The sequence below is a fragment of the Natrinema pallidum DSM 3751 genome (assembly GCF_000337615.1).
Taxonomy (GTDB): Archaea; Halobacteriota; Halobacteria; order Halobacteriales; family Natrialbaceae; genus Natrinema; species Natrinema pallidum.
In genome coordinates, this window is the sequence record NZ_AOII01000040.1 from 1 (window position 1) to 40,648 (window position 40,648).

The 40,648-nt window shown below is 66.7% G+C and carries 43 protein-coding genes and 1 tRNA gene; 20 read left to right on the forward strand and 24 right to left on the reverse strand.

The annotated features are described in order from the left end of the window. The 3 genes from ftsY to rpl18a all read right to left on the reverse strand — a co-directional run. A partial coding sequence (ftsY, locus tag C487_RS06310; protein WP_006184868.1) for a signal recognition particle-docking protein FtsY occupies positions 1-1,488 on the reverse strand: 1,488 nt, incomplete at its 3' end. A 25-nt stretch (positions 1,489-1,513) separates the two neighbouring features. Next, entirely contained in the window at positions 1,514-1,960 is a 447-nt protein-coding gene (gene pfdA, locus C487_RS06315; protein WP_006184869.1) for a prefoldin subunit alpha, read from the reverse strand. Continuing rightward, the gene (rpl18a, locus tag C487_RS06320) at positions 1,957-2,133 is read right to left on the reverse strand and encodes a 50S ribosomal protein L18Ae (protein WP_014862763.1); all 177 of its coding nucleotides are present in this window, start codon (positions 2,131-2,133) and stop codon (positions 1,957-1,959) included. Before rpl18a ends, pfdA begins: the two co-directional genes overlap by 4 nt. Positions 2,134-2,285: 152 nt before the next feature. On the opposite strand from rpl18a, the gene C487_RS06325 reads away from it, so the two are divergent. After that, positions 2,286-2,597: an ASCH domain-containing protein gene (locus C487_RS06325; protein ID WP_006184871.1), complete on the forward strand. Its 312-nt coding sequence runs from the start codon at positions 2,286-2,288 to the stop codon at positions 2,595-2,597. Positions 2,598-2,740: 143 nt separating this feature from the next. Here the strand turns inward: C487_RS06325 and C487_RS06330 are convergent, their stop codons facing one another. The 5 genes from C487_RS06330 to thpR form a co-directional block, all read right to left on the reverse strand. After that, positions 2,741-3,406, reverse strand: coding sequence for a translation initiation factor IF-6 (locus tag C487_RS06330; protein ID WP_006184872.1), 666 nt, complete (start codon positions 3,404-3,406; stop codon positions 2,741-2,743). Between the two features lie 2 nt (positions 3,407-3,408). Then, complete coding sequence (locus tag C487_RS06335) at positions 3,409-3,687, reverse strand: 50S ribosomal protein L31e (RefSeq protein WP_006184873.1); 279 nt, start codon at positions 3,685-3,687, stop codon at positions 3,409-3,411. A 2-nt stretch (positions 3,688-3,689) separates the two neighbouring features. Further along, positions 3,690-3,842, reverse strand: coding sequence for a 50S ribosomal protein L39e (locus tag C487_RS06340; RefSeq protein WP_006184874.1), 153 nt, complete (start codon positions 3,840-3,842; stop codon positions 3,690-3,692). Positions 3,843-3,983: 141 nt separating this feature from the next. Next, complete coding sequence (locus C487_RS06345; protein WP_006184875.1) at positions 3,984-4,958, reverse strand: hypothetical protein; 975 nt, start codon at positions 4,956-4,958, stop codon at positions 3,984-3,986. 166 nt (positions 4,959-5,124) lie between these two features. After that, a complete protein-coding gene (gene thpR, locus C487_RS06350; RefSeq protein WP_006184876.1) occupies positions 5,125-5,682 on the reverse strand; it encodes an RNA 2',3'-cyclic phosphodiesterase in 558 nt (185 codons plus the stop codon). A 124-nt stretch (positions 5,683-5,806) separates the two neighbouring features. Between thpR and C487_RS06355 the strand changes: the two genes are divergently transcribed. From C487_RS06355 to C487_RS06370, 4 genes are all read left to right on the forward strand, one after another. Then, the gene (locus tag C487_RS06355) at positions 5,807-7,432 is read left to right on the forward strand and encodes a hydroxysqualene dehydroxylase (protein WP_006184877.1); all 1,626 of its coding nucleotides are present in this window, start codon (positions 5,807-5,809) and stop codon (positions 7,430-7,432) included. A gap of 90 nt (positions 7,433-7,522) precedes the next feature. Then, on the forward strand, positions 7,523-8,461 hold the full coding sequence (locus tag C487_RS06360) for a tetratricopeptide repeat protein (RefSeq protein ID WP_006184878.1): 939 nt from the start codon (positions 7,523-7,525) through the stop codon (positions 8,459-8,461). Positions 8,462-8,465: 4 nt separating this feature from the next. Then, positions 8,466-8,759: a DUF424 domain-containing protein gene (locus tag C487_RS06365; protein ID WP_006184879.1), complete on the forward strand. Its 294-nt coding sequence runs from the start codon at positions 8,466-8,468 to the stop codon at positions 8,757-8,759. A gap of 276 nt (positions 8,760-9,035) precedes the next feature. Then, the gene (locus C487_RS06370) at positions 9,036-10,283 is read left to right on the forward strand and encodes an aminotransferase class V-fold PLP-dependent enzyme (protein ID WP_006184880.1); all 1,248 of its coding nucleotides are present in this window, start codon (positions 9,036-9,038) and stop codon (positions 10,281-10,283) included. A gap of 90 nt (positions 10,284-10,373) precedes the next feature. Here the strand turns inward: C487_RS06370 and C487_RS06375 are convergent, their stop codons facing one another. Continuing rightward, positions 10,374-10,577, reverse strand: coding sequence for a hypothetical protein (locus tag C487_RS06375; protein WP_006184881.1), 204 nt, complete (start codon positions 10,575-10,577; stop codon positions 10,374-10,376). A 562-nt stretch (positions 10,578-11,139) separates the two neighbouring features. Between C487_RS06375 and C487_RS06380 the strand changes: the two genes are divergently transcribed. From C487_RS06380 to C487_RS06390, 3 genes are all read left to right on the forward strand, one after another. After that, a complete protein-coding gene (locus C487_RS06380) occupies positions 11,140-11,592 on the forward strand; it encodes a response regulator (protein WP_006184882.1) in 453 nt (150 codons plus the stop codon). A 91-nt stretch (positions 11,593-11,683) separates the two neighbouring features. Further along, a complete protein-coding gene (locus C487_RS06385) occupies positions 11,684-12,316 on the forward strand; it encodes an HD domain-containing protein (protein WP_006184883.1) in 633 nt (210 codons plus the stop codon). A gap of 305 nt (positions 12,317-12,621) precedes the next feature. Further along, positions 12,622-13,041, forward strand: a complete 420-nt coding sequence (locus C487_RS06390) for an iron-sulfur cluster assembly scaffold protein (RefSeq protein WP_006184884.1) — start codon at positions 12,622-12,624, stop codon at positions 13,039-13,041. A gap of 245 nt (positions 13,042-13,286) precedes the next feature. On the opposite strand, the gene C487_RS06395 is transcribed toward C487_RS06390, so the two are convergent. Further along, positions 13,287-13,553: a hypothetical protein gene (locus C487_RS06395; RefSeq protein ID WP_331250839.1), complete on the reverse strand. Its 267-nt coding sequence runs from the start codon at positions 13,551-13,553 to the stop codon at positions 13,287-13,289. Between the two features lie 134 nt (positions 13,554-13,687). Here C487_RS06395 and C487_RS06400 point away from each other — a divergent pair, with 134 nt between their 5' ends. Together C487_RS06400 and C487_RS06405 are read left to right on the forward strand one after the other, a co-directional pair. After that, positions 13,688-13,957 (forward strand): hypothetical protein, encoded by a 270-nt coding sequence (locus C487_RS06400; protein ID WP_152422482.1) that lies wholly within the window; start codon positions 13,688-13,690, stop codon positions 13,955-13,957. Then, complete coding sequence (locus tag C487_RS06405) at positions 13,957-14,331, forward strand: hypothetical protein (protein ID WP_006184886.1); 375 nt, start codon at positions 13,957-13,959, stop codon at positions 14,329-14,331. Before C487_RS06400 ends, C487_RS06405 begins: the two co-directional genes overlap by 1 nt. A gap of 84 nt (positions 14,332-14,415) precedes the next feature. Here C487_RS06405 and C487_RS06410 read toward each other — a convergent pair whose 3' ends face one another. From C487_RS06410 to htpX, 10 genes are all read right to left on the reverse strand, one after another. Then, positions 14,416-16,302 carry an IucA/IucC family protein gene (locus C487_RS06410; RefSeq protein ID WP_006184887.1) on the reverse strand — a complete coding sequence of 629 codons (1,887 nt, stop codon included), beginning with the start codon at positions 16,300-16,302 and terminating at the stop codon, positions 14,416-14,418. A gap of 3 nt (positions 16,303-16,305) precedes the next feature. Beyond that, positions 16,306-17,784 carry a lysine N(6)-hydroxylase/L-ornithine N(5)-oxygenase family protein gene (locus tag C487_RS06415; RefSeq protein WP_006184888.1) on the reverse strand — a complete coding sequence of 493 codons (1,479 nt, stop codon included), beginning with the start codon at positions 17,782-17,784 and terminating at the stop codon, positions 16,306-16,308. Further along, entirely contained in the window at positions 17,777-18,442 is a 666-nt protein-coding gene (locus C487_RS06420; RefSeq protein ID WP_006184889.1) for a GNAT family N-acetyltransferase, read from the reverse strand. Before C487_RS06420 ends, C487_RS06415 begins: the two co-directional genes overlap by 8 nt. Then, positions 18,439-20,316, reverse strand: coding sequence for an IucA/IucC family protein (locus C487_RS06425; protein ID WP_006184890.1), 1,878 nt, complete (start codon positions 20,314-20,316; stop codon positions 18,439-18,441). The genes C487_RS06420 and C487_RS06425 overlap by 4 nt, the downstream gene beginning before the upstream one ends. Beyond that, the gene (locus tag C487_RS06430) at positions 20,313-21,911 is read right to left on the reverse strand and encodes a pyridoxal phosphate-dependent decarboxylase family protein (protein ID WP_006184891.1); all 1,599 of its coding nucleotides are present in this window, start codon (positions 21,909-21,911) and stop codon (positions 20,313-20,315) included. Before C487_RS06430 ends, C487_RS06425 begins: the two co-directional genes overlap by 4 nt. After that, a complete protein-coding gene (locus C487_RS06435; protein WP_006184892.1) occupies positions 21,908-23,281 on the reverse strand; it encodes a diaminobutyrate--2-oxoglutarate transaminase in 1,374 nt (457 codons plus the stop codon). The genes C487_RS06430 and C487_RS06435 overlap by 4 nt, the downstream gene beginning before the upstream one ends. A gap of 488 nt (positions 23,282-23,769) precedes the next feature. After that, positions 23,770-24,801: a DNA repair and recombination protein RadA gene (radA, locus tag C487_RS06440; protein ID WP_006184893.1), complete on the reverse strand. Its 1,032-nt coding sequence runs from the start codon at positions 24,799-24,801 to the stop codon at positions 23,770-23,772. 145 nt (positions 24,802-24,946) lie between these two features. After that, the gene (locus tag C487_RS06445; protein ID WP_006184894.1) at positions 24,947-26,155 is read right to left on the reverse strand and encodes an outer membrane protein assembly factor BamB family protein; all 1,209 of its coding nucleotides are present in this window, start codon (positions 26,153-26,155) and stop codon (positions 24,947-24,949) included. A 149-nt stretch (positions 26,156-26,304) separates the two neighbouring features. Next, positions 26,305-26,910, reverse strand: a complete 606-nt coding sequence (gene pspAB, locus C487_RS06450) for a PspA-associated protein PspAB (protein WP_006184895.1) — start codon at positions 26,908-26,910, stop codon at positions 26,305-26,307. A 24-nt stretch (positions 26,911-26,934) separates the two neighbouring features. Continuing rightward, positions 26,935-27,825: a zinc metalloprotease HtpX gene (htpX, locus tag C487_RS06455; protein ID WP_006184896.1), complete on the reverse strand. Its 891-nt coding sequence runs from the start codon at positions 27,823-27,825 to the stop codon at positions 26,935-26,937. Between the two features lie 478 nt (positions 27,826-28,303). On the opposite strand from htpX, the gene C487_RS06465 reads away from it, so the two are divergent. The 4 genes from C487_RS06465 to C487_RS21680 all read left to right on the forward strand — a co-directional run bounded on the left by C487_RS06465 (position 28,304) and on the right by C487_RS21680 (position 31,943). Further along, a complete protein-coding gene (locus C487_RS06465; RefSeq protein WP_006184898.1) occupies positions 28,304-29,077 on the forward strand; it encodes a creatininase family protein in 774 nt (257 codons plus the stop codon). Positions 29,078-29,370: 293 nt separating this feature from the next. Beyond that, the gene (locus C487_RS06470; RefSeq protein ID WP_006184899.1) at positions 29,371-30,495 is read left to right on the forward strand and encodes a 60S ribosomal export protein NMD3; all 1,125 of its coding nucleotides are present in this window, start codon (positions 29,371-29,373) and stop codon (positions 30,493-30,495) included. After that, the gene (locus C487_RS06475; RefSeq protein WP_006184900.1) at positions 30,488-31,726 is read left to right on the forward strand and encodes a class I SAM-dependent methyltransferase; all 1,239 of its coding nucleotides are present in this window, start codon (positions 30,488-30,490) and stop codon (positions 31,724-31,726) included. Before C487_RS06470 ends, C487_RS06475 begins: the two co-directional genes overlap by 8 nt. Before the next feature lie 94 nt (positions 31,727-31,820). Continuing rightward, on the forward strand, positions 31,821-31,943 hold the full coding sequence (locus C487_RS21680) for a hypothetical protein (RefSeq protein WP_269150333.1): 123 nt from the start codon (positions 31,821-31,823) through the stop codon (positions 31,941-31,943). 72 nt (positions 31,944-32,015) lie between these two features. On the opposite strand, the gene C487_RS06480 is transcribed toward C487_RS21680, so the two are convergent. After that, positions 32,016-33,881, reverse strand: a complete 1,866-nt coding sequence (locus C487_RS06480) for a helicase C-terminal domain-containing protein (RefSeq protein ID WP_006184901.1) — start codon at positions 33,879-33,881, stop codon at positions 32,016-32,018. A gap of 203 nt (positions 33,882-34,084) precedes the next feature. On the opposite strand from C487_RS06480, the gene C487_RS06485 reads away from it, so the two are divergent. Beyond that, a tRNA-Gly gene (locus tag C487_RS06485) sits at positions 34,085-34,173 on the forward strand. A gap of 177 nt (positions 34,174-34,350) precedes the next feature. On the opposite strand, the gene C487_RS06490 is transcribed toward C487_RS06485, so the two are convergent. Further along, complete coding sequence (locus C487_RS06490) at positions 34,351-34,596, reverse strand: DUF7561 family protein (RefSeq protein ID WP_006184902.1); 246 nt, start codon at positions 34,594-34,596, stop codon at positions 34,351-34,353. A gap of 123 nt (positions 34,597-34,719) precedes the next feature. Here C487_RS06490 and C487_RS06495 point away from each other — a divergent pair, with 123 nt between their 5' ends. From C487_RS06495 to C487_RS06505, 3 genes are read left to right on the forward strand one after another with little or no spacing between them, the layout of a single operon-like run. Further along, positions 34,720-35,700, forward strand: a complete 981-nt coding sequence (locus C487_RS06495) for a YkgJ family cysteine cluster protein (RefSeq protein ID WP_006184903.1) — start codon at positions 34,720-34,722, stop codon at positions 35,698-35,700. Between the two features lie 30 nt (positions 35,701-35,730). After that, a complete protein-coding gene (locus C487_RS06500) occupies positions 35,731-36,684 on the forward strand; it encodes an NAD(P)H-binding protein (protein WP_006184904.1) in 954 nt (317 codons plus the stop codon). Beyond that, positions 36,681-37,418 carry a DUF7530 family protein gene (locus C487_RS06505; RefSeq protein WP_006184905.1) on the forward strand — a complete coding sequence of 246 codons (738 nt, stop codon included), beginning with the start codon at positions 36,681-36,683 and terminating at the stop codon, positions 37,416-37,418. The genes C487_RS06500 and C487_RS06505 overlap by 4 nt, the downstream gene beginning before the upstream one ends. Here the strand turns inward: C487_RS06505 and C487_RS20790 are convergent. Then, on the reverse strand, positions 37,415-37,588 hold the full coding sequence (locus C487_RS20790) for a DUF5786 family protein (RefSeq protein ID WP_006184906.1): 174 nt from the start codon (positions 37,586-37,588) through the stop codon (positions 37,415-37,417). The genes C487_RS06505 and C487_RS20790 overlap by 4 nt on opposite strands. Positions 37,589-37,762: 174 nt before the next feature. Here C487_RS20790 and C487_RS06510 point away from each other — a divergent pair, with 174 nt between their 5' ends. After that, positions 37,763-38,770: a DUF5784 family protein gene (locus C487_RS06510; protein WP_049907986.1), complete on the forward strand. Its 1,008-nt coding sequence runs from the start codon at positions 37,763-37,765 to the stop codon at positions 38,768-38,770. Between the two features lie 85 nt (positions 38,771-38,855). Further along, on the forward strand, positions 38,856-39,917 hold the full coding sequence (locus C487_RS06515) for a zinc-dependent alcohol dehydrogenase family protein (protein WP_006184908.1): 1,062 nt from the start codon (positions 38,856-38,858) through the stop codon (positions 39,915-39,917). 327 nt (positions 39,918-40,244) lie between these two features. On the opposite strand, the gene C487_RS06520 is transcribed toward C487_RS06515, so the two are convergent. Beyond that, on the reverse strand, positions 40,245-40,532 hold the full coding sequence (locus C487_RS06520) for a DUF5789 family protein (RefSeq protein WP_006184909.1): 288 nt from the start codon (positions 40,530-40,532) through the stop codon (positions 40,245-40,247). Positions 40,533-40,648 lie beyond the last annotated feature (116 nt).

A 40,648-nucleotide genomic window follows, 5' to 3' on the forward strand; every position in this document is an offset into this window, starting at 1 on the left:
GTAGCCCTGACCGACCCCGAGGAACAGGATCGGCTTGCCGGTCACGTGAGCGATCGAAATCGCCGCGCCGCCGTTGGAGTCGGCATCGGCTTTCGTCAGGATCGCGCCGTCGATCTCCGCGGCCTCGTTGAACTCGCGGGCGCGGTTGACCGCGTCCTGCCCGGCGACGGCCTCGTCGACGAACAGCGTCATGTCCGGATCGACGACACGGCCGATCTTCTCGAGTTGGTCCATCAGACCCTCGTCGGTGTGGAGCCGACCCGCCGTATCGCCCAGGACGACGTCGATGTCGTTTGCCTCGGCGTACTCGACGGCGTCGTACAGCACCGCCGCGGGATCGCCGCCCTGTTCGTGGCTGATACACTTCGTGTCCAGCGCGTCGGCGTGTTCCTGGATCTGCTCGTTAGCCCCGGCGCGGTAGGTATCGCCGTTTGCCATCACGGACGAATAGCCGCGCTCCTCGAAATAGCGGCTCAGTTTGGCGATCGAGGTGGTCTTTCCGACGCCGTTGACACCGGTGAAGATGATGGTGATCGGCTTGTCCGCGGCGGCGATGCGCTCGTCGAAGTCGAACTGACCGACGCTGATCACGTCGTAGATGGCGTTGTACAACGCCTCCTCGACGACCTCGCCGGTCGAGGTGGTGAAGGTACGGGTCTCGCCGACCAGTTCGTCGCGGATGTTGTCGAGGATTTCCTCTGCGACGCCCATCTCGACGTCGCTCGAGAGCAGGGCCATCTCGAGTTCGTGTAGCGGGCCCTCGAGATCCTCCTCCTCGATGACGAACTTCCCCTTGACGAGGGATTTGGCCTTCGTCCCGAACCCCGTCGCGTTGCCATCGGCATCGGCGTCGTCGTCTCCGGTCTCGGTGTCTTCGCTGGTTGGCTCGGCCTCGTCGGGAGCCGTGGCGGCCTCACCGGCCGCCGCAGCGTCCGGGTTTTCGTCGACGGCCGCCGTCTCGGTCGGCTCCGCGTCAGGCGTCGCTTCAGCGGTCTGCTCCTCGTCGGGAGCCGCCTCCTCCGACGCCGGTTCGGCGTCTGACGACCCCGTAAAGAGGGATCTGGCTCGGGCACCGAGTCCCGTCCGGCCGCCGTCGTCGGCGTCGTCCGATTCGTCCTCCTCGAGGGGCGGCTCCGCCTCGGACGTCGCCGTCTCGGCCGGCGCTTCGCCGGGATCGGCCTCGTCCACCTCCGGCTCGGGATCGGCGGACTCGGGCGAATCGGGCTCGGATTCGGTCGCCGACTCCCGGTCGACGGCGTCCCGTTCCGGTTCCGGTTCCGAATCCGGCTCCACCGCAGCGGCCGCCGGCTCGGCGGCCGCCGGTTCGGTGGTCGTATCGGTCGCTTCCGCGTCCGTCGACACCGAGTCGTTCGCCTCGGTTTCTTCGTCCTCGTGTTCGTCTTCGTCGACCGCCTCGACGTTCTCTTCGGCGGCCTCTTCGGCGTCTTTCCGGAAGCTACCGAGCTTATCCTTCAAATTATCGAACATGGATACTGGGAGTCCCTACGCCGCGTTATTCGTCGGGCTGCCCCTGGCCCATGCCCTGCATCTGCTGTTGCATCGCCTGCTGTTGGAGCTGCTGGGCCTGCTGTTCGAGCTCGTCGCTCTCGGTCTCGAGTTCCGCGATCTCCGCGTTGAGTTCGTCGATCTGGTCGTCGAGGTGCTCTTTCTTGTTCTCGAGGGCGTCGACGGCGTCGTCCTCCTCGAACTCCGCGGCGTAGTCGGCCCCGAGGTCGACGATCACTTCGTCGATGTTCTCGATGGTCGTGCGCAGGTAGGCACCGCCGCCAAGCGGCATCTGCACGGTCGATCCCGTCTCGAGGGTGTCGAGGGCCTCGATTGCCTCGTCGACCTCGGTTTTCTCCTGCTGGACGGCCTCGACGTTCGTCCGGAGGGTCTCGATCTGTTCTTCGATCTCCTGCAGTTCCTGGGACAGTTGCTGAAGTTGCTGCTGACTCATTGCTGGGCTACCTCCTCGAGTTCGATTTCGCTACGTTTCAGCCCGTGCTGGCTTCCGAGCTGGGTGTAGGTGTGTTCGCGAGCGACGTTCTCGTTCTCGGCGTCGATGGTCGTCTCGAACTCCGCGAAGCCGTCGCGGCTCTTGAACCGACCACTGACCGTAAATTGACTCATACCCATTCCTCCGGCAGGCAGTCGGAAGAATCTTCCCTTCCCTTTCGAGCGGTCGCAACCGCCGACGACGGCAACGAGAGTGGCCAGCGCGCGTCGATCTCCCGACGAGCGGAGGGTCAACGATTTTAACCCGCGGGGCTGAAGCCGCTGGCATGAGCGATCTCGACGCCGACGAGTTATTGCCCAGCGAGCGAATGCGAACACAGGCCCTCGAAGGGGAGGTTACCCAGATCCATCGCGGCCACCGGTACGCCGACGAAGGGGACACGTTCGCGATCGACGGGACGACATTCGAGGTAACCGCCATCCGCGACCGAACGCTCGGGGCACTGACCGACGAGGACGCACGGGCCGAAGGGATGGACGACCTCGAGGGGTACCGGCGGCTGCTCGAGCGCGTCCACGAGGACTTCGAGTGGGACGACGACAGCGACGTCGTGTTACATCGGTTCGAGCGGCGGTGAGAGGCTCCCGCTCGGGTCTCGAGTACAGAGCGCCGCCGGTCGGAGAGTCCGAGACGGCCCGCGCGAGCCGCGTTGCGCGAACGGCGTCGGTCGCGGCGGCTCGAGAAGAAACGGAGGACTGAGAAACGGGTCGCGGCTCGGCGTCAATCCAGATAGCCTAGCGCGTCCTCGATCCGGCCCAGTTCCGGCCCGGTGGTGTCCTCGCCGACGACGTAACCGGCCTCGTTGGCGATCAGACCGGAGCCGACCAGCGGCGCGCCGTAGTTGACGGTGCCGACATCGGCTCGAACGTCGAGGGCATCCTCGAGAACGTCGAGTTCCGCGTCGGTCGCTTTGGGATGACAGAGCACCCCGGTGTTGGTCGCGACCGCGGCGGTACCGACGGTCCGGACACCCGCGAGGTCGCCGCGCTCGACGGGAACCTCGAGGGCGTCCGCGACGATTTGCACCGCCTCGCGGGGCAGGTCCGGATGAACGTAGGCCCCGTAATCGTTCGCCAGCACGACGTTGCCGGCGGCGTTGATGCTGCCCGGCAGTTCGGCAACGGGGACGTCGACCGCTGCCTCGAGTCGGTCGCGTTCGTACTCGAGAACGCGAGCGCTGACGAGCAGGCCGTTCTCGTTACCGGTGGCTAGCGCGCCGACCGTCGAGGAGCCGCCGACGGTCGTCTGAATGACGGGTACCTCGAGTTCGTCTGTCAGGTCGGCAGCAACGTCGTCGTCGACGTCGTGGCGAACGAGGACGCACGAGTCGGTCGCACGGGCGAAGACGCCGACGTAGGCCGACCCGGCGAATGCGAGGCGTTGCAAGTTTAGTCGGCGACCTCGGCTTCGACGACGGCCTCACCCTCTTCGTCGAAACGGGCTGCGCGAACGCGCAGCTTTCGCGGCGGGTTCGAACGGCCGTTCGACCAGACTTCCTCGTTGATCGAGGGGTCCAGACGGATTGCATCCTCGTCGACCGCGAAGTGTTTCGCGAGGTGTTCGCGGACCAGTCGCATCGCGTAGTCGGCGGCCTCGTGGTTGGCTCCCTTCTTGACGTCTCGCAGCGGAACGGTGACGACGCGTTCCTCGAAATCACTTGCACTCATCGTTATTCGTCGGTGTCGTTACGCCGCCAGTTGCGTCGCTTCGGGTTCCGCTGGACGTCCATGTCCGTCTTCATCATAACCCAGGCCGGCACGCGGCTGTTCTGGTTCTCGAGTTTGGCAAGTCGCTTCTTCTTGCCCTTCGATTTCTTACCCATAGTAGCCGGACGTAGCCTACGCTGGCATAAAATCTTGTCCATCTTGCAGGGCATCGCCGGCCACGGCCGCCGGCCGCCTCCGACTGGTGACACCGCCACGGACGACCGCAGGGCCGACATCGCTCCGCCGAACGACGGGGCTTAGCCCTCGAACTGTCGCTCGAGATGGCGTACCACACCCTCACACGTCGCCGCGCTGAGCGCGGTCGTGTAGGTCCAGTTCTCGATGCCGTCGATGCCGTCGTGGCGGGAGAACCGGCTTCGATCGCAGCAGCCGGTGCCGTGAAACCGGGTCCCGCCGCCGATCCGGTCGGGACCGGCGTAGGCGGTCGCGATTGGGGAAATCTCGAGCGTCTCCGCGTCCGTTCGCACGGCGGTCCCGAGTTCGTGATCGCAGTGCGCATCGCCGATCGACGCGACGATATCGTCCGGGAGAAACGTGTGGATCGCCTCGTGGATCGCCATATTCCGGGTTACCGGCCGCGAATCCCATCGCTCAGTCGCGCCGACGTTGACGACCGCCTGTGCGTCACCGGTGTTGCTGCCGTCGGCCTCGCCGGTAATCGAATGCGGTGCCAGCGCCCCGCCGTAGCCGATGCGATAATTCAGCGGCGACCACTCGAGGAGGACGTGACAGCATCGTCCGGTGAGCGCGTTTCGGGTCCGTATGCGGTCGCGAAACCGCTCGAGAAGGCACCGCAGCGACGGGAGCACGGCGTCGATCGAGAGGGGCATCGATGATTGCGAGAATCGGATCGGAGCGCCGCGCTCGACGCGTATTTCGATGTTCTCGAGCCGGGAGCGGTCGCGGGCGTAGGCGCGGACCTGATCGAACGCCCCCTCGATGGCCGAAAGCGCGTCTCGGAGTGGCGTCGGCCAGTCGCGACGCAGGTCGTCGATTCCGTACCACGCCCGGGCGGGGAAGGGGACGCGACCGGGATAGACGCGAACGCGAACGAGTCCGTCGCGGCTGCGATCGGCCGCCATCGCGGTCCTCGATGGATCGGTCGAGGCAGTCAGAGCCGCGCCGCCGAGTGCGAGGAGTGCCTCGCGGCGGGTAACGTGCCACGGGCTGCGCGAACCGCCCGACGAGCGTTCGTCGAGTCCGGGTCCCATCGTTCCGCGGTCGGTATGCGAGACCGGTCCTTGAGACCACCGTCCGTAGTGTCCGACTACAGCCGGCCGAGATGCGATACGCTCCGACTACGGGGACAGCCACGGTTCCGGACCGGGATCCCAGCGGCGGCCGCTCGCCACTGCACAGTTCCGGGCGGCTCGAGGCTCACCCGAGCGGGAACGACTCGACGGTCGAGTAGACCGGTCCCGCGTCCGTGAGCGTGCTCTCCGTCAGGCGGATTTCGTCGACGCGAGCCTCGCCGATCGTCGGCTCGCGTTCCCGGACGAGGTCCTGTACGCGGTCCTTTCCGCCGGCATGTTGCATCCGCGCGAGCGTGACGTGGGGCGTGAACTCGTGGTCTTCGGGATCGAACCCCATCGCCGTCGTTCGGTCCTCGATAGCCTCGTGAAGCCGTGTGAGTTCCTCGCCGCCCGCTTCGACGCCCAGCCAGACGACGCTGATGTAGTCGAGACTCGGGAAGACCCCCAACCCGCCGTAGCGCACCGTGAAGGGATCGACATCGGCGTCGTCGACCGCAGCGGATAGCGCCCGCTCGAGGGCAGGTAGTCGGTCCTCGTCGGTCTCGCCGAGGAACTTCATCGTGAGATGGGCTTGCTCGGGATCGGTGAAGTCGAGCCCGCTGGCGTCGGCGAACTCGTCTTGCAGGTCGGCGACCGGGTCGGCGAGGTCGTCAGGGAGGTCGACGCTGACGAACAGTCGCATAGCCGAACCGTCGCGGGCGGCGCACTCAATACTGACGGCGACGGGGTCGTGACGACCGCGACCGCGCTCGAGGGGTTCGTGGTTAGGGACGCCCGTTATCCGGAGCGGACGCCGAGGGCCGCCAATGACCGACGTAGCCGTACTCGGTGGTGGTATCGGCGGTCTCACCGCGGCCCACGAACTCGCCGAGCGCGGGCTCGACGTGACCGTCTTCGAGGCGAACGACCGGTTCGGCGGGAAGGCTCGATCGATGCCGATCGCGGACGAGTCGGCGGCATTGCACGGCGAACACGGCTTTCGCTTCTTCCCGGCGTTCTACCGCCACGTCGTCGAGACGATGGAGCGGATTCCGACCGACGGTGGGACGGTCGCGGATAACCTTGTCGAGACCGAGGCGACGCTCATCGCGAGTACGACGGCTCCGGAGCGGATCGCCGAGACCAGTACGCCCGACTCGTTGCGCGGCTGGCTCGAGGCGCTGCGGCCGGCCTTCGCCGAGGATCTGCCCCGCGATGACGTTCGCTTCCTGCTCGAGCGCCTGCTGTACCTGCTGACCGCCTGCGAACAGCGACGCGAAGCGGAACTCGACGACATCTCCTGGTGGGAGTTCATCGACGCCGAGAACCGCTCAGCGGAGTTTCGCGACCGACTCGCCTACGCCACGCAGGCACTCGTCGCGCTCCGGCCGCAGGTCGGCAGCGCCCGAACGGTCGGCACTATCTACCTGCAGTTGCTGTTCGGCCAACTCGACCCGAGCGAGCCGACCGAGCGAATCCTGAACGCGCCGACGAACGAGGCCTGGATCGATCCGTGGGTCCGCCACCTCGAGACGCTCGGCGTCGAGTTCCGGGCGAACACCCCTGCACGGGGCCTCGCGTTCGACGGACGACGGATCACCGGCGTCGAACTGGCCGACGGGCGGACGGTCGCGGCCGACGAGTTTGTGCTGGCCGTGCCGGTGGAGGTCGCCCCCGCGTTCGTCACGCCCGAACTGCGCCGGGCCGCGCCGGCGTTGGGCCGGATCGAGCACCTCGAGACGGCCTGGATGAACGGTATCCAGTTTTACCTCTCCGAGGACGTCGAACTGACGCGGGGTCACCAGGTCTACGCGGACGCTCCGTGGGCACTGACCTCGATCTCACAGCGTCAGTTCTGGACCGACTACGACCTCGAGAGGCGCGGTCCGGACGATGTCGCAGGGGTCCTATCGGTGATCGCCTCGGACTGGGAGACGCCGGGAATCGTCCACGGGAAGCCGGCCAGAGAATGTACGCGCGAGGAGATTGCCGAAGAGATCTGGGCGCAGCTCAAGACCCACCTGAACGCGGTCGACCAGCGGCTGCGGGACGACATGCTGGTCGACTGGTTCCTTGACCCGTCGATCATCGAGACCGAAAACGGCGTCGAGAACCGCTCACCGCTGTTGATCAATACCGTGGGGTCGCTCCGGAACCGGCCACCGGCCGACGTCGGCGTCCGGAACCTCACGCTGGCAAGCGACTACGTGCGAACGAACTCCGATCTCGCCTCAATGGAGTCGGCCAACGAGGCCGGTCGCCGCGCGGCCAACGCTGTCCTCGATCGACGCGGCGGACGGGGGCGGGCACAGATCTGGGACCTCAGAGAGCCCGCCGTGTTCGAGCCGCTCAAACGACAGGACCGGCTCCGATATCGCCTCGGGCTGCCACATCCGGCGGCGGTGACGCAGTCGCTCCGCGGGGTCACCAGACGCCTCGGCGAGCGCGTCTGAGAGTCGGGGTCCGCCAGCACCCGAGGACAGCGAAACGCCGCCGATACCGGGGTCGCAGCCCTTAACAGTCGTCGCCGCGACATTCAATTCATGACCGACCGAGACGACGATCGCGACCATCGCTTCTCCGAGGGAGAGGGGTTCGGCGATCCGTACGAGGAGTTCGACCTGGACCCGCCGGAGCTCGGCGTCGACCCGTCGAAGGTCGACCCCGTCGACTCCCGTGTCGTCACCGACACGCTCGACCAGCACAACATCGACCAGGACGACGTCGATGCGAGCGAACTGCTCGACGTCGGCCTGAACTACATGCAGATCAACCGCTACGAGCAGGCCACCGACGCCTTCGAGCGAACCGCCCGCTACGCCGAGGACGACAAACTCGAGCAGGAGGCGTGGGTGAACAAGGGCGTCGCCCACGGCGAACTCGAGGAGTGGGACGAGGCGATCGGGGCCCACCGCGAGGCACTGCGCATCGATGACTCGAGCGAGCACGCCGCCACCGCCGAGACCAACCTCGCCTACGCCCTCTGGGAGTTCGGCGAGACGAGCGAGGCCTTGGAGCACGCCGAGCGCGCCATCGAGATCGACGAGCGCTTCGCCGCGGGCTGGTTCAACCGCGCGTTCTTCCTTTCGGAGCGTGGGCTGTCCGAGGAGGCGCTCAACTGCGTCGACAACGCGATCCGGCTGGGGCTGCGCAACGCCAAGGTGCTCGAGACGAAAGCCGAGATTCTCGAGGAACTCGGCGAGTTCGACCAGGCAGAGGAGATCGCCGATGAAGCGAATCAGATGCGCGAGCGGGCCGAACAGGAGATGATGGACGACCGTAAGGAAAGCCTCGGTGGCGGCCAGGGCGGCCCCGGGGGTGCCGGCGGTATGGGTGCCGGTCCGGGGGCCGGCGGCCAGCCCGGACTCGGAGCCGGACGGCAGTCGCGACCCCAGCAGGGCGATATCGGCCTCGAGGACCTCGGACTGGGTGATATCGGCACCGACGACGAGGACGAGGATCGCGAGTGGGAACTCGAGTGATCCGATGATCGTCAACGAACGGCAGACTCAAGAAGGGATGCTGGTGGCCGTCTGCGACGAGGACGTCCTCGGCGAGACCTTCGAGGAAGGCGATCTCTCGCTGACCGTCACGGAGGAGTTCTACGGCACCAATGCGGTCGACGAGCGCGCGGCGATCGAAAGCCTCGCGCAGGCCGACGTGGCCAACATCGTCGGCACCCGCGCCGTCGAACTCGCCGTCGAGGAGGGCTTCATCGACGAGGCAAACGTCCTCGAAGTGGGGACGACGCTGCACGCGCAGTTGTTGCAGATGCAGTGAGGCAGTCGGAACCGAGCACCGGCCGCGACCGGTCGAGCGCGACGGAGACCGATTTTCCGCGACGGGAGCCGAAGCCGCGACGAAGCCGGCACTCGGGGTGGACGCGGAGTTCTAGAGATCGGCGCGATTGAACCGATCGTAGCCGATCGCGACGGGCACGGCCACTGCCATCGATCGCCCATCAACGGGGGATTCGTGCCGCACGAATGCACTTCCGGAGACACGGCCATCACCGGACCGAAGGAGTGTTTTGTGTTCGGTCCCTGCTAGTCACCAATGAGTCAACAGAACCTCGAGGCGCTCGACGTCGGCACGATCCGAGAGGCGTTCCCGATCCTGCAGCGGGAGTTCAACGGCGAGCAACTCGTCTATCTCGACAACGCGGCGACGACCCAGACGCCCGATCCGGTCATCGACGCGATGAGCGACTACTACCGCGAGTACAACGCCAACGTCCACCGCGGGATTCACCACCTGAGCCAGGAGGCCTCGATCGCCTACGAGGAGGCCCACGACCGCGTCGCCGAGTTCATCGGTGCCAGCGGCGGCCGCGAGGAGATCGTCTTCACCAAGAACACGACCGAAGCCGAGAACCTGGTCGCCTACGCGTGGGGGTTGAACGAACTCGGACCCGGCGACGAGATCGTCCTCACGGAGATGGAACACCACGCCTCGCTGGTCACGTGGCAACAGATCGGTAAACGCACCGGAGCCGACGTGAAGTACATCCGGATCGACGACGACGGCCGCCTCGATATGGACCACGCCGCCGACATCATCACCGACGACACCGCGATGGTCTCGGCGGTCCACGTCTCGAACACGCTCGGCACCGTCAACCCCGTTTCCGACCTCGTCGACATCGCCCACGACCACGACGCGCTGGCGTTTATCGACGGCGCACAGGCCGTTCCCAACCGGCCCGTCGACGTCGACGCCATCGACGCCGACTTCTATGCCTTCTCGGGCCACAAGATGGCCGGCCCCACCGGTATCGGGGTCCTCTACGGCAAGCAAGCGATTCTCGAGGCCATGCAGCCGTATCTCTACGGCGGCGACATGATCACGAAGGTCACCTACGAGGAGTCGACCTGGAACGACCTCCCCTGGAAGTTCGAGGCCGGCACGCCACAGATCGCCGAAGCCGTCGGCCTCGTCGCCGCCATCGACTACCTCGAAGACATCGGCATGGACCGCATCGAGGCCCACGAAGAAGAGCTGGCCCGCTACGCCTACGAGCAACTCGCTGCGGACCCGGACATCGAAATCTACGGCCCCGAACCCGGCCCCGACCGCGGCGGCCTCGTCGGCTTCAATCTCACGGGCGTCCACGCCCACGACCTCGCCTCGATCATGAACGACCACGCGGTCGCGATCCGCGCGGGCGACCACTGTACCCAGCCGCTGCACGACAAACTGGGCGTCGCGGCCTCGGCGCGCGCCTCGTTTTACATCTACAACACGAAGGCGGAAATCGACGAGTTGGTCAGCGCCATCGACGACGCACGCCAGCTGTTCGCGTAAGCGAACGCTGACCACGAGGCACGACTCTTTCACTGGCGCTCGAGGGCCGTCTCGGCAAGCAACGACAAAAAACGAGTGCTCGGCGGCCGGTTATTCGCGCTCGAGGCTGCCGGGCGGGACGGAACAGCCACAGGGGGAGGCGGTGGCGTCGCTGGGGCCGTTGACGGTCACGACCCAGACGGGACGGCCGCAGGCGGGACAGTCGGGAAGCGACCAGTCGGTCGCGTCAGCCGCCTCGTCGGCCGGCTCCGTCCTCGTACTGGCCGGATCGACCCGCTCGTCGTGACCCGTCATCGCAACCCCCNAGCGACCAGTCGGTCGCGTCAGCCGCCTCGTCGGCCGGCTCCGTCCTCGTACTGGCCGGATCGACCCGCTCGTCGTGACCCGTCATCGCAACCCCCGTGGCCGCCGCGGCCGGTCCCGATCATCGGGCGCTGTCGCTGGTTGGTGGCGTTGATTCCATCGTCGGGCGGGATGTTTATATCCCGGTAGAATGTATGCGGTCATGCTTTCAAATCCCTCGTGGGGATTGGAAGCCAGTCTCGGGTGCCTCTACACCCGGGGCATTATCGAGACGTGCCCCCTCCGCTCGCGCGTTTGGAGAGCGGCTTCCATGCTGATTGTCAGCCTATAGTAACTTATATCTATTGTTCGCCGCCCGGAGAAATACCGTACACGGCTCGAGAACCCAAGAATAGACCGCTCGCCGTCGCGACGGTTTCAGGCCGATCGCGGACTCGCGATTCGGTCGCGGTAGCGGAGACGGCGACCGCGCCGAACCGACCGGTATGAGTCCGGTGACTGTTCAGCGAGCGTGACACGGATATTTTACCCGCGCACGTGATACCATCTCCAAATGGGCACCGAAGGCGAGCGAACTGTGGAGCAAATCGATATCCTGCTGGTCGAGCCGAACCCCAGCGACAGCCGACTCTTCGAGGAACAGTTCGCGGACGCGAAACTGCTGAACACCATTCATGTCGTCCCCGACGGGGACTCGGCCCTCGATGTCGTCCATCAGCGAAACGAGTACGCGGACGAACCGTGTCCGGACATCGTCCTCCTCGAGCCCCAGTTGCCCGGCAAGAGCGGGATCGATGTCCTCTCGGAACTGAAAGAGGACCCGGTGCTGGCCGAAATCCCAGTCATCGTGCTCACCAGTTCCGACGCGGGGGAGAAGATCGTCCAGTCGCACGGTCTCGAGGCGGACTCCTACATGCAGAAGCCGGTCGAACCCGAGGACTTCGTGGAGTTCGTCCGATCGATCGAGGAGTTCTGGTTCGCGATCGTCCAGACATCGTCGCAGTGACCGCGAGCGCGGGCACGATGCGACGGAGTCCGGCCGCCGCCGGACCCCGCGGACGGGACACTTATTTTCCGGCTGCCGGAACCACGCAGTAATGCTCGAGGCAGTTCGCGACCGCGCACGCCCGTATTTCGACGACGCGTCACCGGCCCACGACTGGCACCACGTCCAGCGGGTCGACACGCTCGCCGAGACCCTCGTCGACCGCCAGCCGGAACCGGTCGACGAGCGCGTGATCCGTCTCGCCGTTGCCCTCCACGATATCGGTCGCTCTAGGGAGGACCGCGGTGAGATCGACGATCACGCGACGTGGGGGATGCGGGAGGGCGGCCGGATCTTGCGCGAGTGCGGCGCGGCGACGGAGACGGTCGAACGCGTCCAGCACTGTATCCACGCTCATCGCTACTCGAACGACATCGAACCCGCCACGCTCGAGGCGAAACTCGTCTCGGATGCGGACAACCTCGACGCGCTCGGTGCGGTCGGCATCGCCCGCGTGTTCGCCTACGGCGGCGAGATCGGCGATCCGATCCACGACCCAGCCCGGCCGGTCGCCGCGGACGACACCGACGCCGGCGCGACCCAGTACAACCACGTCCACAAGAAGATTCTCGACCTGCCAGCGCGGATGTACACGGCCGTCGGTCGGGACCTCGCTGCGGATCGCGCCGGGTTCGTTCGCGACTACCTCGAGCGGTTCGAGGGGGAAGTTACAGGCGAGCAGTGAGGAACTGATGGCCGACGGCCGATCCGTTGCGTCGCGGGAATAAACGAGAGACGCATCCGCCTTCCCGGACGCGATCCGTTCGAGACCCAGGGCTGCCTGAACCCACCCGTCGACCGGGGTTCGACGTCGCGCTACCAGCTTCTCTCAGCCCTCGAACCGAGGCCCGTCAGCACCGGCTGCGGCAGTGGCTGGATCGTCGACTTCCGAGCATCGATCGATGGCCCTGATCCCGTCGAATCGGGACGTGGGCGGCCGTTTCGCCCCCGGAACCCTTTTACAACTCACTGGCCTATCCGTATCCACCGATGGGACTGGGCTCCGATATGTACCGACAGCAGATCCTCGACCACTACAAGAACCCCCGGAACTACGGGGAACTCGAGGATCCGACGTTCACTCACATCGGCGAGAACCCGATGTGTGGCGACGAGATTCGTATGGATGTCCAACTCGCCGACGACGGGGAGACGATCGAACGGGTCGCATTCCGGGGCGACGGCTGTGCGATCAGTCAGGCCTCCGCCAGCATGCTCTCGGGCGAACTCGCGGGCACGACGCTCACGGAACTCCACGAGATGGACCGCGACGACGTGATCGACATGCTCGGCGTCGATATCTCGCCGATGCGTGTCAAGTGTGCCGTCCTCGCCGAGAAGGTCGCACAGGACGGCGCGGAAATCTACCAGGGCGAACTCGACGTCGACAAGACGACGACTGAAGACTAACCGCCCACGGTGTGACCAGTGGTCGATCGGACGGGTCTCTTTGTTCCGTCTCTCGTGTGAGCCAAACAGGTCTGAATTCCCGTGACGGAGTAGAACCGCGAGCCGCAGGCACGCATGGGACTGCGTTTGAGAAATGCGCCACCTCGTCAGGTGAAACCGAGTACTCGTCGCCTTCCGTCGAGATCACGGTTCGGAGTTGTACGCGGCCGGCCAGTCGCTCCGATCGGGGCGTCACCTTGTAATCGTCAGTCCTCGTCACAGACGACCTCTCGAAGTTCGTCCAGCAGTTCAGGATGATTCTCTTTGAGGACTTTCACGTCGGTAGATAGTTCTTCGTTGATTCGGGATCGAATCTCTGAAATAGACTGATAGCGACGATTTCCGCCCTCTGCTGAGGCAAGCAACTCTCGATCACGCTCCGTGAGAAGCGCCCTCGTCCGAGCCATCTCGGGTTGCTTGTTCGTACACATCGTACTTCCATGTACCGTTCCAACGCCCATTGATTTACTCATGAGCAAACGTTCACCCATGGGAAAACATTTATTGTAATACCTCGTGTAGCTGTAATTGAGAAGCACGGGATGCCTCACAGAAGATGAGGCCGGTGTTGGATCCACCGACCCCGTGCTTCGGAGGCTACCGAAGCATGATGGATTCAGAGACGAGCCCAATTGAAGGCATCGCTCACAACGGCGATAGCGTCGGGCCGGTCGATATCCGGCTGGGTGAGAACGCGGACGGCACGTCCCACGTCTACCTGACGACGGATGGGACGAGTCACGTTATTCGTGACAACGAGCACGTTCAGCGGTTCAATACCGGCACTCGTTCTATCGCCGACTACGTGAACGACGACGGAGATCCGTTCTCCACACCCGCTGGTCACCTCGCGGACGCAACCCGGGTGGCCGCCTGATGCAGCGGCGTCAGTTCCTCGCTGCGGTCGCTGCGCACGCCGCAGTTCCGCAGACGGCGGCTGGCATCACGCCCGTTCCTGAAGCGATCATCGAGAATCGGAGCCTGACCGACGACGGCACGTACTCGGTCACGGACTGCGGTTCCGTTCCCGGTGATCTCAACAGCGTTCTCGTCCGGGCGGATCTGAACGACGGCCCGCTCGAAGTCGAAGGCGTCCACGAAGAGGGCGGCTGGAGTGGTGTCGGTCTCCGATGGACATCCGGCCCCATCGAAGTCGACACCGGCCTCGACCCCGAGGACGCCCGCGATCTGGCTGCTCGGCTGGTGGTCGCCGCCGATACAGCCGAAGGGAAGTACCAAGGGAATCCCTGATGGAGCGCCGCGAACCTCCCACGCTGCCACTGCGGTCGCCCTACGTGGTCGCGTCTCACTCGAGCGGATCGTGCCGGCCGTAGCTTACCGCTGGGAATCGACCTCGGAGAGGGGGTTCGGGACGGTGCCGTGTTCGATCGCGTGAGGTCGCTCGGGGCGGTCGCCGTAGCCGATATCGATCATCCGGTTGCGGTTCAGCGTCAGTTTCGGGAGCGTCGGCTCGAGCAGGTCGAACAGCTCGAACCGCTCCTCGAGTTCGGGGAATCGGTCGTGGTAGTCCTCGATCGCGGACCGAACCTGCCCCCAGAACTCGGTTTCCGGATAGTCGTGGTGGCGACTCAGCAGGTCCGAAAGGTAGCGATAGACGCCGACGAACAGCCCGTAGACGACGAACAGGCGTAGTTCCTCCGGGGGAACCGAGAGGAGCACGTCGTCGAGGTCGTCGGGCAGGTCCTGAAGCTCCGCGAGCGGCGCGTCGGCGACGTTGACGTCGTCGACGAAGTCCTTGACGGCGAGTCTGGCCGGGCGGTCGTCCTCGAGGACGAGGATCGTGTTCTCACCGTGTGGCGAGAAAGCGGTTCCGTACCGATAGAGGTAGTGGAGGAGCGGCGGGAGCATCGTGGCGAACAGCTCATCGAGCCAGTCGGAGAGGTCGAGATCGGACCGCTCGACGAGTTTCGAGACGACCGGCTCGCCGTCCTCGACGTGTAACAGCGCGGAGAGCGTCATCGCCCGCTCGTCGTCGTCGATGAGGCCCGTCACGCTCTCGCGCCAGACACAGCCAAGCAGTTCGGTGTACTGGTAGGCGGGGGCCTCGAGCGCGTCGAACGTCGGGTGATCGAAGTTCACGCCCGCGATTTCGCCGGGTAGAACGACCTCGCACTCGTCGCGCAGGAACGGGTCCCCGTCCCGAACGTCTTTGACGTACTCCGTGACCAGCGGCGCGGCCTCGGTGCGTTCGCCGGGGAGGCCGCGCCAGACGAGCGTGTTGCTGATCTGCATCGGGAGCTTGACGTTGTGCTTCGCCGGCTCGTCGGCGTTGGCGAACGTCCGGATCGACTGCATGGGCAGGTATTCGTCCGGACCGGACCCCAGCGGTACGATGTCGTCCGTCGCGAGCTGGCGGCCGAACAGGGGAACGATCGCGTTCTCCCACTGCCAGTCGTGGACCGGCAGGAACAGGTAGTCGTCGGGATCGAGCCCGCGGTCCTCGAGTTCGGTCCGAAACGCCGCGTAGTAGTCGCCGAGCTCCGACTCGAGGAGCGCCTCGTGGTCGAGGCCCGCGACGCCCACGAACGCGGCGGCCTCGCGGGAGACGGCACACCACGAGAGCCGGATCGGTTCGGACCGCTCGGGCGCGTAGTCGCGGTAGTCGTCGTACCCCCAGCCGACCCGGCCCTTGTTGAACGTGAGCCACGGGTGGCCGGTCATCTCGCCCTCGATTTCGGCGTAGGACATGTCGATGACCGACCGGTCGGCCGCAGTGCCGACGGAGCCCTCGTCGGCAGCGGCAGTCTCGTCGGCGTCGATGTGTGCGTCCGCCAGCAGCGTGTTCGTGTACTCCCGGACGAGATGACTGGCGGTGATCGAATCCATGTCGATCGTCGGCTCGAGGTCGACGACGAACGTGAGGGGGTCGTCGGCGGACTCGAACCCGTCGCCGGCGTCGCGCTCGATCGAGTCGGCACGAACGCTGATCGAATCCCAGAACCGATCGACGGCGTCGAAGCGATACCGGACGCCCTCGAGATCGATCTCGTAGGTGCGCCACTCGCCGTCCGAGTCGGCATCGGCCGGCGCGGCGTCGACCGGCTCCGGCTCGAGGATGTCCTCGTAGGTGAACTCCTGGAGTATCTTCCCGAGCAGTTCCCGTCCGACATCGGTCCAGCGGTCCGCTGTCAGCACATCATCCAGCGTCGCGATTCCGTCGAGTCCGTACTCCGTCTCGGTGTCGTGTCGTGGGTGTTGCATGAGTTACTCCGTGTTGAGCGACAGCGATTGCGGCACGTCGGTGTGTACCGACGCGTGGTCGGCGAACTGGTCGACGTCGAAGTCCTGAAAGAGGGTGTCCCGGTCGACGGGATAGATCTCGTGCCCGGCGAGTCGGTCAACGATGATCGCGTTCCGATAACAGCCCAGCCCGAGGTCGGGCGTCCCGACGCCGTGGCTGTGCAACTCGGCGTTCTGGACGAACACGCGGCCGGCGTCGTCGTCCGGGCCGCCGAACCCCCCGTCGATGCGATAGTCCGCAGTCACGGCGAGCCGCCCCCGATCGTCGAACGCGATGCGGTCCGCGATCGGCTCGAGGAACGTCGGGGTCGGCCGCCGGTAGCCCGTCCCGAAGATCACGGCGTCGGTCTCGAGGGCGAACGCCCGCTCCTGGTGGCGCTGTTCGCACTCGAGCCAGTAGCTGCCTGCAAGACGCTCGAGGTCGCGGACTTCGGTCGTCGCAAGCATGCCGAAGTCGGGGTCGGGGTCGCGGTCGCCGATCGAGCGTTCGTAGAGCGTATCGTAGATCCGCTCGCTGGTCTCGGGATCGATCCCCTTGTACAGCAGGTCCTGGTCGGCCAGCAGGTCGTCCTTGCGCGACTGCGGCAGGTCGTAGAAGTACCGCGCGTACTCGGGTGTGAAATGCTGGAGCCCGAGTTTCGAGTACTCCATCGGAAAGAACCCGTCCGAGCGGGTGAGCCAGTCGAGCCGGTAGCCGTGGCCCGACTGGCGCTCGAGCAGGTCCAGCACGACCTCGGCGGCGCTCTGCCCGGAGCCGACGACGGTGATCGCATCGGTCTCGAGGACGTCGGCGCGGCGCTCGAGGTAGTCGGCGGTGTGGAACAGCGGAGCGGTCCCGTCGGCGTGATCGCGGGCGAACGCCGGCAGGGCGGGCCGGGAGCCGACGCCCATAACGAGGTCGTCGGCCCGGTAGCGATAGCGCTGGCCCGTCTCGGGGGCGACGGCCTCGACGACGAACGGACCGCCGGCCGCTGCGTCGGCGGTATCGCCGTCACCCTCATATTCGACGCTCGTTACCTCCCGCTCGAACTGGGTCGTCGGCACGCGCTCGGCGACCCAGCGCAGGTACGCGTCGTACTCGCGGCGCGGAATCTGGAACGTCTCGTAGAAGTAAAACTCGTAGATGCGGTCGCGCTCGCGGGCATAATTGAGGAAGCTGTGTGGGTTGGTGGGATCGGCCATCGTCACCAGGTCCGCGAGGAACGGCACCTCGAGAGTGGCACCTTCGATCAGCATCCCCTCGTGCCAGGCGAACTCGGGTTCGCGCTCGAGGAAGACCGCGTCGAGGTCGAGCGCAGCGTCCGCGCCGTCGAGCAGCGCCGCAAGCCCGAGGTTGAACGGGCCGAGGCCGATGCCGAGGACATCGTAGTGACCGCGGTCGATGACGGGGCGCTCGTCGCCGCCGTCGGCAGCAGCGGGACGGGTGTCGCCGCGCTCAGTCACCGTCGCTCACCTCGGGGGATCGCAAGTCGGCCCCGTCCGCCGTCGGCGGCCAGACCTCGCGTTCGAACCGCTCGCGCGTGCAGACGGCGAGCGTCGCGGTCTTGTCCGCTTCGCGAAACTCGAACTCGCGGCGCGGTTCGAAACCACACCGGTTCGCGGTCGCGAGAACCGCCTCGTTACGGGCGTCGGGTTCGGCGACGATGCGGTCGGTCTCGGGGTGGCGAAACTGGAGCGCGACCATCGCACGGAGCAGCGGGACCGCGTACCCCTCGCCGAGATACGCTTCCGGACCGATCAGGAGGTGAATTCCCTGATCGGCCGGCTCGGCGTCGTAGTACGCCGCGACATCGTCCGCCGCAGCCCAGTAGCGCTCCCAGTAGCTCATCGGCACGTGATCGAGACAGCCGACGTACAGCGTCTGGTGGTCGTCCGCGAGTTTCTCCCGAAGCGTCTCGCGGAAGGTCGGCAGCGGTTCGTCGAGGTCCCAGTAGGGCTTGACGTGCTCCGACCCCAGCCACGCGTGCAGGCGGCCGAGGTCGCGCTCGAGCGAGACCGGCCGAAAGCCGATGTGGCAGTCGATCGTCTCGTCGTAGTACTCGAAGTCGTACGCCGAGGCGACCGTCGCGTGGGAGCCTCGAGTCGGCTCGGGAGCCGTCATCTGGTTACCTCCGACGCTCCCGAGGTGGCCGACGCCGGCCGGTCGACCAGCGGATTCCGCACGTCGGCATAAACCGACTGCTCGGCCAGCGAGGGCGCGTCGAGTTCGTCTAAGCCGCGGAACCGCGTCAGCAGGTTCGCCTTGCAGGGGACGGTTTCGGACTCGAGCAGCGGGTCCAGGATCGACGTCCCCGGTCGGTCGAACTCCCGGAGTGACTCGAGTTCTTCGCGGAGGACATCGAGCAGCCGACCTTCCGGGACGAGCCCCGCGGTCCCGAAGGCGTTGATCACGCCGAGGCCGTTATTGAGCACGACGTAGTAGCGGATGCGCTCGTCGGCGACCGCGTCGGGACAGATCGAGCCCGCTCGCTCGCCGACGCCGGGACAGATGTCGTCGAGCCGGTCGGAGGTGGATTCGGGGAAGTAGTAGCCCTGATTGTCCCGATAGCGGAACGTGTCGGGATAGCCCGCATCGTCCAACGTGAGGACGCTGTTTTGCTGGTGGGCCTCGAGTCCGATCCCCCGCTCGAGGTAGAGCCACAGCAGCGGTCGGATCGAGATCGCGAGATAGCGGCGGAACCATTCCTCGCTGACGGCGGCGGAGTCGCGGCCCTCGCGGTCGGCGATCGAGGCGACGATCCGACCTAGCCGGGACCGGCCGTCCCCGATCGCGTCCTGGCAGAGCGCGACGACGGGCGTCGCCCGCCGCGCGTCCTCGCCCCGGAAGGGGTTCTCCCGGAGGACGACTTCGAAGCCGGACTCGTCGCCATCGGCGTCGACCGCGTCGGGATCGATCGTCAGGTACGCCGGGTCTCGAACCACGTCGAAGTCGGGGTAACGGTCGCGCAGGTCGTCGCCGAGTTCGGTCGCCAGCAGGTCCGAAATCGCGACACCGCGCTCGAGTTCCGGCCGCTCGTTCGTCCGCACCGAGTTCGTGATCTCGACTGCAAGCGATCCCTTGACCATGAACGGGGCCGCCGGTGCGTACAGCGTCCGGACGGACGTCGTCGGGTAGAACTCGCGACCCAGCGGGCCGAGCGACTCGAGTTTGCCCGCCGAAACGAGGTCCTGTACGTCGGGCCGCTCGAGCAGGCGGTCGGCCTGCCAGGGGTGGACCGGCAGGAGGATATCGTCGGCGGCGAGGGAGTCCTCGAGAACGGATTCGTCGACGGCCGGATCGTCGCGGAGGGCCTCGCGGACCCACGCGGCTGCGGAGTCGTCGCGCGCGGAGTCGCTCTCGACGATGTCGGGGTCCGCGCGGACGTAGTGCAGTCGGAACGATCCCTCGAGTTCCGGGGCGTAGCGCTCGGCGTCGCGCTCCATTCCTCGACGGCTCTTCGGCGTCGGATGGCGGAGGTGGCCGAAGACGAGCGACTGTTCGGCTTCGCGGAACGTGAAGTCCGGTCCGTACAGGGTCTCGCCGTCGTCGGCGCGGGCGTCGACGTATCGATCGACGTTCCGGCAGGAGCGAACGACCCGCTCGAGAAGGTCGTCGCGGTTCGGGTCCGCGCCGCGTGTAAGCTCGAGTTCCTTCGTCACGAGCGTCGCGAGCGTCGCATAATCGAGTTCGACCGGCTCGCCGTCGGAGCCGGAGCGGTAGGAAGCGGGCAACTCGAACAGATGGCGGCCGGTCGGGGATCGATACGCGACGGGGGCGAAGCACTCGATTCCCTGGGTGGCCAGCGGGAGCCGCAGGACGAGCCCGCTCGCCGGCGCACGGTCGATCGGTGCGTCCGCCGCGGGGACGAACTCGCCGGTCCCGGTTTCGTGGCAGTAGCAGTTCAGGAAGCTGTGCATCGTCGCGTCGCGTGCGATGCGCGTCGCATCGACGCGTTGCTCGTCGGTCGGCGTTCGTGTGGGTGGTCGTGAAGTCATGCGGAATCGATTGTCCCTCGATCGCGTTCGATCGTCTCACCGTATTCGATGACCGCCTGGAGCGCCGCTCGAAGGTCCCAGCGCGTCGTCGTCGGGTTCAACAGGGTGAGCTTCAGCGCGGCGGTGCCGTCGACCTCGGTCCGAGCGAGGATGACCTCGCCGTCGGCCAAGAGTTCGTCCCGAATGGCGCGGTTCACCCGGTCGAGAGCGGCCGTGGAAGCGGACTCGCGTCGCTCGTCGGACCCCGACGAGCGGGCGGCAGTGTCCGATCGGTCCGGCCGATACCGGAAGACCACCGCGCTCAGGGCGGGTTCACAGCACAGTTCCAGCGCCGGTTCGGCTCGAATATCGGCGGCGACGGCGTCGGCCAGGTCACAGACGTACTCGACGCAGTCGGCGACGCCCGTCCGACCCAGGGTGTTGAACGTCATGAACGGCTTCAGCGCGTCGAACCGGCGCGTCGTCCGGGTCGACTTCGAGACGAGGTTCGGAACTCCCGCCGCGTCGTCGCGCTCGGGGTTGAGATAGGTCGCGTTGCGCTCGAGGAAGCGATAGCGGTCGCCGTCGCGCAGCAGGAAGGCCCCGCAGCCGATCGGCTGGTAGAACAGCTTGTGGAAGTCGACGCCGATCGAATCGGCGCGGTCGATCCCCGCGAGTTTCGGCCGGAGACGGTCACTGATCGCACACGCGCCGCCGTAGGCGGCGTCGACGTGGAACCACAGGTCGCGCTCGGCGGCCCGGTCGGCCACCTCCTCGAGCGGGTCGATACTGCCGAAGTCCGTCGTGCCGGCGGTCCCGATGAGCGCGAACGGATGACGGCCCTCGCTCTCGAGTCGCGCGAGCGTCTCGTCCAGCGCCTCGAGATCGATCCGCCGCTCGTCGTCGGTCGGGACCGTGACGACCGCGTCCTCGCCGAGCCCGAGGTGGTGGGCGGCCTGTTCGGCGGTGAAGTGGGCGGCCGCCGAGCAACACAGGCGGAGGTCAGTCGCCTCGGGCGGCAGTCCCGCAGTCTGGACGTCGTGATCGAACCGCGTCCGGCAGTACCAGTCGCGAGCCAACAGCAAGCCGAGGAAATTCGATTCGGTGCCGCCGCCGGTGAAGACGCCGTCAGCGCCGTCCGGATAGTCGAACAGGTCACAGCAGGCGTCGACGACGCGCTCTTCCAGGACGGACGCCGCGGGGGCCTGATCGAACGAGTCCAGCGACTGATTGGTCCCCGAAAGCAACAGCTCCGCGGCCAGCGCCGGGATCGCTGGCGGGCAGTGAAGGTGGGCGACGCAGCCGGGGTCGTGGACCCGAACCGAGTCCGCGAGCACGTCCTCGCCGACCGTCTCGAGGACGGCCGCAAGCGGATCGCCCTCGTCGGGAAAGACGGTCAGTTCGTCGATCCGCTCGCGGAGCGTCTCGTGGTCGGTCCCCGCGTAGGGTCCGTCGACCGTTGCGAACGAGTCGACGAGACAGTCGCGTGCCCGGTCGATCGCGTCCTCGTAGGCGGCGTTTCCGGCCGGGTCGCCGAGAAAGGCGTCCGCGGCGGCCGGCGGCGTCGGCTCGTCGGGTGCCAAACGGGACCGGCCGACCAGTCCATCGCTCGTCATACCGACGCCTCCGCGCGGTCGTGATCGTCCGCGACGGTCGCACGGATACTCTCGTGGACGATGTCGCCGATCCGGTCGATTCGCGAGGCCGAGATCGTCAACGGCGGGAGGAACCGGACGACGCTGCCGTCACGGCCGCCGGTCTCGACGATCAGCCCGCGGTCGAACGCCGCCGACTGGACCGCCGACGCCAGGTCGCCGTCCGCGGGGAAGCGACCGAGCGAGTCGCGCTCGTCGTCGGGATCGACGAGTTCCATTCCCAGCATCAGCCCCCGACCGCGGACGTCGCCGACGACGTCGAAGGTCGCGGCCGTCTCATCGAGGTGGTCCCGCAGCCGGTCGCCCATCGCGGCGGCGTGGGTCTCGAGATCGTGCTCGAGGACGTACTCGATGGTCGCCGTGCCGGCGGCCATACCGAGCTGATTGCCACGGAACGTGCCGGCGTGTGCGCCGGGCTCCCAGACATCGAGGGACTCGTCGTAGACGACGACCGACAGGGGAAGCCCGCCGCCGATAGCCTTCGAGAGCGTCATCACGTCGGGCACGATGTCGGCGTGCTCGATGCCGTACAGTTCGCCGGTGCGTCCGAGCCCGGTTTGAATCTCGTCGACGATCAACGGCACGTCGCGCTCGCGGGTGATCCGGCGCATCTCCCGGAGCCACTCGGCGGGCGCTGGCACCGCGCCGCCCTCGCCCTGGACCGGCTCGAGGATCATCCCCGCAGGGTCGACGATTCCGCTCTCCGGGTTCGAGAGCGTTCGCTCGACGTACTCGGCGCTCGTCCGCCAGCAGTCCGCGTCACCGAGCCCGAACGGGCAGCGGAACTCGTAGGGAAACGGGAGATGGTGAACGTCCGGCATCAGTCCCGAAACCGGTTCTTTCGCCGCCGTATCGCCCATCAGCCCGAGCGCGCCGTTGGTCATCCCGTGATAGCCACCCTGAAAGGCCAGCATCGATCGGTTGCCGGTGGCCGTTTTCACTAACTTCAGCGCGGCCTCGACGGCGTCAGTCCCGGCAGGGCTGCAAAACTGGACCGTCGCGTTCTCGGCGAACTCGTCGGGGAGACTCTCGAGCAGGCGATCGACGAACCGCTCTTTGACCGGCGTCGTCAGGTCGAGCGTGTGGACGGCCCGACCGCGCTCGAGCAGGGCCTCCATTCGCTCGACGACCGCGGGATGGTTGTGACCGAGCGCGAGCGTCCCCGCACCCGCCAGACAGTCGATGTACTCGTCGCCATCGACGGACTCGATGATGGCACCCTCGGCGCGCTCGATCGCGATCGGCAGCGAGCGGGGGTACGTCCTCGCGTTCGACTCCCGACGCGCCTGCTGTGCGAGGAGCCGCTCGGACGGCGATCCACCGTCGGTCACGCCCGCTCACCTCTCCGCGGTGACTGCCGCTCGATCCGATCCAATGGTAATTGCTTCGTCGGCATGCAGACTTTAGGCCAGCCTAAAACATTAAAAGCGTACTGGTTTTTAGGCCAACCTAAAGCTTATATGAGGATTTCTGAAACGAAGAGATTCGGCAGCCAGCGAGGCTAAACCGAGGTCACGAACACCCGGCCGACCGACGTGCCGGGGGCTGTTTGAGCGCGGGTCGGGTCAGTCATCGCCGTTCCGTCATCTGGACGAGCGGACGACAGAGCGTCGAGAAGGGACGATCGCGGGGAATCAGTGCTCCGCTCGCGGACGGACGACGGGTCGCGGGAATCGGCGTTCAGTTATAAGCGATCGTCATCGCGGGCGGCGGGTAGCGGTTCGGCGGCGTTCAACGGCGGGGCGGACTCCCCGCTCTCCGGGGACCGTGGCAGTGCTCGATAAAACGGCTCAGAACGGCTACAGCGGACGGGAGACGCTTATTCCGGCTTCAGACCTTCGTCCTGCACTCGCATGACGGCCTCGCCGTCGGCCAGGTTCGGCGCGTCGACCAGCCGAACGATCCGCTTGTCACCCTTGGACTTGCGGAGGTAGATTCGGAACGTCGACTTGTGACCCAGAATGTTGCCGCCGATCGGTTGGGTCGGGTCGCCGAAGTAGGAATCGGGGTTCGAGGCGACCTGATTGGTGACGATGACGGCGGCATTGTAGAGGTTGCCGACCTTGTCGAGGTCGTGGAGGTGCTTGTTGAGTTTCTGCTGTCGGTCCGCGAGTTCGCCACGGCCGACGTACTCCGCACGGAAGTGGGCGGTCAGCGAGTCGACACAGAGCAGCCGAACGGGGTACTCCGAGTCCTCGTGTTCGCCCGCGAGCTCTTTCGCCTTCTCGGCGAGCAGCATCTGATGGTTCGAGTTGAACGCCTTCGCGACGTGGATCTTCTCGAGGACGTCCTCGACGAGTTCGTCGACCGCGTCCTCGTCGTCCGCCGAGCCCTCGATGTCGCGGTCCTCGAGCGTCGCGTCGATGGCCTCGTCGGGCAGTCCGCGGACCATATCGTCGATCCGCTCGGGCCGGAAAGTGTCCTCGCTGTCCATGAAGATGGCGCTCCCGTGGAGGCCGCCGACCTCCTGTGGGAGCTGGACGTTGACGGCCATCTGGTGGGTAACCTGGGACTTGCCGGCCCCGAACTCGCCGTATACCTCGGTGATCGATTGCGTCTCGATGCCGCCGCCGAGCAGGTCGTCGACCTCGTCGATGTGCCAGCTCAGCTTGCCGATCTCGTTTCGCCGCTCGAGGACCGTCGAGCCGGTCTCGAACCCGCCGATGTCGGCGGCACTGCGGGCGGCGCGAACGATGTCCGCAGCCGTGGACTCGCCGACATCGGCCGTATTCGACAGTTCCGACGGCGAGGCGACGGCCAGACTCTGATAGGAGTCGAAGCCTGCATCGTGAAGTTTGTCTGCGGTCGCCGGTCCGACGCCGGGGAGTTCCTCGAGATCTGATTCGGGCATACTTCCTCGTTGTGCCGGCCCCCTCATAAACCCTCGTTAACAGGGAAGTGAAAGTGAAAGTGCGGGCAGGCGGCGGGGCCGATCGAAGGTGAGGGAGTGGATTGAAATGTGAAGGCGCGTCGACGGGGCGAACCGAGACCGCGTCTCAGTACGGGCGTTCGTCGGCGTCCCACTCGAGGCAGTGGAGTCGTTCGGCCTCGCTACCGACGTAGAGCCGTTCGGCGGCGAGCGCGGGCGTTCCGCTGATGGCGTCGTCGGCCGCGAACTGCCACAGCGGTTCGGCGTCGTCGACGTCGATCCCGTAGAGCGAGCCGGTCGCGTCGCCGACGCAGAGCACGTCGCCGGCGACGACGGGACAGGAGCGAATCGGGCCGTCGAGTTCGATCCCCTTCCGCGAGAACAGCCAGCCGCGCAGCTTTCGCCGGCCGACGGTCGTATCGGTAACGTGACAGTAGCCGTCGTCGGCACCGATGAACGTCGTCTCGGCGGCCGGGAGCACGGTCACCGACGTGGTAAAGCCGTCGCCGATCTCGTAGGCGAACCACGTCTGCCCGGTACCGGCGTCAAGCGCGAGCAGCGTTCCGCCCTCGTCACCGACGTAGACCCGCCCGTCGGCGATCGACGGTCCGCCAGCGACCGCTCCGGTAGCAGGCGCAGTCCAGGCCTCCTCGCCCGTCTCGGCCGCGAGCGCCAGCACCGTCCCGGCCGCGGTCCCCGCGAACACTCGCTCCTCGGTCGCTCCCCACTGTCGATCCGGCTCCCGAACTCGCTCCGCGTCGAGCAGCGACGGCGCTTCCGACTCGAGGATGTCGTCGTCCGGGGCCTCGCCCAGCGCGGAACGGCGCTGTTCCCCCTCCCGTCCGTCGGCGATCGCCGGCGCGCCGACGACGGCCGATTCGGTCTCGTGTGTCCACAGTTCCGTCCCCGTTTCAGCTTCGAGCGCGGAGAGTCCGTCCGCGTGGCCGGCATAGAGCCGGCCGTTCGAGAGGGCGAGCGCGGCCTCGAGCGAGCCCGGCAGCGCCGTCCGCCACCGTTCCTCGCCGGTGGCGGGATCGAGGGCGGAGACGGTCCCGTCGTCCGTTCCGAGGTACAGCCGTTCGTGGGTGACGACCGGCGTCGCGTCGGTCGCCGCCGTCGTCTCGAACGTCCACCGGCGGCGACCCGTCTCTCGCTCGAGCGCATAGCAGTGTCCCCGGGCCGTGCCGACGTAGACGGTGTCCCGATCGAGCACCGGCGACCCCGGCGGCCCGGTGAGGTCGGTCGTCCACGCCTCGCTCACGCGGTCCGGCCCCTCGAGATCGCGGCGAAGCCCCGAGTTGTGCGGATCGCCCTTGAACTGGGTCCACTCAGTCACTGGTCGCGGCTACTGACCGCACCGTCATAACAGTCGGTGTCACCGCTCTCCGGGGACGCGGGGTACCGAAGCCAATGGCTCGAGTCGGTCGGTCACGTCGCCAGGGTCCAAACCGTCCACTCGAAGTGGACGGCGGTGGTCCCCCGCGCTCACTCCCAGGGATGGGTCCCGCGCTCGCTGGGCCAGAGCGGATACCAGTACTCCTTGTCGGACTCGACCTCGAGTTCGCCGTCCAACGCCGACTCGAGGGTGAACTCCGCGCTCGAGTCGCGCTCCCGGCCGGATCGGGGGACGAAGGGGTAGAAGCGGCCGCGACGGAACGAATAGATCCAGTAGGCGGGGCCGTCGCGGTTTTCGTAGGCGAAGACGGCGGCGAGCAGGCGCGAGCCGTAGCCGTGCTCGATGAAGGTGTCCGCGGCGAAGTGCATGCTCGTGATCAGGTCCTCCGGGTCGTCGTCCGCGAGAACGACCCAGTGGTAGCCGTGATCGTCCGACGACACCGAGAACTCCGTGCCGGTCTCCGCCTGCCCGGCGTCGAGGATCGCTTCCACCTCGTCGACGGCGTCACGGAAGTCCGCCGAGTCGACGCCGGAGAAACAGAGCGCGGCGACATCCAGCGACTCGTAACCCAGATCGGCCTCCATCGTGAGGTAGGCGGTGCTCATTCCGAAGAGGTCCTCGGGATCGGCGTCACGTCCGGCGTCGGCCTCGGCGCGCGAACCCAGGATAGCGCGAAGTCCGTCGAGTAGTCCCATAGGTCGTGTGTCGGTGTCAGTTCCTTAGAACGATTGCATTTCGCGCTCGAGGTCGCGGAGCTGTTCGACGCGGCGCTCGGTTGACGGATGCGTCGAGAAGAGCCGGCCGACGATGCCGGACTTGATCGGGATGATGAAGAAGGCGTTCATCTCGGCTTCCTCGCGCATGTCGTCTTTCGGGACCTTGTCCATCTCGCCGGAGATTTTCAGGAGGGCGGAGGCGAGCGCCGACGGGTTGCCGGTGATGGCGGCAGCCCCGCGGTCGGCGGCGTACTCGCGGTACCGGGAAAGCGCCCGGATGAGCAGGTAGCTGATGATCCAGACGACCAGTGAGACGAGGATCGCGACGATGATGCCGCCACCGCCCTCGCGACCGCCGCCGCGCCTGTGTCCGCCGCCGAAGAACGCCCCCCAGCGGACGATCATGAACGCGATCGTCGAGAGGAAGGAGGCGATCGTCATCACCATCATGTCGCGGTTCTTGACGTGGGCGAGTTCGTGGGCCAGCACGCCGTCGAGTTCGTCGGCGTCGAGCGTGGTCATGATCCCGGTCGTCACGCAGACGGCGGCGTTTTTCTGGTTGCGCCCGGTCGCGAAGGCGTTGGGAACTTTCGAGTCGACGACCGCAACCTTTGGTTTCGGGAGGTCGGCCTGCTGCGAGAGTCGCTCGATCGAGGCGTGCAGTTGCGGATACTCGTCGGCCGAGACCGTCCGCGCGCCCATGCTCTTCAGCGTCAGCGTGTCGCTGAAGTAGTACTGGACCAGCGAAAAGCCGCCGAACAATATCGCGAACAGCCACAGTCCACCACCGATATAGAGGGCGAGCGCGCCGGCAAAGACGATGTAGAGTGCGAACAGAAGGAACATCGTCACGAACATCCGAGCGCGTAGCCCCCAGTCCGCCTGCCAGTTCATGCCGTAACCGACGGGCTCCGGAGAAATAAGTGCCCTGTCGCGACGGTCGAGTCGCCGTATACGATGCCGACGTGGTGTCCCGCTCGAGCGCTGTCGACCGTGTTGTCGCGGGCGCGGCTCTCACCGATCACCCCGGCGGGTCTCGGAACGGTCCCCGCCGAGCCGTTCGGACGTCTCGAGCGTCATCTCGAGGGTCCGGCTGATCGTCGCGTCTCGACGCGATGCTCGTTCGTCGACGAGTCAGCGTCAGCAGTCGATCGCGCCCGTTTCCGGGACGAATGAGACGATCCGAACTCGTGTCACCAGCACCAGCGTTACACGGACGGATGCGGGTAGACCCGATGCGAGGGGCGGAATAGCAGCGGTCCAGCGGTCTCGAGTCCGACCCAACCCAGCGGGCGACTGAGATGGGTCGTCCCAGCCCATCCCGGCTGACCGCAAGCGATATGTGGATTGACTGAATCGGCCGAAACGGCGGATGTCTTCTCCACGCGCAGTACTCCTCGAGGAGTGCACATGGCCGGAAGTCGAAACGGCGCTCGAGAACGGAACGCGGACGGTGATCGTGGCGGTCGGCTCGATCGAACAACACGGACCGCACCTGCCGCTAAACATGGACACGCTCGACGGCGACGAACTCTCGCGACGGATCGCCGCGGAACTCGGCGACGCGCTGGCGGCCCCGACGATTCGGCCCGGCTGCTCGGGCCATCACATGGCGTTTCCGGGGACGATCACGATGCCGCCGGAGACCCTGATGGACGTGATCCGCGCCTACTGCCGCTCACTTGCCGAACACGGGTTCGAACACGTCGTCCTCGTCCCGACCCACGGCGGGAACTTCGCGCCGGTCTCGACCGTCGCGCCCGAAATCGCCCGCGAGATCGACGCATCCGTGATCACGCTGGCGGACCTCGACGATCACATGGAACTGCTGAACGAGGGACTGCGCGAGGCCGGCGTCGAATACCAACAGGACGTGATCCACGCCGGGGCCGCCGAAACGGCCATGATCCTCGCGATCGAGGAGGGACTCGTCCGGACGGACCGGCTCGAGGCGGGGCCGGAGGGGTCGATTTCGACCGCCAGACTCCTCAGCGAGGGGTTCGATTCGATCACCGAAAACGGCGTCTTGGGGGAGCCGAGCGAAGCCACCGCCGAGGCCGGCGACGCGATTTTCGACGCCGTCACCGACGCGTACGTCGAGCGGATCGAAGCCGAGCGCGACGCCGTGTGCGATGACCGGCAGTGACTCCCACTGTGGATCGTGTGTGCATCGCAACGAGTTCGGTCACGGCTCGATCGAACCCCTTCGTTTCGCATGGAGACCCTGTGACGGAGTCACGTCTGACGCGGTCGAATCGGCGGCTGTGTCCCGGCTGGGAGTTCGCTCGCGAACCCCTTCGTTTCGTGTAGAGCGACTCGAGGGTCACGAGACGCAACCGGCCGCGGATCGCGGCCGAGGGCTCGGCGTCGCTCGAGCGGAATGGCCGACGCGAGCGAGAGAACGCGTCCCTTAACTCCGCGAGACTCGAAACGGTGCCAATGAGTGAGTCGCGTGCGTTCTGTCCCCGGTGCGGGGATGCAGTACCCGAGCGGTCGGCGAGCGACGCGAACGGTCCGTTGCGGCCCGGTGCCGAGGTCGAACTCTGCGACGCCTGTTACTTCGAGGACTTCGACTTCGTGGACGCACCCGAACGGATCGACGTTCGCGTCTGTGCCCGCTGCGGTGCGGTCTACCGCGGGAATCGATGGGTCGACGTCGGCGCGGAAGACTACACCGATATCGCCATCGAGGAGGTCAGTAAGGCGTTGGGTGTCCACGTCGACGTCGAGGACGTCGCCTGGCAGATCGATCCCGAACAGGTCGACCAGAACACGATCCGGATGCACTGTTTCTTCACGGGCGTCGTTCGCGGAACGCCGGTCGAGGAACAGGTGACGGCCCCCGTCAAGATCGCCCGCCAGACCTGTACTCGGTGTGGTCGGATCGCCGGCGACTACTACGCGAGTATCGTCCAGATTCGCGCCGAGGACCGCACCCCGACGAGCGAGGAGACCGATCGAGCGACGGAAATCGCGAACGAGATCGTCGCCGACATGGAGGCCACGGGCGACCGCAACGCCTTCGTCACCGAAGTCGGCGAGACCGACGACGGACTGAACATCAAGGTCTCGACCAACAAGATCGGCAAGAAAATCTCGAACAAGATGCTCGAGGAGTTCGGCGGCACCGTCAACGACGCCGAAACCCTCGTCACGGAGGACGAGGACGGCAACGAGGTCTACCGGGTCACCTTCGCCGTTCGACTCCCGCCCTATACTCCCGGCGACGTGATCGCCCTCGCCGACGACGACGGCGGCCCCGTCCTCGTCCGCAGCGCTCGGGGCAACCTCAAGGGCATCCGCGTGACGACCGGCGAGCGCTACGAAGCCAGCTACGAGGAGGGGAACTCGCCCGACGCGCGCAAACTCGGCGAACTCGAGGACGCCGCCGAAGCGACGGTCGTGACCGTCGAGGACGAGAACGCCGTACAGGTTCTCGACCCCGAGACGTTCCAAGCGAAAACGGTCTCGCGGCCGGACTACTTCGATCCCGATGCCGAGACCGTGCCCGTCCTGAAGAGCCGCGCCGGACTGCATATCCTGCCCGACGAGACCGATGACTGACGAGGACGCGACCGGCGAAGACGCGACTCCCGCGGGCGAGACCGACCCGATGACCGCGGACGACGGCCTCGAGCGGACTGTCGACGAGGTCCTCGAGCCGGCGGTGGCGGACGCGCCGCTCGCGGCGATCGTCCGGAAACAGCGCGCGGAGACGGCCATCGAATCGCTGCGCGCCGAGGGCGTCTACGACGATTCGCGTCGCGTACGCGAGGCTCGGGGACGACGCGATGCGGACCCCGCGGACGGGGTCGCGCTGCCGGTCACGGAGCCGCCGACCGAGACCGCGGTGCTCGAGGTCGTCAAGCAACTCGAACCCGAGCCCCGACGCACCGATCTCGAGGCTCTGTTGGCCGACCGCGGCTGGAGCGACGCGGCCCTCGAGTCGGTGCCGGGGTCGTGGGCGGTGATCGGGTCAGTGATCCTCGTGACGGTGCCCGAGGGCTGTCCCGACGAGGCCGAACTGGGCGCGGCCTTGCTCGAACTCCACGGCGAGGCCGACAGCGTGCTGGCCGACGAGGGGATCGCCAACGACGGCGCGGCCGGGACCTACCGCGAGCCCCGTACCCAGCTGCTCGCGGGCGACGAAGACACGGAGACGATCCACACGGAACACGGGACGCGATACGGCCTCGACCCCGCGACAGTGATGTTCTCGCCCGGGAATCAGGCCGAGCGCGCCCGAATGGGCGAGCTCGGAAGCGCCGACGAGCGCGTGTTCGACATGTTCGCCGGCATCGGTTACTTTACCCTCCCGATGGCCCGGGCCGGCGCGCGAGTGACGGCGACCGAGATCAACCCGACGGCCTTCCGCTACCTGCTCGAGAACGCCGTTCTCAACGACGTCGCCGATCGCGTCGACGCCTACATGACGGACTGTCGCGACCTCGCCGACGAACTCGAGGCCGATCGGGTCGTCATGGGCTACTACGGGAGCGCGGACGGGGCCGACGAGACCGCCAAGGGCGGCGAGGACGGCGAGGGGACGGCACACGGAACGCGAACGGACGAGGCACACGACTTCCTCGACGACGCGCTCGCGGCGCTGTCCCCCGGGGGCGTCGTCCACTACCACGAGGCGACCCCCGAAGCGCGGCTGTGGGAGCGGCCCCTCGAGCGCCTCGAGGCGGCCGCCGACGCGGCGGACCGAACGCTCGAGATCCTCGAAAAGCGGCGGGTGAAGAGCCACAGCGCGGGCGTCGCACACGTCGTCGTCGACGCGCGCTTCGAGTGACGTCACAGCCCGCGATCGGGCGCGCCCGCCTCCGATGGAACGGCTCGAAACCGGCGCGCACGTCGGGAGCTGGAGACGGCGACGCTGAGCGGTCGTGACATTGATACTCGCGGAGCGAATCCGTTCCGATATGAACCGGAGTCAACTCATCGCCCTCGCCTTCGCGGTCCTCATGATGACATCGATGATCGCCGGGAGCGCGATCGCGGTGTTCTAACGCGACGCCGTGACGCGAGCGGCGGCTCGTCACGGGTTCGGGCCAAGAAGACGTACCGAATCACCGATCGCACTAGTTCTCCGTGTCCCAGACGTCCGCCAACGGGCTCGAGCGGGCGGACCCGCTCGAGCGTCGCGAGCGCGACGACGAGCGGTCGCTGCGTCCGCCGTCCGGGTCCGTCCCGTCCGCTCGGCTTCGCCGTGCCGACCCGCGTTTCGAACGGGTGCTGGATCGACCGGCTGCCTCTGGCGACCGCCCGCTGAGCGCGGCTCGCGGTTCGAAGGTCGGGAGGTCGGGTCGCGACATGCGATCGACCTGCGCTTCGAACCAGTCCGGCATGTCCGCCCGGGCGCGATCGAAACAGTCCAGCAAACTCGCGTCCGCCAGGTACGTCGCGCCGTAGTCGTCGGGCGCGCGGACGACCCGCCCGCAGGCCTGCATGATGGTCCGGAGCGTCGTCCGATAGTACCACGCCCACTGTCCCTCCTCGAGTCGGTGGGCCACCCGCGAGTCGCTCGTGTTGAGGAACGGCGCTTTACAGATGACCTGCCAGCGGCAGAGATCGCCCTTGAGGTCCAGCGCTTCCTCCATCTTCACCGAGAGGAACACGTCGGGGTCGTCGCTCGCCTTCCAGGCCTCGAGCGCGGCGTCGCGGCCGTCGCGGTCGTGCGTTCGCACCCGATCGCCGACGCCGAAGTCCGCGAGGAGATCGGCGAGGCGCTCCTGAATGTCATAGGAGTGAGCGTGGATCAGGCCCTTCTCGTCGGGATGGTGTTGCATCAACCGGACGATCGTCCGGGCGATCTTCGGCGTGGTCTCGTCGCGCTCGTCGTAAGTCATCTTCCCCTGGGTGACGTCGTACAGCGGCCGGTTTTCGACGGGGAAGGTATGCTCGACATCGACTAGGGCGACATCGTCGGGGTCGAGCCCGACCTGCCGACAGAACGCCGCTTTGTTGAGGATCGTCGCCGAGAGGAGCGCGAACTTGTTACCCCGGTCCCAGACGGTGTGCTGGAGGTACTTTTCGGGGTTCATCGGCTTGATCGTCAGCGGCCCGCCCTGTGGGTCGTCGTCGGCTCCAACGCTGCCGGCGTCGCGGGACTGGCGTTCGGACTGATCGACCAGCCACGTCGTCGGGCTCTGCGGATCGCGGTAGTCGGAGACGAACCACTCGAGTTCGCCGATGAGTTCCTGCAAGCGGTCGCGTTCGCGCACGTCGGCGGGCGAGAGCGAGTCCTGTGCGAGCAGGTCGTCCTTGCGGCGCGTACACGTTCCCGCGAGGCGATCGGCGTAGCGCACGGCCCGCTCGACGTCGTCGACCTCGGGAATGCGCAACTCGTCCCAGAACGGGACGGTTCGCGGTCCCAGTTGGATGGTCGCGTACATCTCGGCCCACTCGGCGAGGCCGTGGGCCTCGTCGACGACGACGACATCGCGTTTGCGGAAGACCTCGCTCCCGGCGGTCTGCATGAAGTAAGCCAACGTCATCGCGGCGATCTCGCGGTTCGACGCGATCGCACGGTCCGAGAAGTACGGACACCGGTGTTTGACGGAGCAGTCGTACCCCCGTTCGCGGACGCAAGGGGCCTGATTGACCGGCGTCTCGCGTTCGTCCGGCAGGATGCAGGTGTAGTTCGACTTCCCGCGGATGACGTTGAGGTCGGCCAGTAGATCGTCGGCCGCCACGTCGTCCAGTTGGGAGACCTGCGGTGTCGTGTAGTACGCACCCGTCGCGTCGCTGGGGGACCCCTCGCCTGCGCGGCGGGCACAGCCGGCGACGGCGCGGGCCAGCAGGGACTTGCCGCTACCCGTCGGCGCGCGCACGAGCACGACATCGTTGCCGGCCGCGAAGGCATCGCGAACGTCCCGGAGGGCCTGCTCCTGGGTCCCGCGATAGCTCGGTGCGGGGAACGCCTCGAAGATCCGCTCGGTATTCACCGTTCGATCCAGGGCGCGGCCGCGTCCTAAAGGCTGCGGACCGTCGCGCTCGGTGTGAATCGGCCGAGCCGCAACGGCCGGCAAACGAGGTCGAAAGCGGCAGCTACCCACCGGTATCGACCGCCTACGGATCGCTGGTGACCGGCGGCCCGGCGGGTAGCCGCCCGATTACAAAGACGAACCCCGCCGTCGGATCGACCCGCGGAAGGGTCGCTCAGCGGTAGAGCACCGCGGTGCCACCTGGTTCCGCGGCGGCATTTCGCCTCGTGGCGTTCGACTCCCACCCCTTCCGCTCGCGGCTGCGATCGGTCCGCGGTGTGGCTGCGGATCGTAGTTGTGGACCGCGGTTGTGGTTGTGGGCCGCGGTCGTGTGTGTTCACCGAGGGCGGTGCGTAGGGACCGTCCCGTTCGCCTCCATTCCCCGCCATTTTCCGGCATCGGCCCGCCGATCACGACTCCCGCCGGCGGGTTACAGTGCGTCGAGCCGCGAGGTTTCGCCGTCGACCTGCTCTAGCCGCTCGATATCCTCGGTAGTCGGATAGTCGGGAACGGCCTCGATACACGGGTAACACAGCAGATGGGAGGTCCCGTCCTCGAGTTCCAGGGTCATCGCGGTCCCGACGGTGCCGGCATCGGTGCCGAACGACCAGAGGTTGGCGATCCCACCCGAAACGGTGACCGTTCGGCCGCAGCCGTCACAGGAAGCCTTCGACATACGCGACCGTGGGTCCCCGACGGTCAAAGACGTTCTCCCCGGGCGACCGATCGCCCGGGTCGTGCCGTTCGGGTGGTGAGATCCCGCACAGCGGTTATAGGAGACAGCACCGTAGCGCCGCACATGGAGGTGCACTGTGCGGGCTGTGCCGGCTGCTGTCTGGACTGGCGACCGCTCCTCGAGAGCGATCCGGCGGCGACCGCCGCTCGAGACGATGCCGAGGGTGCCACCGGGTCCGACGCCGACCGAGGACGCCAGCGACTGCGCGACCCGTTCGACCGGACCGACACCGAGCGGGGAGCCCCGCGAGAGCCCCTCGACGACGGTGCTACCGTCGTCCCGCTGACCCGCGACGAGGGACGAGCGTTCCTCGAGCGCGGCATGGCCGCCGCCCTGCGGCCGCGGTTCTGGCGTGCCCGCGACGAAGCGGATGGCGTCGAGATCGACGGCCACACCCTCGCAGCCGTCGCCGGCCGGCCGGTCTTCGTCGTCGGTCTCCGACGGCCGCCGAAGCCGGTCGCCCCGTTCGGTCGCGAGGAGTCGACATGGCTGCCGGCCTGCGTCTTTCTCGATCCGACGACGCTGCAGTGTCGCATCCACGAAGGCGAACTCTATCCCGACGAATGCGGCGCGTATCCGAACCGCAACCTCGCGCTCGAGCAGGAGACCGAGTGCGAGCGCGTCGAAGCGGCGTTCGGCGGCGAGCGCCTGCTCGAGGCGACACACGACGATCCGGACGGCCTGTTGCTCGGGCCGCGGGCGATCGGCGCGAAGCTCTTCTGTCATCCCCGGCCGGCCGATCTCGCAGGGATCGTCGACCGGGCCGCGACGGGGGACCTCACCCGACGGGACCGCGCCGAACTCATCGCGGTCGCCGCCGCCTCGAGTCCCGGCACGCTGGCGATCTCCGACCACCACTACGAGTGGGCGAAAACGCGGGTGCTCGAGGCGGCGGGCGACGGATCGTGGGTCGGGCCGGCGATCCGCGACTGGCACCGGCACCGCCGGGCGGCCGGCGAGACGGGACCGTCGCCGGCGATCGCCGACGCGATCGAGGTCGACCGGGGGGCACCCGAGACGCCGGGCTGGGGACCCCGCAAGTGAGATTAAGCCCCTGCAGTCCAAATGCGGGGTATGCGCGTACTCGTAACGGGAGCGACCGGGTTCGTCGGGCAGCGGCTCGTCGCCGCGCTCCGTGCGGAGACGACACACGACGTGACGGTCCTCGTCAGGGACGCCGAGAGCTACGAGCCGCCCGACGGGATCACCGTCGTCGAAGGGGACGTTCTCGAGCCCGGAAGCTTCGAGGACGCGCTGGCGGACGTCGACGCCGCCTACTACCTGATCCACGCGATGGGATCGAGCGGCGACTTCGCCGAGCGGGACCGGCGGGGCGCACGGAACTTCGAACGAGCCGCGAGCGACGCGGGCACGGGGCGCGTGATCTATCTGAGCGGGCTCGGTAACGACACCGACTCCCTCTCGAGTCATCTCGCCTCCCGCCGAGAGGTCGAGTCGATACTCCGGGCGGGGACCGCCGACGTGACCGTCCTCAGGGCGGCGATCATCATCGGCGACGGCAGCGCGAGCTTTCGGTTGGTACGCCAACTCGCGACGCGGCTCCCGGTGATGATAACGCCACGGTGGGTCGACACCGACTGTCAACCGATCGCGATCGACGACGTGATCGCGTACTGTCTGGCGGTCCTCGAGCGCCCGGCGACGGCCGGCGAAACGTACGAAATCGGTGGGCCGGACGTGCTCACCTACCGCGAGATGCTGCTCGAGACCGCCGAGATCGAGACCGGCCGCCAGCCGCTTATCGTCCCCGTTCCGGTGTTGAGTCCGCGACTCTCGGCACACTGGGTCGGGCTCGTCACTGACGTTCCCCGAGCGGTCGCCTCCCCGTTGATCGAAGGCGTTCGCAATCGCGTCGTCGTCACGGACGATCGACTCGACGAACTCGTCGATTTCGAGCCGACCCCGTTCGACGTCGCGGTTCGCCGAGCCGTCGGCCTCGCGTCGGACGGCCCCGACGCGGTCGACCGTACCGGGACGACGGCCCCGCCGACGCGAGGCGAGAAATGACACGGTCGCTCGAGTACGGCGAGACGTGGGTCTACGAGAGCCTCCTCGGAACGATTCCCGGCGTCCGCGTCTCGAGTCGAACGGCGATCGGGATACAGTTTCTCGGCTTCGAAGCGGCGATCATCGCCGTCGCGGCGGCCTACGACCTCTGGGGGGCGGTGGTCCCGGGCACGGTCGCGGTCGTCGTCGCGACGATCGGCAGCTGGCTCATGCTTCGATTCAGTCGGAGCGTCCGTGAGCTGCCCACCCCGACGGCCTACCGGCGGTTGCTGTTCGGCTCGAGCATCGACGTCGTCCTCGGTGTGCTCGCGTTTGTGGTGCTCGTCACCTACCTGTTCGTCATCGATCCGAGGGGGAGCAACGCGGACTCGTCGCTGTTGACCGAGCTGTTCGGTGCCGAGCCGCCCGCACTTGCCGTCGGACTCGCGTTGCTCGTCCTCTGGGACGTGGTGTATCGGATCGGGACCTGCTGGTGGGCGAGCGTCGTCGGGCTGTGGCGAGCGATTACCTACGCGTTCGGACCGGAGACGACACGAGCGTACCAGCGTATCGACGCGATCAACATCGGCTTCGCGGCGGTGCAGTTGCTGTTAATGCCACTCGTCGCGGGGGACACCGTGTTGCTCGTCGCGGTCGCGGGCCACGTCGTCGCGGTCCTGCTCGTCGCGACGCTCTCGATCGTATGGCAGGGACGGCGAAAAGCGAGCCGGACGGGGCCTGTCGATCACCGCTAGTTCGACTTGATTTCCTCGAACGTATCGAGCAAGTCCTCGGCGGAGTCGCCGGAATCGTATTCGACCTCACCGTGGTAGATCGTCCGCTCGTCGTCGAAATCGGCATCGACCCTCGAGGCCTGCTGTTCGCGGCGCTCGTGTTCGTCTTCGTCATAGGCACCCATTGACATGGTTAGTATAAACATGGTACGTCGCTGCCGATTATTAATGTAACGGTCCATAACACCCATCGGGCGGCTGAAACGTATTCCGGCTCCGCGAGGCGATGTACCCGGTCTCAGGGGAGCGAACGCGTTCGCTGGCACAGCGAACGATATATGGCTCCCCGCGGCGTAGCATCGAACGTGGCACGGCCGCTTCGCTTTCGGCACTCGCCCCAGTCCTGGAGCGACGGGCGAGTCAAACGCGATATCCTCCAGCCGCTCCGTTCGAATATCGGCGCTCAGGAAGTCTCGCCGTGGTTCAAGTGCGGTGGTGACTGGCAGACACACCGCTTCGAGATGGAAAACGGCGACGTCGCGCTCTTCGCGCGGAACGACGCTGACGCCTACTGGATGGGGAACACGGAGACGCCCTCCGCGCTCTGGAGAACCGACAAGTTCGGTTGGCGGAACGTCCCCTATCACGTCTCGCGGTGGGCCCAACGGGAACTGCTCGCGACGCTGCACGAGGCAGACCCCTGGCTCGCCGACTACCCGCACCTCTCGTGGTTTTTCCTGCCGGTGTTCATGTCGAAGGACGGTCGCGATTCGACCCGCTCGTTCTTCCGCGAACACGCCGGCGGCTTTCCCGACGCCGGCCGCCGGGAGACGACCCGCTTCTTCGAAGACGTCCTCCGTACCGGCGTCTTAGATGAGTACCGACACGTCATGTCGGGGAAACTCGGCACCAGCGATCACGTCGACCGCGTCCGAATGAGCGCCGCGATGGCCGAGTTCATCGCCGCAAAGATCCTCACCGACGCGGGCTACGACCTGGTCCCGGAGATCGAAGTGACGACCGGACACTCGCTGGACTTCCGAGCCGAGAACGCCGAAACCACCGCTCTCGTGGAAGTCACGCGCCCGCAACCGCCGGGGAACCGCGCCGCCGCCGGCCCCGTTGCAGCCGTCCGCGACACCGCCGAGACCAAGACCAACGGCCAACTGGCCGAACACGGTGGCGGTGCCGTCCTCTTCGTCGACTGCTCGAGTTTCCGGGACGACGCCTGGGCCGCGGTTCGGGGCGAACAGCCCGACGTTCGCCACCGGCCCGCCGTCGTCTACCGCGTCCGGCCCAGCGGTCACGTCGAGGGATATCAGAAAGGTGCAGTCCCCCTCGAGTTGGGCGACGCGATGACCGTGCTGGACTGAGCCGAGCGACGCGATGACCGTTCACTCCATCAGCGACTGCAACGGAGTGTTCCCTATTTGTAGTATACCATAGATAGTCACATGCATGCGTGCAGCAGTCCTCGAGGAACACGGTGAACCGCTGTCGATCGAAGACGTCGACGCGCCCGACCCCACACCGGAGGGCGCGATCGTCGAAGTCGAAGCCTGCGGCGTCTGTCGGAGCGACTGGCACGGCTGGCAAGGTGACTGGGGGTGGCTCGGCCTCGAGACCGAGCCCGGGCAGATTCTGGGCCACGAGCCCGCCGGACGCGTCGTCGCCGTCGGCGAGGACGTCGAGGGGGTCGCCGAAGGCGACCACGTCGCAGTCCCGTTCAACCTCGGTGACGGGGTCTGCCCGCAGTGCCAGCGGGGCCACTCCAACACCTGCGAGAACGTCATGCCGCTGGGCTTTATCGAGGAAGCACAGGGAGCCTTCGCCGAACAGCTCCACGTCCCCGTCGCCGACCACAACCTCGTAACCCTCCCCGACGGCGTCTCCTCGGTCGACATGGCCGGTCTCGGCTGTCGCTTCATGACCTCGTTTCACGCGCTCGCCCACCGCGCCGACATCGGCGCGGGTGACTGGGTGGCGATCCACGGCTGCGGCGGCGTCGGCCTCTCGGCAGTCCACATCGCCGACGCGCTGGGCGGCAACGTCGTCGCGGTCGACCTGAAAGACGAGAAACTCGAGAAGGCCCGCGAACTCGGGGCCGTCGAGACGGTCAACGCCGAGGAGACGGAGAACGTCCCCGGCGAGGTGAAGGCGATCACCGACGGCGGGGCCGGCGTCGCGATGGATGCCCTCGGAATCGAGACGACCAGCCAGAACTCCGTCATGAGTCTCGAGACGCGCGGTCAGCACATCCAGGTCGGGCTCACGACCCAGGACGAACAGGGCATGGTTCACCTCCCGACCGACGCGATGGTCATGGGCGAAATCGAGTTCATCGGCTCGCTCGGTATGCCGCCGACCCGCTACGACGAAATCTTTCGGATGGTCGCGACGGGCAAACTCGAGCCCGAGGCCGTCGTCTCCGAGACCATCGGGCTCGAGGACGTCAGCGACAAACTCGATGCGATGACCGACTTCGAGACGGTCGGCATTCCGGTCATCGATACCTTCTAGGACAGGGATGTTGCGCTGCGGGCGCGGCCTTGTCGCGCCCGCGGCAAAATGTAGTGCAAAACCGCTCCACCCTCCGTTCGCTCGCGCTGCTCGCTCACATCAGCCGTCGGCCCGCTCGCTCCCGGTGGTCGCTCGCGGGTGCAGCGCTCGACCAAACCGCAGCGGCAACTCAGTTCTGTGCCGATCGTAAGTGGTTGTACCGAGCGCAAGCGGTTGTACCGAGCGCAAACGAAGTGAACGCTCGGCGTTTTTTCATCAACGTTTTTCGGCGGGGTTCGACTGAGCGAACGGAGTGAGCGAAGGAGGACCCCGTTAAAAAGGTTGGTTCTAGAAGGAAACTGCGTCGGGCGAGTACGGGCTTCCAACAGGGGTCGGATCGCGGTCGCTGTAGCCGACGCGGCCGACGGCCTTGTCGCTGACCGCGGAATAGACCGCAAAGCGCGCGTCCTCCGAATTTTCGAAGGTTTCGGGCTCGAGGCGGGCGAGTACATCGCTGACCGTCTCGGTCCCGTTCGGGAGTTCGAGGGTCCGATCGCCGTACTCCTCGATCAGTTCCTCGGTCGTCGCTGGGTACTCGTGGTCGTCGATGACCTCGCCGGTGCCATTGAGCAGCATTACACGCTATCACACGTGAACGATAATTAGTATGTGTTTACCCCCAGAAATCGCAGGAGGACAGTAGGTTCAAAATCGGGGAATTCAATTAGAAATCCGTAAAATTCGACCGCCGT

Excerpts from the sequence above, each read along its gene's own strand:
- pfdA (WP_006184869.1), bottom strand. The coding sequence starts at position 1,960 with ATGAGTCAGCAGCAACTTCAGCAACTGTCCCAGGAACTGCAGGAGATC.
- rpl18a (WP_014862763.1), bottom strand. The coding sequence starts at position 2,133 with ATGAGTCAATTTACGGTCAGTGGTCGGTTCAAGAGCCGCGACGGCTTC.
- C487_RS06325 (WP_006184871.1), top strand. The coding sequence starts at position 2,286 with ATGAGCGATCTCGACGCCGACGAGTTATTGCCCAGCGAGCGAATGCGA.
- C487_RS06335 (WP_006184873.1), bottom strand. The coding sequence starts at position 3,687 with ATGAGTGCAAGTGATTTCGAGGAACGCGTCGTCACCGTTCCGCTGCGA.
- C487_RS06340 (WP_006184874.1), bottom strand. The coding sequence starts at position 3,842 with ATGGGTAAGAAATCGAAGGGCAAGAAGAAGCGACTTGCCAAACTCGAG.
- C487_RS06345 (WP_006184875.1), bottom strand. The coding sequence starts at position 4,958 with ATGGGACCCGGACTCGACGAACGCTCGTCGGGCGGTTCGCGCAGCCCG.
- thpR (WP_006184876.1), bottom strand. The coding sequence starts at position 5,682 with ATGCGACTGTTCGTCAGCGTCGACCTCCCTGACGACCTCGCCGACCCG.
- C487_RS06355 (WP_006184877.1), top strand. The coding sequence starts at position 5,807 with ATGACCGACGTAGCCGTACTCGGTGGTGGTATCGGCGGTCTCACCGCG.
- C487_RS06360 (WP_006184878.1), top strand. The coding sequence starts at position 7,523 with ATGACCGACCGAGACGACGATCGCGACCATCGCTTCTCCGAGGGAGAG.
- C487_RS06365 (WP_006184879.1), top strand. The coding sequence starts at position 8,466 with ATGATCGTCAACGAACGGCAGACTCAAGAAGGGATGCTGGTGGCCGTC.
- C487_RS06370 (WP_006184880.1), top strand. The coding sequence starts at position 9,036 with ATGAGTCAACAGAACCTCGAGGCGCTCGACGTCGGCACGATCCGAGAG.
- C487_RS06375 (WP_006184881.1), bottom strand. The coding sequence starts at position 10,577 with ATGACGGGTCACGACGAGCGGGTCGATCCGGCCAGTACGAGGACGGAG.
- C487_RS06380 (WP_006184882.1), top strand. The coding sequence starts at position 11,140 with ATGGGCACCGAAGGCGAGCGAACTGTGGAGCAAATCGATATCCTGCTG.
- C487_RS06385 (WP_006184883.1), top strand. The coding sequence starts at position 11,684 with ATGCTCGAGGCAGTTCGCGACCGCGCACGCCCGTATTTCGACGACGCG.
- C487_RS06390 (WP_006184884.1), top strand. The coding sequence starts at position 12,622 with ATGGGACTGGGCTCCGATATGTACCGACAGCAGATCCTCGACCACTAC.
- C487_RS06395 (WP_331250839.1), bottom strand. The coding sequence starts at position 13,553 with ATGAGTAAATCAATGGGCGTTGGAACGGTACATGGAAGTACGATGTGT.
- C487_RS06400 (WP_152422482.1), top strand. The coding sequence starts at position 13,688 with ATGATGGATTCAGAGACGAGCCCAATTGAAGGCATCGCTCACAACGGC.
- C487_RS06405 (WP_006184886.1), top strand. The coding sequence starts at position 13,957 with ATGCAGCGGCGTCAGTTCCTCGCTGCGGTCGCTGCGCACGCCGCAGTT.
- C487_RS06410 (WP_006184887.1), bottom strand. The coding sequence starts at position 16,302 with ATGCAACACCCACGACACGACACCGAGACGGAGTACGGACTCGACGGA.
- C487_RS06420 (WP_006184889.1), bottom strand. The coding sequence starts at position 18,442 with ATGACGGCTCCCGAGCCGACTCGAGGCTCCCACGCGACGGTCGCCTCG.
- C487_RS06425 (WP_006184890.1), bottom strand. The coding sequence starts at position 20,316 with ATGACTTCACGACCACCCACACGAACGCCGACCGACGAGCAACGCGTC.
- C487_RS06430 (WP_006184891.1), bottom strand. The coding sequence starts at position 21,911 with ATGACGAGCGATGGACTGGTCGGCCGGTCCCGTTTGGCACCCGACGAG.
- radA (WP_006184893.1), bottom strand. The coding sequence starts at position 24,801 with ATGCCCGAATCAGATCTCGAGGAACTCCCCGGCGTCGGACCGGCGACC.
- pspAB (WP_006184895.1), bottom strand. The coding sequence starts at position 26,910 with ATGGGACTACTCGACGGACTTCGCGCTATCCTGGGTTCGCGCGCCGAG.
- htpX (WP_006184896.1), bottom strand. The coding sequence starts at position 27,825 with ATGAACTGGCAGGCGGACTGGGGGCTACGCGCTCGGATGTTCGTGACG.
- C487_RS06465 (WP_006184898.1), top strand. The coding sequence starts at position 28,304 with ATGTCTTCTCCACGCGCAGTACTCCTCGAGGAGTGCACATGGCCGGAA.
- C487_RS06470 (WP_006184899.1), top strand. The coding sequence starts at position 29,371 with ATGAGTGAGTCGCGTGCGTTCTGTCCCCGGTGCGGGGATGCAGTACCC.
- C487_RS06475 (WP_006184900.1), top strand. The coding sequence starts at position 30,488 with ATGACTGACGAGGACGCGACCGGCGAAGACGCGACTCCCGCGGGCGAG.
- C487_RS06490 (WP_006184902.1), bottom strand. The coding sequence starts at position 34,596 with ATGTCGAAGGCTTCCTGTGACGGCTGCGGCCGAACGGTCACCGTTTCG.
- C487_RS06495 (WP_006184903.1), top strand. The coding sequence starts at position 34,720 with ATGGAGGTGCACTGTGCGGGCTGTGCCGGCTGCTGTCTGGACTGGCGA.
- C487_RS06500 (WP_006184904.1), top strand. The coding sequence starts at position 35,731 with ATGCGCGTACTCGTAACGGGAGCGACCGGGTTCGTCGGGCAGCGGCTC.
- C487_RS06505 (WP_006184905.1), top strand. The coding sequence starts at position 36,681 with ATGACACGGTCGCTCGAGTACGGCGAGACGTGGGTCTACGAGAGCCTC.
- C487_RS20790 (WP_006184906.1), bottom strand. The coding sequence starts at position 37,588 with ATGTCAATGGGTGCCTATGACGAAGACGAACACGAGCGCCGCGAACAG.
- C487_RS06515 (WP_006184908.1), top strand. The coding sequence starts at position 38,856 with ATGCGTGCAGCAGTCCTCGAGGAACACGGTGAACCGCTGTCGATCGAA.
- C487_RS06520 (WP_006184909.1), bottom strand. The coding sequence starts at position 40,532 with ATGCTGCTCAATGGCACCGGCGAGGTCATCGACGACCACGAGTACCCA.